Origin of the sequence: Salinimicrobium xinjiangense DSM 19287 (assembly GCF_000423585.1) — a bacterium.
Taxonomy (GTDB): domain Bacteria; phylum Bacteroidota; class Bacteroidia; order Flavobacteriales; family Flavobacteriaceae; genus Salinimicrobium; species Salinimicrobium xinjiangense.
The window spans coordinates 57672-115342 of sequence record NZ_AUIG01000016.1 but is presented as its reverse complement, the minus strand read 5'-3'; the positions used below and the strand labels follow the sequence as shown (position 1 = coordinate 115342).

At 42.6% G+C, this 57671-nt stretch carries 49 protein-coding genes and 1 tRNA gene (2 of these 50 cut by a window edge); 27 read left to right on the top strand and 23 right to left on the bottom strand.

Features of this window, described 5'->3' with window-relative positions:
- The 9 genes from G564_RS0107275 to G564_RS0107235 form a co-directional block, all read right to left on the bottom strand.
- On the bottom strand, positions 1–336 hold the 5' portion of the coding sequence (locus G564_RS0107275; protein ID WP_029037081.1) for a glycoside hydrolase family 97 protein. 1809 nt of this gene lie to the left of the window's left edge; only the first 336 of its 2145 coding nucleotides appear in the window; the start codon lies at positions 334–336; the stop codon falls past the left edge of the window.
- A 22-nt stretch (positions 337–358) separates the two neighbouring features.
- The gene (locus G564_RS0107270; protein ID WP_029037080.1) at positions 359–2860 is read right to left on the bottom strand and encodes a glycoside hydrolase family 31 protein; all 2502 of its coding nucleotides are present in this window, start codon (positions 2858–2860) and stop codon (positions 359–361) included.
- Between the two features lie 89 nt (positions 2861–2949).
- On the bottom strand, positions 2950–4218 hold the full coding sequence (locus tag G564_RS0107265; RefSeq protein ID WP_029037079.1) for a PKD domain-containing protein: 1269 nt from the start codon (positions 4216–4218) through the stop codon (positions 2950–2952).
- A gap of 18 nt (positions 4219–4236) precedes the next feature.
- Positions 4237–5982, bottom strand: coding sequence for a glycoside hydrolase family 66 protein (locus G564_RS0107260; RefSeq protein ID WP_084625600.1), 1746 nt, complete (start codon positions 5980–5982; stop codon positions 4237–4239).
- Positions 5983–5999: 17 nt separating this feature from the next.
- A complete protein-coding gene (locus G564_RS0107255) occupies positions 6000–7472 on the bottom strand; it encodes a SusF/SusE family outer membrane protein (RefSeq protein WP_169578121.1) in 1473 nt (490 codons plus the stop codon).
- A 12-nt stretch (positions 7473–7484) separates the two neighbouring features.
- Positions 7485–8960: a RagB/SusD family nutrient uptake outer membrane protein gene (locus tag G564_RS0107250; RefSeq protein ID WP_029037076.1), complete on the bottom strand. Its 1476-nt coding sequence runs from the start codon at positions 8958–8960 to the stop codon at positions 7485–7487.
- A 9-nt stretch (positions 8961–8969) separates the two neighbouring features.
- A complete protein-coding gene (locus tag G564_RS0107245) occupies positions 8970–12008 on the bottom strand; it encodes a SusC/RagA family TonB-linked outer membrane protein (protein WP_029037075.1) in 3039 nt (1012 codons plus the stop codon).
- 217 nt (positions 12009–12225) lie between these two features.
- Positions 12226–13914 carry a DUF6377 domain-containing protein gene (locus G564_RS0107240; RefSeq protein ID WP_029037074.1) on the bottom strand — a complete coding sequence of 563 codons (1689 nt, stop codon included), beginning with the start codon at positions 13912–13914 and terminating at the stop codon, positions 12226–12228.
- 176 nt (positions 13915–14090) lie between these two features.
- Positions 14091–15362: an alginate export family protein gene (locus G564_RS0107235; protein ID WP_029037073.1), complete on the bottom strand. Its 1272-nt coding sequence runs from the start codon at positions 15360–15362 to the stop codon at positions 14091–14093.
- A gap of 147 nt (positions 15363–15509) precedes the next feature.
- Here G564_RS0107235 and G564_RS0107225 point away from each other — a divergent pair, with 147 nt between their 5' ends.
- Entirely contained in the window at positions 15510–16745 is a 1236-nt protein-coding gene (locus G564_RS0107225; protein WP_029037072.1) for a YaiO family outer membrane beta-barrel protein, read from the top strand.
- Here G564_RS0107225 and G564_RS0107220 read toward each other — a convergent pair.
- From G564_RS0107220 to G564_RS0107195, 6 genes are all read right to left on the bottom strand, one after another.
- Entirely contained in the window at positions 16742–18184 is a 1443-nt protein-coding gene (locus G564_RS0107220) for a glycosyltransferase family 2 protein (protein WP_029037071.1), read from the bottom strand. The two genes, G564_RS0107225 and G564_RS0107220, sit on opposite strands and share 4 nt — an antisense overlap.
- A complete protein-coding gene (locus tag G564_RS0107215; RefSeq protein ID WP_029037070.1) occupies positions 18181–19236 on the bottom strand; it encodes a hypothetical protein in 1056 nt (351 codons plus the stop codon). Before G564_RS0107215 ends, G564_RS0107220 begins: the two co-directional genes overlap by 4 nt.
- Position 19237: 1 nt before the next feature.
- Positions 19238–19588, bottom strand: a complete 351-nt coding sequence (locus G564_RS0107210) for a DNA-binding transcriptional response regulator (RefSeq protein ID WP_029037069.1) — start codon at positions 19586–19588, stop codon at positions 19238–19240.
- A gap of 172 nt (positions 19589–19760) precedes the next feature.
- Positions 19761–20138, bottom strand: coding sequence for a hypothetical protein (locus G564_RS0107205; RefSeq protein WP_029037068.1), 378 nt, complete (start codon positions 20136–20138; stop codon positions 19761–19763).
- Between the two features lie 70 nt (positions 20139–20208).
- On the bottom strand, positions 20209–23736 hold the full coding sequence (nifJ, locus tag G564_RS0107200; RefSeq protein ID WP_029037067.1) for a pyruvate:ferredoxin (flavodoxin) oxidoreductase: 3528 nt from the start codon (positions 23734–23736) through the stop codon (positions 20209–20211).
- An 18-nt stretch (positions 23737–23754) separates the two neighbouring features.
- Positions 23755–24105 (bottom strand): 4Fe-4S binding protein, encoded by a 351-nt coding sequence (locus G564_RS0107195; protein ID WP_029037066.1) that lies wholly within the window; start codon positions 24103–24105, stop codon positions 23755–23757.
- Positions 24106–24328: 223 nt separating this feature from the next.
- On the opposite strand from G564_RS0107195, the gene G564_RS0107190 reads away from it, so the two are divergent.
- From G564_RS0107190 to G564_RS0107125, 14 genes are all read left to right on the top strand, one after another.
- Positions 24329–26185, top strand: coding sequence for a 2-oxoacid:acceptor oxidoreductase subunit alpha (locus tag G564_RS0107190; protein ID WP_037373655.1), 1857 nt, complete (start codon positions 24329–24331; stop codon positions 26183–26185).
- A 1-nt stretch (position 26186) separates the two neighbouring features.
- Positions 26187–27200 (top strand): 2-oxoacid:ferredoxin oxidoreductase subunit beta, encoded by a 1014-nt coding sequence (locus tag G564_RS0107185; protein WP_029037064.1) that lies wholly within the window; start codon positions 26187–26189, stop codon positions 27198–27200.
- Between the two features lie 76 nt (positions 27201–27276).
- Positions 27277–27627, top strand: a complete 351-nt coding sequence (locus G564_RS0107180) for an NADH-quinone oxidoreductase subunit A (protein WP_029037063.1) — start codon at positions 27277–27279, stop codon at positions 27625–27627.
- Positions 27618–28199, top strand: coding sequence for an NADH-quinone oxidoreductase subunit B (locus G564_RS0107175; RefSeq protein ID WP_051205355.1), 582 nt, complete (start codon positions 27618–27620; stop codon positions 28197–28199). The genes G564_RS0107180 and G564_RS0107175 overlap by 10 nt, the downstream gene beginning before the upstream one ends.
- A 12-nt stretch (positions 28200–28211) precedes the next feature.
- Positions 28212–28688, top strand: coding sequence for an NADH-quinone oxidoreductase subunit C (locus tag G564_RS0107170; RefSeq protein ID WP_029037061.1), 477 nt, complete (start codon positions 28212–28214; stop codon positions 28686–28688).
- Between the two features lie 5 nt (positions 28689–28693).
- On the top strand, positions 28694–29830 hold the full coding sequence (locus G564_RS0107165) for an NADH-quinone oxidoreductase subunit D (protein WP_029037060.1): 1137 nt from the start codon (positions 28694–28696) through the stop codon (positions 29828–29830).
- Positions 29831–29840: 10 nt separating this feature from the next.
- Entirely contained in the window at positions 29841–30875 is a 1035-nt protein-coding gene (gene nuoH, locus G564_RS0107160; protein WP_211224620.1) for an NADH-quinone oxidoreductase subunit NuoH, read from the top strand.
- A 5-nt stretch (positions 30876–30880) separates the two neighbouring features.
- Complete coding sequence (locus tag G564_RS0107155; protein WP_029037058.1) at positions 30881–31357, top strand: 4Fe-4S binding protein; 477 nt, start codon at positions 30881–30883, stop codon at positions 31355–31357.
- 3 nt (positions 31358–31360) lie between these two features.
- Positions 31361–31963: an NADH-quinone oxidoreductase subunit J family protein gene (locus G564_RS18800; RefSeq protein WP_084625599.1), complete on the top strand. Its 603-nt coding sequence runs from the start codon at positions 31361–31363 to the stop codon at positions 31961–31963.
- Between the two features lie 54 nt (positions 31964–32017).
- Positions 32018–32335 (top strand): NADH-quinone oxidoreductase subunit NuoK, encoded by a 318-nt coding sequence (nuoK, locus tag G564_RS0107145; RefSeq protein ID WP_029037057.1) that lies wholly within the window; start codon positions 32018–32020, stop codon positions 32333–32335.
- Between the two features lie 11 nt (positions 32336–32346).
- Positions 32347–34266, top strand: a complete 1920-nt coding sequence (gene nuoL / locus G564_RS0107140) for an NADH-quinone oxidoreductase subunit L (protein ID WP_029037056.1) — start codon at positions 32347–32349, stop codon at positions 34264–34266.
- A gap of 6 nt (positions 34267–34272) precedes the next feature.
- Complete coding sequence (locus G564_RS0107135) at positions 34273–35763, top strand: complex I subunit 4 family protein (RefSeq protein WP_029037055.1); 1491 nt, start codon at positions 34273–34275, stop codon at positions 35761–35763.
- Positions 35764–35774: 11 nt separating this feature from the next.
- The gene (locus G564_RS0107130; RefSeq protein WP_029037054.1) at positions 35775–37202 is read left to right on the top strand and encodes an NADH-quinone oxidoreductase subunit N; all 1428 of its coding nucleotides are present in this window, start codon (positions 35775–35777) and stop codon (positions 37200–37202) included.
- A 6-nt stretch (positions 37203–37208) separates the two neighbouring features.
- On the top strand, positions 37209–37526 hold the full coding sequence (locus tag G564_RS0107125) for a hypothetical protein (protein WP_029037053.1): 318 nt from the start codon (positions 37209–37211) through the stop codon (positions 37524–37526).
- A 107-nt stretch (positions 37527–37633) separates the two neighbouring features.
- On the opposite strand, the gene G564_RS0107120 is transcribed toward G564_RS0107125, so the two are convergent.
- Both G564_RS0107120 and G564_RS0107110 read right to left on the bottom strand, forming a co-directional pair.
- Complete coding sequence (locus G564_RS0107120) at positions 37634–38281, bottom strand: c-type cytochrome (RefSeq protein ID WP_156879199.1); 648 nt, start codon at positions 38279–38281, stop codon at positions 37634–37636.
- Between the two features lie 96 nt (positions 38282–38377).
- The gene (locus G564_RS0107110; protein WP_169578120.1) at positions 38378–39277 is read right to left on the bottom strand and encodes a diacylglycerol/lipid kinase family protein; all 900 of its coding nucleotides are present in this window, start codon (positions 39275–39277) and stop codon (positions 38378–38380) included.
- Between the two features lie 134 nt (positions 39278–39411).
- Between G564_RS0107110 and surE the strand changes: the two genes are divergently transcribed.
- Positions 39412–40152: a 5'/3'-nucleotidase SurE gene (gene surE / locus G564_RS0107105; protein ID WP_029037050.1), complete on the top strand. Its 741-nt coding sequence runs from the start codon at positions 39412–39414 to the stop codon at positions 40150–40152.
- A gap of 79 nt (positions 40153–40231) precedes the next feature.
- Positions 40232–40483 (top strand): hypothetical protein, encoded by a 252-nt coding sequence (locus G564_RS20285; protein WP_156879198.1) that lies wholly within the window; start codon positions 40232–40234, stop codon positions 40481–40483.
- A 420-nt stretch (positions 40484–40903) separates the two neighbouring features.
- Here G564_RS20285 and G564_RS0107100 read toward each other — a convergent pair.
- From G564_RS0107100 to G564_RS0107075, 6 genes are all read right to left on the bottom strand, one after another.
- Positions 40904–40978: transfer RNA gene (locus G564_RS0107100), tRNA-Pro, on the bottom strand.
- A 290-nt stretch (positions 40979–41268) separates the two neighbouring features.
- Positions 41269–43017 carry a hypothetical protein gene (locus G564_RS0107095; RefSeq protein WP_029037049.1) on the bottom strand — a complete coding sequence of 583 codons (1749 nt, stop codon included), beginning with the start codon at positions 43015–43017 and terminating at the stop codon, positions 41269–41271.
- A gap of 11 nt (positions 43018–43028) precedes the next feature.
- Positions 43029–44285, bottom strand: coding sequence for a DUF4249 domain-containing protein (locus tag G564_RS0107090; RefSeq protein WP_029037048.1), 1257 nt, complete (start codon positions 44283–44285; stop codon positions 43029–43031).
- A 7-nt stretch (positions 44286–44292) separates the two neighbouring features.
- Positions 44293–45453, bottom strand: a complete 1161-nt coding sequence (locus G564_RS0107085) for a DUF4249 domain-containing protein (protein WP_169578119.1) — start codon at positions 45451–45453, stop codon at positions 44293–44295.
- A gap of 20 nt (positions 45454–45473) precedes the next feature.
- A complete protein-coding gene (locus G564_RS0107080; protein WP_029037046.1) occupies positions 45474–48227 on the bottom strand; it encodes a carboxypeptidase-like regulatory domain-containing protein in 2754 nt (917 codons plus the stop codon).
- A 9-nt stretch (positions 48228–48236) separates the two neighbouring features.
- A complete protein-coding gene (locus G564_RS0107075; RefSeq protein WP_029037045.1) occupies positions 48237–48962 on the bottom strand; it encodes a hypothetical protein in 726 nt (241 codons plus the stop codon).
- A 212-nt stretch (positions 48963–49174) separates the two neighbouring features.
- Between G564_RS0107075 and G564_RS0107070 the strand changes: the two genes are divergently transcribed.
- From G564_RS0107070 to G564_RS0107025, 10 genes are all read left to right on the top strand, one after another.
- A complete protein-coding gene (locus G564_RS0107070) occupies positions 49175–50362 on the top strand; it encodes a PQQ-dependent sugar dehydrogenase (RefSeq protein ID WP_029037044.1) in 1188 nt (395 codons plus the stop codon).
- Positions 50362–50796 (top strand): c-type cytochrome, encoded by a 435-nt coding sequence (locus G564_RS0107065; RefSeq protein WP_029037043.1) that lies wholly within the window; start codon positions 50362–50364, stop codon positions 50794–50796. The genes G564_RS0107070 and G564_RS0107065 overlap by 1 nt, the downstream gene beginning before the upstream one ends.
- Before the next feature lie 50 nt (positions 50797–50846).
- On the top strand, positions 50847–51455 hold the full coding sequence (gene udk, locus G564_RS0107060; protein ID WP_029037042.1) for a uridine kinase: 609 nt from the start codon (positions 50847–50849) through the stop codon (positions 51453–51455).
- A gap of 18 nt (positions 51456–51473) precedes the next feature.
- Entirely contained in the window at positions 51474–51791 is a 318-nt protein-coding gene (locus G564_RS0107055; RefSeq protein WP_029037041.1) for an FtsB family cell division protein, read from the top strand.
- Positions 51792–51833: 42 nt separating this feature from the next.
- Complete coding sequence (locus tag G564_RS0107050) at positions 51834–53213, top strand: methylmalonyl-CoA mutase subunit beta (RefSeq protein WP_029037040.1); 1380 nt, start codon at positions 51834–51836, stop codon at positions 53211–53213.
- Between the two features lie 3 nt (positions 53214–53216).
- Positions 53217–53678 (top strand): hypothetical protein, encoded by a 462-nt coding sequence (locus G564_RS0107045; RefSeq protein WP_156879197.1) that lies wholly within the window; start codon positions 53217–53219, stop codon positions 53676–53678.
- Complete coding sequence (gene scpA, locus G564_RS0107040) at positions 53675–55759, top strand: methylmalonyl-CoA mutase (protein ID WP_029037038.1); 2085 nt, start codon at positions 53675–53677, stop codon at positions 55757–55759. The genes G564_RS0107045 and scpA overlap by 4 nt, the downstream gene beginning before the upstream one ends.
- Positions 55760–55870: 111 nt before the next feature.
- On the top strand, positions 55871–56752 hold the full coding sequence (locus G564_RS0107035; protein ID WP_029037037.1) for an SDR family oxidoreductase: 882 nt from the start codon (positions 55871–55873) through the stop codon (positions 56750–56752).
- Positions 56753–56819: 67 nt separating this feature from the next.
- The gene (locus G564_RS0107030) at positions 56820–57125 is read left to right on the top strand and encodes a putative periplasmic lipoprotein (RefSeq protein ID WP_029037036.1); all 306 of its coding nucleotides are present in this window, start codon (positions 56820–56822) and stop codon (positions 57123–57125) included.
- Positions 57126–57265: 140 nt separating this feature from the next.
- Positions 57266–57671, top strand: partial view of a ParA family protein gene (locus tag G564_RS0107025; protein WP_029037035.1) — the 5' portion only. 359 nt of this gene lie beyond the right edge of the window; 406 of the gene's 765 nt are visible here — the first part of the coding sequence; its start codon is at positions 57266–57268; its stop codon lies off the right edge, out of view.

Below are 57671 nucleotides of genomic sequence, written 5' to 3'. Positions count from 1 at the left end.
TTTTTGATTTAAGATAACAGCCAGCTCATTATAATGATTGCGAATTTCATTTTCTTCTCCCCAAACCGTTTCCCAGGTCTCGTCAAATGCAGATTCTTCGCGTTCAATAACTTCAAAATTGTCAATTAAAGAATGTTCATCATTTTTTAAGTGCAGACCTAATTTACTGGTTTTGATTACCGGTTTTCCTTTATAGGAAAGGCTGTAAGCGGGAGTTCCGTCCTCCAATAACTCAAACTGCATTTGCACTTCGCCATTGGGGGAAGCAACTTTTTGAGCCAGTGCAACTCCCGAAATGCTCAGCCACAGGAAGCTCATTATCAATAGATTCTTCATCTTCATTGTTCTCATTAGATATTTATTTAACTATACTTATTAATTGTTTCTTTTTATTATCCGGCAACCTTATCAATAGACGTGCATTTTCGGCATCATAATAATAGCCGGAAGTGTCAAAGATAGTATTCCATCCACTTTTTAATGCTTCTGAAGAGTTTTCATTAATCTTTTTGCCCTGCAGTTTTACTTCGGAAGGTTTTTCCTCCAAAAAGATCTCCAGCCAAAAATTTCTTTTTCCATTAATGCTGAAGTTATTTTCCTGCGGCTCATTTATAGTAACTATTACTTCTGAAGAAGTTGTTTTACTTTCAATCTTCGTCTTCACAAAATGATCCTTGCGGTAGTCATTGGTTGTTCCTTCATCTTCATAAAGTGTAAATTCTGAAGGTTTTGCTGCCGGAAAGATCTCCAGGATCAGCGGTGCATTTTTCATGGCCCCTATGTAAGGCATCACCGGCATCTTGGGTATGATCGCACCTTCTTTTACGAACATCGGGATCACTTCCAAAGGAGTATCATAATCGACAGTTTGCCTGCCTTTAAAGCTTTTCTTCGGATTGTTGTAATCTCTCCAGTTCCCCTTTGGCAAATACACCTGCCTGTAAGTCACGTCTTCCTCCACCACGGGAGCAATTAGCAGTGATTCTCCGAACAAAAACTGGTCATTTATCTCATGCGTCTTTTCATCTGAAGCATATTCCAGCAACAAGGGGCGCATAATAGGAAGTCCTGTATCGTAGGCCTCTCTCGCATAGGTATAGATGTAGAGATGCAGCTGATATTTTAATTCAATAGCTGCTTTGGAAATCCTTTCGGCTTCCTCTCCAAATAACCAGGGCTCTACTGCATTGTTTCCTTCGTGGTGGGCCCTGCTCAGCGGATTAAAAACTCCGAACTGAAGCCAACGCACATATAATTCCGAAAATTGTTCATAATCTGTTATTTCCCCGCAGTAGCCTGAAATATCTGTCGTCCAGAAAGGAATTAATCCCAGACCGGCAGAAAGTCCCATCGGCACCTGGTCGGCCAGGCTTTCCCAGCCGTCGGTAACATCTGTTCCATTTCCGCTATCGCCGCTCCAGCCAAAGGTGTAGCGCTGCATTCCCGCATAGGCGGCTCTGGTCATTTGAAAAACCCGCTGATTTGGATTTCTCTTTTCGAATTGCTCAGTTACTACGCGATCCCATTCCAGTCCGTAAACATTATGGATCTCATCATGCATTCCTTTATGGTGCTTCATATAAAGCCTGTCGGTACTTTCTTCATTGCTCCAGGCTGGTTCTCCCATATCTGTCCAAAAACCTTTCACGCCATCATCAAGGGGTTTTTGTTGAAGTTCTCCCCACCAGTCGGCTACTTCGGGATTGGTGAAATCGACCACTCCGGCGTTTCCGCCCCAGGGCCATGGCATGTCATAAGCTTTTCCGGTGCGGATATCGGTAGCCAAAAATCCCTTTTTTGCCGCTTCTTGCCACTGATCTTCAACAACCTGAGAAATCACGGGATCCTGAGAAATTATGACCTTAAATCCATCTTCAGCAAGATCTGCAAGCATTTTTTTAGGATTGTCATACCTGTCTTTTCTCCATTCGAAATTCTGCAGGCCTTCAACCCAACCAATATCCTGGTAAATAATGTCTATTGGAATTTCCCTCTTTCGGTACTCTGTTGCAATTTCTCGTGTAAGATCTTCGGTCACCAGCATTCCGCGGCTTTGGGACCAGCCCAGCGCCCAGTTCGGTGGCATGATAGGCTTTCCGGTCAATCTTGTATAGCTTTTGATCACTTCTTTCAGGTCTTTGCCGTACATGAAGTAATAGATGAAAGCCCCATCGGGTGCCGAAAATGAGAAATATTCATCAGATTTTTTTCCGAAGTCGAATTCGGTTTTATAGGTGTTGTCGAAGAAGATTCCGTAGTTGTAGGTGCTTAAAAAGAAGGGAATGCTCTTGTACAATGGATCTTCGGTATCAGAGTAACAGGGTTTATCACTGTTCCACATCGTAAAAGATCGGCCCCGGCGGTTCAACGAACCGGTTTTTTCTCCCAGGCCAAAGAATTGCTCTTCCTCCCGCAGTACTTTTCGGGCTTCGGTCTTCGTACCTTCAGAAACATAGGCTGCCCCGTCAAGGTCACCAAGCACAAGCCGCTGATACCTGTCAAAAATTTGAATTTTGAACGGCTTTTTGTGAACCATCACCCGCAGGTCTCCCGTGAAGATCTCAAAATTGGAAGCATTTTCTTCCACGTTGATGTTGAAATTGGGATCAAATTCTTCATTGTTGACCGCAAAAGATTCATTGTTGCGGGTTAATTCCCCGTTTGGAGCATACCAGAATTTGATGTTCTTTGAATCGAGGAATTCCAGCATAAGCTTCTCCCCGCCTTCACATCCAAAAATGATCTTTTTAGCCCCTGTTTTTTCAAAGCCGGTACAGGATTTTAAAGTTATTTCCTGGGAAAAAACACCCAGAGAAAAAAACATAATAAGGAGCGCAAAACTTTGTTGCAGCAATTTCATAGCAAAAATTTTTCAGTAAAAGTTATCCGGGAATCCAGAAATGGATCCCGGAATAACTGTTTTGAGGACAAAGGTTGAGTAAGGCTCCCCTATTGTACCTCAAAATTTATGGTGCCTTCATAAAGGTTCACAGTAATGAGATATTCTCCCTGAGTGTCTTCATTGATCCTCCATTTATAATCGGGACCTGTACAGCCTAAATGAGCTTCATAATTACCAGCAGCGGGTGACGCGTCTGCCTGTGTAGGGTGCAGCCAGTCTGCATCACACCAGTCGCCGGTATAAGTAGCAATTTTAAATTCTCCCGGATTCAAAGTGCCCTGGTAAGTAAAGATAAATGGGTCTGTACTGCTTTGAGTAAAGCCGGCAGCGGGAGAATCTATGTTCCAACCGTTTTCGGAAGCATCTCCAATGAGATATAATTCGGAATAAGGCGCATTTTGTGCTTCGAAATTTATGGTTTCAATCTCAAGATTCACAGTAATTCTATAGCGCCCCTGAGTGTCTTCAGTTACCTGCCATTGGTTGTCTGGTCCGTCACAACCCTGAGTGATAATAAAGCCAGAAGCCTGAGTTATTGAAGTTCCATTTTCAGCAGCATTGATCCATTGCCCGTCACACCAGTCACCGGTAAAGGTTGAAAACTTAATGTTTCCGGGAGTAAGAACGCCTTCATATACGAAAACGAACGGATTGGTTTCACTCTGCGTAAAAGCTGCAGGGGAACCAATGTTCCAGCCACTTTCTGAAGCATCACCCACAATATAAACATTGCTGAATGCCGGCTGGGCATCCTTCACCTCCACTTCCATGGAAGCTTCAGCCGTACCACCGGCACCGGTTGCAGTAAGAGTTACAGTATAAATCCCGGTTTCAGCATAGGTGTGAGAAGGAGAAGCTTCCGAAGAACCTTCAGATCCATCTCCAAAATCCCAGGAATATTCAGCTACATTCTGACTCTGATTCTCGAAATGAACCGTGTAAGTATCTTCCTCATCAACTTCATAAGAGAATGCTGCGGAAGGAACTCCAAGCACACTGACTTCCTCGGAATAGGTACTGGTGTTGTCCCCATTCATCGCGGTAAGTTTAACAGTGTAATTCCCTGCTGAAGCATACTGATAAGAAGGATGCTTCTGAGTCGAAACTCCCGTTTCATCTCCAAAATCCCACATAAATTCATCGGCATCAACGCTAAGGTTGGTAAAGCTGATGAGCTGCGGATTATCGGCTACCGCTTCAAAAGAGAAGTCGGCAGTTGGTTCGGGAGTCTCCGCGGTGAAATCATCATCAGAACTACAAGAGTTTAGCCCGAGGACAAAAAGAAAAAGGATAGAGAATATTTTAAAATTTTTCATGATTATATTTTATCCTGATTAGTATTCGAGCACAAGCATGCTCCAGTATTTAAGATAAGGCACTTCAAGAGTGATCTGGTTCCCGCTTTGGGTAAATTCAAGTTCCTGTGATGCACCCCCGTTAATATCGGGAGAGGCAAACCATACTTTTGAAACATTTCTTCCTGCCTCTACTGTAATGCTGAAGTTATCCTTTACCAATGGCTGTCTCTGGATCTTGCTGTCATCTCTCCACTGCAGCGTAGAAACCCCGTCATAATTCAAAAAATGAAGCACCTGCTGATTCTCAAGTTGCTTTACAACCACAGCAGCCTGCCCTACAACCGGAGGCCAGTTATTAAATTTCACATCGGCATCCTGGGATTGTACGGAAGGGATGTTAAAGCTTCCGCCGTCGCGTAACAGGTTCTGGTAAGCAGTATGGAAATCGTAATATTCCTTTACAGAATTCCGCAATTCCACGCTCATATTAAGCTTGTCATTTGGAAAATATTCGCTGGACAACATGTGCTCTCCCAGCTCTAAATGCGCGCCACCAAAGGAAAAGATTACAGCATCGGTCATTAAGACTGAAGGAGTGTGAAAACTTCCGCTCTGCGAGTTGTAATTCATATAAGCCGCCAGCACGGTGTTGAGTTCGCCGTTGGAATATTCATAATTTTCCAGGATCACCCGTGCCAGATCCTGATACTGATATCTGCTCCAGATCTCAGAATATGCGAAATCTACCGGCGCTTCAAGGATCTCCTGTTGTTCATATTGATCAACCGCATTTAAGACCAGCTTCTTTCCGGGAAAACGGTTCTCAAGGGAAATAAGAAAATCTTTGTAAGCATCTCCTAAATCTATCCTGTAGCCTTCATAGTTATACAAAGTTCCGCGGTCACCCAACTGGTCAAGGTGCCAGCCATCGAAATCAAGATTTTCATAAACCGTAGCTGTCTCTCCAAAAATGTGCTCCTGCCATTGGTTGTTCGAAGGATCTGCCAGCTGAATGTTTCCAAAGCCTGAAAGGATGTGACGGTTTACGGACCTATGATTACGGTCTTCAAACATCAACCATTGCAGAGGTACCGGCTGCACTTCGTCTTTTTTCCAAACTCCAAAAAGTAGATTGTAGAACATGGAAGCCATATTACGCTCCTGCGCCTGCTCAATATATCCCTCAACTGTTCCAAAATAGATCTCCCTGTTAAAAAGATCATTCCAGGTCGCTACCGGCTCTCCGTTCTCATCGAGCGGTAACGGACGGTGATGCTCAAAATGCCAGTCGTAATACTGAAGTCCGTTAATATGATAATCTTTCAGGTTGTCCAGAATTCCGGCTCTTTGAGAAGCAGAAATGTTCCCAAATTTTGAAAGAAAACCATAGCGCGGAAATCTGGTCCAGTCTGAAGAGACATCCACGGCCACAGTTCCTATCACAGTTTCTTCTCCGCCGGTTTCTTTTACCAGTTCCACCATATATCCTCTAAAATCTTCGGAAGGCGGTTCCCAGCTCCAGGAAGTGCCGGTAAGCGGCTCTTCATTGATCACCTGTCCAAGATATTTGTAACGGACCGTTGTATTCTGGTGAGTTCCGTTCACACTAAAGTTCACTTCTTCTCCGGGATTGTACTTCGCCTTGTCCTTTTTAAAATTAAGGACTTCGTTGTAGCTCATATCTACCCCTTCATCAATGGGACTTAGAAGTGTGTCATCGTCCTTACTACAGGCGCTCATCACCAGTAGCATCATCAATAAAAATATACTGTTTCTTTTCATTCTATTGTTTTTTAGCCTTAGAGGGCAGTAACGGTCATGGTTTCAGTATCAAGATTGATCCTGATCTCATAATCCCCCGCATCATCGGCAGAAAGTTTCCATTTATTATCGGGTCCATCACAACCAAAGGTGGTAATGAATTCAGTATTTGTTATAGACTGTCCGTTCTCTGCAGAGTTGATCCATTCTCCATCACACCAGTCTCCCTGGTATTTTGAAAACTTCAATTCTCCTGCCTTTAAAGGCCCGGTGTACACGAAATCGCCATTCACATATTCCATGGGAGCAGGATTGTTAATATTCCATCCATTAGGACCTGCATCTCCAACGATGTGAAGGTTGACCTTAGTAAACCTGATAGTATTAGTGGCTGTGTTAAGGCTGATTCTATATCTGCCTACAGTTTCATCGGTTACCAACCAGGTATTGTCCGGTTCACAGCCGGCAGCCTGAATAACTGCACCACTTTCAAGGGCCTTATCATCCACTTGTGGACGGTACCAGTCTCCACACCAGTCTCCCATTGGGCCGGCGAAGATCTTGAACTCACCCGGTGCAAAATTTCCTTCGTAATTAAAGACAAATGGATCGAGTTCACTTTGGGTAAAGCTGGCAGGGTTATCAATGTTCCAGCCGCTTTCGGTCGCGTCTCCTACTATGTATAGACTGGAGAAAGGCGCGTCTTCTACAGGAGTGATCTCTATGGTCTTGTTAAGCAGATCCACTCTTAGCCTGTAATTTCCTTCTTCGGAAATCGTCCATTGTACATCTTCCCCGCTTCCGCCTTCATTGTACACGATCATACCATCGTTATCGGGATGTTTTGTGTAGAAATCCTGACACCAGCAATCATCACGGCTTACTGCAAATTTGAAATTACCTTCGGAAAGTTTTCCTTCATAGATAAAAACCCCGCGTTGATTTCCGGAAGTTAATTCCGCAGCATTGGAGATATTCCAACCATTTGGAGAAGCATCTCCCACTATAAATAGTCTGCTGGAAACGGGTTTATAAGGAGTCACCGAAAATGTCATTTTTGACACCTGATCTTCAACTGAAGCATCGGTGACTTCTGCAGTTAATCTCGCTTCAAGTTCATAGGAATTCCCGGCCTCAAGTCCGCTGTTGAGCAATCTGTGATTCAGGGTTCCATGGTCGATAGCAGCAGAATATTGGTTCTTTACTCCATCAGCAAGAGTGATCAAGGGGTCTGAAAAATCATTCCCGGCATGATCTATTTCCAGAGTGTATTCTATGGCCGCTCCTGTGCCGCGGTTAGTACCGCTGGACCAGTTAAAACCAAGTTCGTTGCCAATAAAGCGCTCGTTTAACTCGAGTTTTTCATCAGAAATTGTTAGAGCAAGTTCATTATCTACATTTTGAAGAGAAGGATCCTCCAGCTCGTCTGTATCACAGGAGCCGCTCATCACGCCCAGGATAAGAGCAAGTATTACGACATAAAATCGCTTCAGGTTGAAAATTGAATTCATATTTTTCATTTTTTAATAACCGGGGTTCTGAACCAGGTTAGGGTTCCTGTCTAATTCTATTTGCGGGATAGGGAACAACAAATGCTTTTGTGAGGCATTGTTCCTGCCAATCGATCTCAGGAAGTTCAATCCATATTCTCCGTTGTTCACGCGGATAAGGTCAAACCATCTTTGTCCTTCAAAAGCCAGTTCCATTCTTCGTTCTTGCAGAACCGCATTTCTAAAGTCAGCCTGACTCAAACTCTGGATATCATCCAGCCCCGCACGGTTGCGAACCATGTTGAGGTAATCTTCGGCAAGTGCTGTTTGTCCCAACTCATTTAAAGCCTCAGCTTTCATAAGCAAAACATCGGCATATCTTAGAATAGGAAAATTAAGCGGACTGTTATCATAGGCAGAGACCTGGCTAATCGGCACTAAAAACTTTCTTGTATTATAACCGGTGAAAGAGAATCGGCTTTCGTATTCCTTGCCGTCGAATTCAGGACCTCCTTCATATAACACTGTTGCATCCTTGCGCTTGTCTCCTTCTTCGTAAGCTTCTACAAATTCCTGGGTTGGCTGGTTCCAACCAAAGCCTCCGGCTACAAAATTGGCACCTCGCGGCCCCATGAAGGGACTTGCCCAGGATGCCTGATTTTCATTGCTCCAAAAATCGTATCCACCTTCGGAAGCATACTGTACTTCAAATAAGGATTCTACTGAATTCTCATTGGTAATAGAGAAATTATCGGCATAATTTTCATTGAGTGCATAACCCAAATTTTCTACTTCTGTAGTATACTGTACTACTTGCTGATAATTCCCAAGGGTTAAATGCACTTTTGCCAGCATTCCATAAGCAGCACCTTTTGATGCTCTTCCCTTGTTTGCTGAACCGTAGGCTGATTTAGGAGGCAAAAGTTCCGCAGCAGCATTAAGATCGGCGATTATTAGCTCATAAACCAGAGCAACGGGATCCCGCGGCGGGAATAGATCACTGTCTGAACTCTGAGGTTCGGTGATCAATGGCACATCTCCAAAGAACCTTGCCAGAATAAAATAATAGTGTGCTCTAAGGAAATGAGCTTCACCCATGCTACGGTTTCTAATATCCTCGTTGATGTCGAGCTTTGGAGCGGCATCAAGAACAATATTAGACATTAAGATTCCGGGCCATGGTCCTCTCCAGAGATCCAGTACTCCGGCGTTATCTGTGTTAGTCACGAAGTTAGCCATATCCTGGGTCTCTATCCCGTCAGATCCTCCCCCGGCGCCAACGATGCTGTTTCCGGCCATGATATCTGTGGACCACATTCTCAAATTGTAAAGCTTTGGCCACTGCAAGGGCTGGTATGCTCCATTCACCACAGTCACCAATTCTTCGGCAGTAGTGGGATAGTTCTCGGTGTTAATAGTATCCAGCGGCTGCCTGTCAAGAAAGTCGTCACTACAGCTCATAAGGAGCAGAGCAACCAGGGCCATTAGTTTAATTTCAAAGTGTCTCATCGCTATTTTTTAAAATCCTAGATTAATTCCTACTGTGAAGTTGCGGGTCACAGGATAGATGTTATTGTCAATTCCATTAGGACCTACTTCAGGATCAAATCCTGAGTAATCGCTGATCGTAAATAAGTTCTGTCCTGCCAGGTAGATCTTTGCCGAACTAAATGCAGTGTCTCCAAAAGTGTCTACCGGTATATTGTACCCAAAATTCACATTTCGTAGCCTCAGGTAAGAACCGTCTTCTATGTAACGTGTAGAAGGACGGGTGTTGTTGTTAGGGTCACCGAACACCGCTCTTGGCATATCATTACTGGTACCCGGTCCTCTCCATCTGTCAAGTACAGCTACAGATTGGTTTGTGGTAACCGACATACTTTCGGTATAAAGTCGGTTGGCGTTGAAAATGTCATTTCCATAAACACCCTGGAAGAACACACTCAGGTCAAAATTTTTATATCTGAAGGTGTTATTCAGCGAGAACGTGAAATCGGGGTTTGGGTTTCCTATAAAGGTACGGTCCTCATCGGTAATACGTCCGTCGTTGTTAAGGTCCTTAAACCTGATATCACCCGGAGCAGTACTGGTCGCGGGATTCGTTCCGGGAGATTGCACTGCGGCATTGTCGATCTCGGCCTGCGTCTGGAAAATTCCATCCTGAACGAATCCGTAGAAAACATTGACAGGATAGCCGGGCTGGATGCGCGCAAGATTGTAGTTTAGTCCAATTCCTCCTGTAGTTAGCGGTGTATCACTGTTGATATTGATCACCTCGTTATCATTGTAGGTGAAGACATAATCTGTACTCCAGCTGAAATCTTCTCTTGCAAAGTTGTAGGTGGTAAGGATCGCTTCAACTCCCTGGTTCCTGATCTTTCCGGCGTTGATGTAAGGAACATAAATATCTGAATAACCGGAAGTAACAGGCACAGATTGCGGCACCAGCATGTCTTCGGTATCCTTGCGGTAAACATCTACTTTTAGATCAAGGGCCCTGTTGAACAAAGTTGCATCAAGACCTATGTTGTATTGCTTCTGGGATTCCCACTGTACATTGGTATTAGGAAGTGTAGTGGGAACGGCGGCAGTAACAAAATTGCCATTGAAGTTGTACAGGTTGGTATTGTAAGCAGAAGCAAAGGCGTAGTTACCTATCTCCTGATTTCCGGTAATCCCGTATCCTAACCTCAACTTAAGCTCATTAATGGCATTGGAATCTCTAAGAAAATCTTCATCTGAAATTCTCCATGCAGCCGAAGCTGAAGGGAAGGTTCCATACTTATTACCGGCACCAAATCGTGAAGAACCGTCACGCCTAACCGTTCCGGTTAGGTAATACTTATCGAGGTAGTCTAACTGAACTCTTGCAAAATATGAGAAGATCGCCCATTCTGAACCACTACCGCTCACGGTTGGTAATTCAATTCCGTTGTTGATCTGCTGAGTTGATTCGCTTGGGAAGTTTTGAACAGAGCCGTTCAGGAATTTAAATTCATTTTCCTGGGCACTGGTTCCAACTACTGCAGTTATAGAAGAGCCATTGTTAAATTCTTTGTTGTAAGTGAGGGTATTATCCCAAAGAAGCGTAATACTTCTGTTTGAAGATTCGAATAAATAAGCGTTTGGAGCTATATCTGTATCCCAGCTGTAGGCAGGACTCCAGGTTCTTCCATACCAGAAATTCGCTTCTGCTCCAAAAAGGGATTTATAAGTGAAGTTTCTGAAAATATCCAGCTCTCCAAATACATTCCCCTGCAGGTTGTAACCTTTGGTAGAGTTATCTACAATAGTAGCTTTACCAATTGGATTTTCAACATCTCCGGAATAAATTGGCTGCCCAATTGGTCCTGAAAAGTTTCCATTCTCCCTGTAAATAGGTTGGGTGGGTAGAGATAATATTGCTCCGTTAATGTTCATTTCTCCCTGTTCCTTAATATCGTGATTCACTTTTAGGGAGTTTCCAAAACGAAGTCTTTCGTTCACATCTGTGTCGCTGTTCAACTGAAAAATATATCTCCTATAGTTATTGTTGATGATAATCCCAGATTGGTCAAAAACATTCAAAGAGGTATAGACATTGGAATTTTCATTTCCATTACTATACGCCAGGGTAGCATTATTTTGAAGTCCGGTTGTGAATAGCGCATCCAGCCAGTCTGTTCCCGCTCCCAGGGAAATAGGATCTGCAAAATCGGGATTTGTTGTAAATCCACCTGCGGCCAGCATCTCATTGCTTAAAATGGCAAATTGTTGTGCGTTGAGAACTTCGATCATATTGGTAGGTTCCTGGATTCCGGAGAAGATATCCAAAGTCAGTTGCCCTACCCCGGCTTTTCCTCTTTTAGTAGTGATGATCACCACCCCGTTAGCACCCCGGGATCCATAGATAGCTGTAGCTGAAGCGTCTTTCAGGATCTGCATGGAAGCCACATCCTGCATGTTTACCTGGTTCAGTCCGCCGTTAAGAGGAACTCCATCGACAACAATTAAAGGATCATTGTTTCCTATAGTCCCTATTCCCCTTATCCGAATAGTGGGATTATTGCCTGGTTGTCCCGATGTAATAACCTGCACCCCTGCCGCACGCCCTTGTAAGGCATCTCCAATATTCGAAGCAGGCTGCGATTCAATATCGTCTAAATCGATTGCAGAAACAGATCCGGTAAGATCTCTTTGGCGGGATTGTCCGTATCCAATGACCACCACCTCATCAAGAGCGGCTGCATCCGTATTGAGCACCACCCTCATAAAGTTGGCAGATGCTGCAAGTGTTTTTGTCTCATAACCCATGTAACTTATAGATAATGTCGCTGCAAGAGATGGAACCTCAATTGTGAAGTTTCCATCAAAATCTGTGACTACCCCATTTGTTGTACCCGTTTCCAGGACAGTTGCTCCCGGAAGCGGAATTCCTGTATCATCAAGAACCTGCCCCTGAACCCTGATCTGGGCATTGGCTTCCTGAGCTGTTAACATAATACTGATACAGAAGAAAAGCAGCACAAGACTTTCCTTTATTTTTTTACCAGCATTTAATAGCGTGTTGTTCTGCATTTATAATAATTTTTGATTGACAAAATTCACAGCCGGAGTGACCGGCGGATCAATTAAACACTTCAAACTTCCTAAATAAAATAACTCCTATAACGTTTTCATAAAAACGTATAGAAAATTCGGGCGTACAATTGAAGCTAAAACCCTATTAAATAAGGGTTTAATAATAATACAACTTGAAAAATGATATAGAAAATAATAGTAAAACAGGGAGATTTTAGAGCTGTAAAGTAGTATTTTCGATGAGTTTTTGATCGAAATCTTTCTTATCCAGCCAGGACTTGTTTCTCAATTTAGTTTTATAGGCATAAATAGAATTAACAGAATACCCCAGGATTTGGGCAATGATCTCATTATGGGTAATTCCGAGGCGAATCAGCGCAAAAATTCTCAATTCCTTACTCAGAATTTTACCCTTTTTGACCTTGACCTGCTCTTCAGGTTTTAGCAGGGAATTAAACTCCTCAATAAAATTGGGGAAGAGTTTAATAAAAGCTTCGTCGAAATTGCGGAGTAGCTTTTCTTTTTCCTTTTTCAGATCATAGGTGCTCACCAGATATTTTACCTTCTCCAGCTTTCCTTCTTCGGCAGTCGCCTGAACCTTTGTTTTGAATTCTCTAAATTTTTCAAATATATCGGCATCCTGAGTAAAGAAAAATCCGATGTACTCCTCCTTAATTTTGTTAGCTTCCAGGAGTAAATGATTTACCCGGTTAAGTTCAATGTTTTTTGATTTAACTCGCTCATTCACTGCAGAGAGCTCCCGGTTAATATCCTTTAAATCCTCATGAGCTGCTTCAATAACTTTTCTGGCTTTCTTAAGTTTCCTTACCTGCAGAAAGATTACCGCAGCAAGTGCAATTACAAAAATCAGTAGAAAACTCATCACCACATTCTGAGTGATCAGCCGGGATCTTTGTCTTTCAATACGGTCAATTATTTGTTCCTCTATAAGGGGAAGAATTGCCCCTACCCTTATCTTTCGTTGCTGCGCCCCATAGAAAGCAGCATCTTCATTGGCTTTATGGATAAACAAGGAAGCAAGCCTGGTATTGCCTTTTTCAAACATGATTTCTGAAAGCCTTACTACAGCCAGATTCTCCTTTGTAGAAGTTTCAATATCGGCTATTGCAGCCCTTGCCAAATGAGGAATAGCCTTATCCTTATTCCCCATCTCCACATAAATTTCTCCAAGAGTAAAACTTGCCAGAGCCAGTTCCCTGGGATTCAGCTCGCCATCCAGTAATTTTAGAAAACCGGCTTTTGCCCGCTGCAGGTTGCCTTCTCTAAATTCCATGTAAGCCTGAAGGAAAACATTAAAATAGGTGCCTTCATCGGTTAGTGCCAGGGCTCTTTTCCTGTATTCTCTAGCCAGCTGATTGTACTCTTCCGAAAATTGCTTTAGATTACTATACTCGGCCATTTCACTATAGCAACGTCCCATAAGACCATAATACAGAGACCTTAAATTATCCGGAAGCGTGACGGGATCTATAAGAGAGAGGTAATCCAGAGCTTCCTTATACATTCCTGCAGAAACACTTATATCGGCCAGATTAATAACCGCGGAAGCAATTAGCTCTTCATCCTCAAGCTTTTCTGCCAGTTCGCGCGTTTGTAAACCATAATAAAAAGCAGAATCCTGTTTGAAAACACGGTATTCATTTAACAATTCCTGATTAAGATGGTGCCGCATTCTTAGATCCTGTGCAGGCGCCGAAGCAAGCTCCCTCCGAAATGCACCAACTTTTTGCCATTTTTGAGCATCATATACCGGAGATTTTTCTATAGTTTTTTCCAGTTTCTTCAATAGATCTTCTTCCTGACCATACATAAATTGCAAGCCCGGAAGCAGGAAAAAAATGAAAATAACATAAAAGCGGAGGAGATAATTTTTTTTGAACATCAAAGATCTATTGCATCTGTATATTCACCAGACAATCAGCTATAAACATTCAGCTTGTGGTAAGAATATCCGGCGACGCAAGATAAATAAATTTATATTTCCAGCAGACTGTTCTTCACAGAGTTAAATTATAAGTTTCAGTTCAACCCGGAAAATATAATCCTCTTTGTCCTTTTTTACTGAGCAGAAACTGCAGGCTTTGTATAACTAAACAGCTTCGGACTAAAACTCACCATGACCCAGGCCCAGTTTTGAGTTCTGTCTTTGTCCCCACCTTTCAGGATCTCAAGGGATTCACTTCCGAACATCTGTGAATAGCCGAAGTTGATCCCCAGATCTTTGCGGATCTTATATCCGGCGGCAAAATCTATCTCTGTGCCCAGATAATCATCCTGCACGTTTCCGGCAGCATCTACAACTGTCGCAGCCGAGGAGAATACATGAGGCATGATCGAAAACTCAAATTTTGGAGTGACATAGGAAATCTTTCCGTAGAGATCCAATAGTCCAACAGAGTTCTGGTGGTTCCCCACGTAGAAGTAATCCATATGGCCGTTAAAGCCATGGTTGGTTCCAAAGAGCGGAGTAAAAGAATTTATTTCACCTGAAGTATCGTTCATATCTGTTCCTGAAAGATACTCGCCTCCCACTCCTACTCTCCAAAGATCAGTAACTTTATAGTTAAGATTCAAACCGGCATACCAGGCAGAAACATCACGATCATTTCGACTTCCCGTTTGCCCGTAAGCCCCCACATCTCCGGATAAGTTTCCTGAGACAAAGTTGTGAAATGCTCCAAAAGTCTGAATGTAATCTACTTCCCTATCCTGCAACGGGGTATCAAATTCATATCCGGTGTTCATCAATAGAAAGCTGAACCCAACATTATTCACATCCATATGATACCAGGCCATTTGCATATTTTGATATGAATTAATACGGTAAGGCATTTCTATAAGGCTTTCTGCTTCGGCATTATAAGCTGCCGCAATATCCAGCCTGTGATTCACTGCAGGTTTCCAGGAGATAAGAGCTGCATCATGACTTTGAGCCTGCTGAGCCCAGCCAACTTCTCCAAGGATCCTCTGGTTGTCATAGGAAAGTACCTGTCTTCCTAAACGAAATAAAAAGTCCGGACTGGTTTGATACTGCCCATAGGCTTCAAAAATTGTAAAAGCATTGTTGTCTTCCAGACGCATGGTGGGAGAATCTCCCCAGACCCCAATACTTTGTCCCGAAAATTTTACCTTGAGAGCCTCATCTGCATACCCAAGTATCAAGCGGGTGCGTTGAGAAGTATGGGAAGCAGCATCGGCATCTTCCTGTAATAGTGTTTTATATCCATTTCTATACTCAAACCTCGGCCGCACCTGCAGGTCGGCTTCAAAAGTTTGGGCAAATAAGCCTGAGGTAAAAAGTAAAGCGAATAGGAGATAGTATTTGTTCATTGGTTAAAAGTTTTCAGCTACAAAAAAATCCATTGCTGCTGTTAAAAACTATGATCTATCTCATAATCATCAAAATTTAAAAAGTTCTTCTCCTGCCAAAAAACCAATAATTTCCTATTTTTAGCCAAACCTTGCCCTCCTCCCATCATGAAAAAAAACCTGCTTTTTTTCCTATTAATTTTTAGCACTTTAGCCGCTTTTACTCAGGAAATCGACACAGATAAAATGTACTTTCAGGCTTTGGAAGAATATAGAAGCGGAAATTACATTAGCTCGCTTGATCTTACTTCTAAAGCTCTTGCCGCCGCTCCTGAATATCATGATATAAGAATGCTGCAGGTGCGGAATCGTTATGCGCTCAAGCGCTTTGAAGAGAGCGACCGGGATCTGGAGTATTTGCTTTCCGAAGCTCCTCATTACGTGGGGGTGAAAAATCTGGCAATCCAACGTCTACATCAGCTTGAGGCTCAGGCTGCTCTTCATTACATTGACCGCCTGCTATATATTTATGGACAGGAGCCGGACCTAAATATTCTGAGAGCCCGATTCCTGCTGAATGACAACAGACCGGAGGAAGCGGGGAAGCTAGCCACTGAAATCTACCGCAACAGCTCCCTTAGCGATGGGCAGCGTTATATTCTACATCAAATCATAAACCTTACGGTTAAAAATTCAGTGCAGGTCACGGGGCAGTATATTTCTTTTAGCGATGATTATCCGCGTAATGATGCGTGGTATGCATTAAGCGCAGAATACCAGCACAATTTCTCAAAAATGGCAATTATAGGTAGGGCTACTTATTCAGATAGGTCTTACAATGATGGCAGCCTTTATGAAATTGAAGCTTACCCCATTTTTTCGAAAAAGTTCTATGGCTTCGGAAATGTTGGATTTTCAAATGGTGAAATATTTCCCGATTTTAGAGCCAGCGCTTCTGTTTTTTACAATTTCGCACCTTCTTTTGAGGCTGAGATGGGTTTTAGAAGTATGAACTATGGCGGAAACCACTACTTTACCGGAATTGGAGGACTTACCACCTACGCCGGAAGGTTCTATTTCAATGCCCGGGCTTTTATCGGACCTGAGCGACTTGAGAAGCTCATCCAGAACTACCAGTTTAACATAAGGTATTATTTAAGCACCCCCGAAAATTACATTTTTGGGAGGTTAGGAACCGGTATCTCTCCAGACGAGCCTACTCTTTACACCCGCACGCAGGAGAATCCAACTTTAGAAGCTTTTTATTTTAATTCGGGAATTAACAAAACTGTCGGGATCCATCATGTGATCATGCTAAGCGGCGGAATGTTGTTTGAAGACCTGCCAAATGATGAAGAAGGTCAGCAATTCACAGCCAGCCTGGGCTACAGGTATAAATTTTAAGGGGAAGTGGTAGTTTGTGTACTAAATCCTTTCCGCGTCATATTACCCCATCCTGATTTTATTCTAAAGAGCTTTTTATAAAGCCCCTTTAGCTGTCCATAAACAAGAACAGGATGAAAAAGAAAAGGTTCAAGATATGCGGCAAGTAATAATTCTGTAATTTCTTTGGCTGAAGAATAATACCTGAAATTGAGAATATAGAAAAAGACGGCAACAGAAGAGAAAATACAACCCAATAAATAAACTGCAAGGAAAAGCAATATGGCCAGAGGCCAGTCTATAAGTCCATAGAATCCAAAAACAAGCAGAAAAACAATTCCCAAAAATTCAACTATGGGGGCTCCAAATTCGAAGAAGCACCAATAGGGAAAAAAGATCATGCCCATTTTCCCGTATCGGGGGTTCATAAAGAGGTATTTGTGAAGTTTAAGAGTTTCCCAAAGTCCTCTTGCCCAACGATCTCTCTGTTTCACAAACACTTCATACGAATGAGGAACTTCGGTCCAGCAGAGTGTTTCCGGCACATTGACCACCTTATATTTTTTCTTCAGCTTTTCCATATGTACCCGGAGCCTTATACAAAGTTCCAGGTCCTCTCCTACGGTTTTGGTATTAAAACCTCCTACTTCTAATAGCCGCGTGCGCGGATACATTCCAAAAGCACCCGAGATAAGCATGAGACCATTTACCTCCCCCCATCCCATACGACCAATTAGAAATGCTCTTATGTATTCTACCACCTGTGTAGTAGGCAACAGATCTTTAGGAACCCGGAGCTTTTTTAAAATTCCGTCCCTGATCTCTGAATCATTGGCCACGCCAATGGCGCCGCCGCAGGCAATTATTTCCAGGTCCCCTTCTTCGAGGTAAGGCCTTACCAGTTTGAGGATTGCATCCTGTTCCACAATGCAGTCGGCATCTGTACAAAGGATAAGTTCTGTATGAGCGAAATTTATTCCGCAGTTTAATGCATCGCTTTTACCTCCATTGTTCTTATCTATAACAGTAAGGTGCTTATATTTTATATCGGTGCTTTTATAAACTGCCCTTACCATGGCGGTAGGAATAGGTTGAACAATAAAAGTGGAGTCAATAGGTTCCAGCTTATATTTTTCAATAAGGAGCCTCATTGAATTGTCGGTGCTCCCGTCATTTATAATCATTAGCTCATAAAAAGGATATTGTATGGAAAGTAGCGATTTTACATTCTCTACTATTGTTCTACCCTCATTGAAAGCTGCTGCCACAAGAGTTACAGAGGGAATGTCTGTAGCACTTACAATATCTTTTACCTGAAGAAATCTAGCGCGGCGTTTATTTCTCTTAACAGCCCGGGCAGATAATACCACCCCCAGGAAGTATATGGTGAGCAGAAGGCCTCCATAGATAAAAAAGACCCAGCTGATCCTGACATAAACCTCCTGTAGAATTCCTGTCATATTACCTCTTTTAGAGAAGGACCGGTAGAATACTGGCTGTAATAGAATTTGTGAACCAGCTCCTCATAACCACTGGTCCAGAGAATCTCAGCTGCACTCATTTCGAGAATATCATTTCCGCTTTCCAGAATTGCATTATAAAATTCCAGATCTGGTTTATCAGAAATTTGATGTATGTATTTAAGTAGCTGTACCTGTTGTTCGGTATTCGGTATTTTAAAAACTCTTTGTTTGACATCCTTTGCCTGTTCCGCAGTGAGTTTAAAGGAACTGATACAATAGATTGCCGTTTCCCGACGATCAAAACTTTCATGGTCCAGAAAATCTATAATGTAGTCTACTTCTGTAAAAAGATTAAATTTCCTGATAGTGCGCATAAGCAGCTCCTGTGCATAGGGTCTCTGTGTAGCATAGGATTTCTTTAAATATTTAATTTGGGCATCTGGATAATATGCATAGAGTTTTTCCACAATTTTAATCTGTTGCCATAAGGTCATATCTCTTTTAAGGTATGGGAGGAAGCGCAGACTCTCCCAACCCAAAAAAACTACCATAGCGATCTGGGCCTCTCTTCTCACATAAATGTTGGAATTATTTCGCTCCTTAGTGATTTCCTTTATGTACTGTGACTGCTCCATTTCATATATCTCTCTGATCCCTCTCGCCTTGACATACCATTTCCTGCTATTAAGTTTTGAAAGAGATGCCCTATAGGGAGGTATTTGAGTAAAAAGAAGTCTTAATTTGGAATGATTTGCACCAAGCATTGTTCTTTGTGCCCTTATCATTAAGTCTATGAGGTACTGAATATTTGCTTTTTTAGAAGGTTTTGCACCTGCCGCCTGGAGAGCCCGTTGAACTTTAAGAAAATGGTATTCCTCTCCCTGCGGGGGATAAAGAAATTTAGCTATTGAGTCAGCGAAAGTAAGTTCGATAAACTCCAGCTGCTTCTTTCTTTTCTTTCGGTAAACCAGACTAAACCCAATAATAAACCATACCATAATGAGGATGACTACTAGGGTTTGAATAAGCAGAAGTAGTTGTTCTTCCATATTACGACAGCATTTCTTCTACATGATCAAAATTGAAAGGAACAGAAAAAAATCCGGAGACCTGTCCCATTTCCAGAATCTCCTGTCGCACCTTTTTCTGACCCATACTTGTGATGATGAGCAGGGATTTATGGCGAATGATCTCCTTTAACTGGTAGACATAATCGAGGGGACCAATACCGTCGAAAAGAATATCTGAGATAATAATATCAAAATTCTGATCCTGATCTTCAATATCCAGTTGATCTAAAGCACGAATTGCTTTGCACCGGTATTGACGCGCCAAAATCATCCTTTCAAGGACCTGTAACAGAATAAGGTCCTGCTGAATTATGAGGGCAGTTTTTGCCATTTAGGTTAAGTAGGGGTGTACAGAATTGGGGCTCCGTACCTTACAAATCTAAAAAAATAATGTTATTAAAATGTTAAATAAAAAATTCTTTTTGACTGAACCAGAAGCATCTACATCAAAAAATAAACCCTGCCGTGGAGCAGGGTTAGTGAGTTTAAGAGAGAATTTTCTTTCATTGAAGAAGGTTTTCTCTTCGCAGGAAATCATCCATCATTCCTGCGATTTCATAGCAGCGGCTAACTTTTGCAGTATCACTACAGGAGCGGGAATCTGGTCTGTGACCTTTGCAGGTAAACTCATGAAGGTCGATCTCTTTGAATTTGTCGTTCAATGCCACACACCTTTTAAAAAGGTTATTAATGTTCTCATCTCCCGCAGGTTCAACATTGTTTCTGAGAAGATATCCTCTCATGAAATTCTCAATGGCATGCTGCGAATTTTTACAGACCAGGTAGGACACAACATCCTCCTCGGGTCTGCAAAGTTCTTCATTCGCCTCCCGAAGCTTCTTAACAGCTTCTTCAAAGAGACCGGGTGCTCTGCTTTCCATATTATCAGAATTGGTTATTGGAAGGCTTTTCCGGCAGTAAAAACCTGCCGAAAAAGCCAATTTTAAAAACTTACATATCGCGATAGAGCTCCAGCCTTTCCCATTTGGTCTCTACCTCTTCCTGTGCCTGCTTTAAAAGAGCTGCCCCGATTTCGGCATTTTCTTTAGCCACCCTGGTAAAGCGGGTTTCATTGTACATGAACTCTTTAAGAGGTGCCTGTGGAGGTTTGGAATCAAGCTTGAATCTCTTACCTTTTTCTTTTGAAGGATCAAACCTGAAGAGCGGCCAGTAACCTGTCTCTACAGCTTTTTCCTGCTGACGTGGACCATGTTTAAGGTCATATCCATGCTCTCCACAGTGTGAGTACGCGATGATAATTGAAGGCCCCGGATAGGCTGCAGCTTCCTCAAAAGCCTTAAGTGTTTGCATATCCTTCGCCCCAATGGCAACCTGTGCTACATAAACATTCTGGTAAGAAACTGCCTGTAATGCCAGACTCTTCTTAGACGTCTTTTTACCCGAAACCGCGAACTTGGCACTGGCGCCCAGTGGGGTAGCCTTAGACATTTGTCCGCCGGTATTGGAATAGACCTCTGTATCCATCACAAGGATATTGATATCTTCTCCCGATGCCAGCACGTGATCGACTCCGCCGTAACCTATGTCATAGGCCCAGCCGTCACCTCCCAGGATCCAGACCGTTTTTTTCCGTAGGTATTCGGTAAGCTGATTCAGTTTAAGAGCTTCAGGAGTGCCAATAGTGGATAGAATCGTCTTGAGTTCAGCAATGTCAGCATGTTTTTGCTTTTTCTGAACCTCATTTGTTTCTGGATTATCAACTATGGCTTTCACCAATTCAGATCCTATTAGAGGCTCCAGCTCCTTCAGAAGGTCCACCGCGATCTCCTGTTTCTTTGTAAGAGCAAGTCTCATCCCCAAACCGAATTCAGCATTATCTTCGAATAAAGAGTTAGCCCATGCCGGACCTCTTCCAAATTCATTCTTCTTATAAGGCGTGGTTGGAAGGTTTCCGCCGTAGATAGAGGAACATCCGGTAGCATTTGCGATCATGATGCTGTCACCATAGAGTTGGGTCAACATCTTGATATAAGGGGTTTCCCCACATCCAGAACAGGCGCCCGAAAATTCGAACAGCGGCTCCAGGAACTGAGATCCTTTAATATTAGTGATCTGTAACTCGGTTCGGTCGTAATATGGAAGGCTGGTAAAGTAGTCCCAGTTCTTATTCTCGGCTTCAGCAACATCAAGTTTGCTGCGCATATTGATCGCCTTGAAGTTTTCCACTTCCTTACTCTCTGCAGGACAAACCGCCACACAAAGATCACAACCGGTACAGTCTTCGGGGGATACCTGGAGAATGTAAGAATCTGTACCTGAGAAAGGTCTTCCTTTGGCAGCAACTGTGGTTAAACTTGCAGGAGCCCCTGCAAGATCTTCAGTAGGAACTACTTTGGCCCTTATCGCGGCATGCGGACAGATAGCCACACACTTGTTACACTGGGTACAAAGATCGGCGCCGTCCCAAACCGGAACGAAATCTGCAATTCCGCGTTTCTCGTACTGAGTGGTGCCCGTAGGGAAAGTACCGTCAACAGGGAAGGCACTCACAGGAAGTTCATCTCCCTGCCCGGCAAGGATTTTACCGAGCACATCTTTCACAAAAGGATCGGCTTCGCCGGTCATCATTGGTTTAAGATGCTTGTTGCTGGTAATGGTCTTCGGATATTCTACTTTTTGAAGGAACTCCAAAGATTTATCGACCGCATTAAAGTTCATCTGAACAATCCTTTCTCCCTTGTGAGAGTAGGATTTCACGATCGCATCCTTGATCTTCTGGATAGCTTCATCTTCAGGAAGAACACCTGAGATCGCGAAGAAGCAGGTTTGCAGTACCGTGTTGGTACGTTTGCCAAGTTTGGCTTCGTGAGCAACTTTTGTCGCGTCTACCACGTAGAATTTTAGTTCTTTTTCTACAATGTCTTCCTGCATTTTCTTCGGAAGCATATCCCAGACCTCTTCATTGGAGAAAGGAGCATTCAGAAGAAAAGTTCCACCTTTTTTTATCTTTTTCAGCAGGTCATATTTCTCAACGAAATTGAACTGGTGACAGGCGATAAAATCGGCTGTATTGATCAGGTAACTGGAGTAAATTGGCTGCGGACCGAAACGCAGGTGCGAAACAGTCTGTGAACCTGCTTTTTTGGAATCATAAACGAAATACCCCTGTACATAATTATCTGTAGTCTCTCCAATGATCTTAATAGAGTTCTTGTTCGCGCCCACAGTACCATCAGATCCCAAACCGTAGAACATACAGTTGAAGGTGGATTTTTTAGTTTTAAATATCGGGTTGTAGAGCAAACTACTGAAGGAAACATCATCATTGATACCTATTGTAAAATGGTTCTTTGGCTGAGGCTTTTGCAACTCATCAAAAATTGCCTTTACCATTGCAGGATTGAATTCCTTTGAAGAAAGTCCGTAACGTCCTGCGATCACCTGCGGTATATTTCCACCGGTCTCTGCAAAAGCCGTGACCACATCCAGGTAGAGAGGATCACCGGTACTTCCGGGTTCTTTGGTCCTGTCAAGAACAGCGATCTTTTTTACTGTTTTTGGCACCTTAGCAATAAAGTCCTTTATAGAGAAAGGTCTGTAAAGCCGAACGATCAACACCCCTACTTTTTCATCAGAGTTCAGCAGCGTATCGACAGTTTCTCTTACAGCTCCTTCTCCAGAGCCCATAATGACCACCACACGCTCTGCTTCAGGATGTCCTTCATAATCGAAGAGGTTATACCTGCGACCGGTGTGCATATAGAATTCATCCATGATCTCCTGCACAATTTCCGGAACTCTTTGGTAGTAAAGGTTTGCAGCCTCACGTGCCTGAAAGAAAACATCGGGATTTTGTGAAGTTCCACGAATTACCGGAGAGTCGGGATCAAGAGAGCGTTTTTTGTGCTCCATGATCTTATCTTCCGGCATTATGGCTTTGATGATGTCATCGGGAATTCCATCAATTTTTGAGATTTCGTGTGAAGTTCTAAAACCATCAAAAATATTCATAAAGGGTATTCTCGACCTTAAAGTTGCCACCTGTGAGATAAGGGCAAAATCCTGCGCTTCCTGCACTGAGCCGCCAAAGAGCATAGAAAAGCCCGTTTGCCGGGCTGCCATAACATCTGAGTGATCACCAAAAATGGAAAGAGCATGGGTTGCAAGGGTCCTCGCTGCAACGTGAATTACATTCGGCAGCAGTTCTCCTGCAATTTTATACATGTTGGGAATCATGAGGAGTAACCCCTGCGAAGCAGTAAAGGTAGTGGTTAAAGCTCCAGCCTGAAGCGAGCCATGCACCGCTCCCGCAGCACCTCCCTCGCTTTGCATTTCAACAATCTTTGGAATGTTGTTCCAAATGTTCTTTTTGCCTTTTGAACTATAAACATCCACATGTTCCCCCATAGGAGAAGCCGGAGTAATAGGATAAATGGCGCATACTTCGTTCGTTTTGTGCGCCACCCGGGCTACAGCCTCGTTGGCATCACAAATGAGCTTGGGAAAGGTTTTTACCATGATGATTGTGTTCTATGGTTAAGCTCCGTGAAGCCAGACTTTCTTTTCCAACAACACTTCTTCACTTTCTTCCATATCTTCTCTTGGATGAATACAATCTACAGGGCATACAGAAACACACTGAGGATTATCATGAAAACCTTTACATTCTGTACATTTATCGGCTACGATGAAATAAAATTCATCAGATAATGCTTCCTGCTGTTCATCGGCATCCATTTCTTCCCCTCCCGGTGTAACGACAATTCCTTCCAGTGCAGTTTCCTCGGCTAATGACCATTCCTGATCGGGTTCATAAATTGCATTATTAGGACATTCCGAAATACAGGCATCACAGTTGATACATTCGTCTGTTATAAAAAGAGCCATAAGTTAATTTTTTAGATTATTACTGATTTTTCTATAAAAGTATTGTGGCTTTACCTGCTCAAATATGATGAATGTCATATTTTATTTAACTAAGAATTATTCTTAATAAGCTCATTTTAAAATCTATATGACCTTCATCATATTTCCTGCTGGTTAATGCATTTACATTTGAGACCATATCTCCACCTTCTGGAAATACCCGAAGGTCTTAAAATCTTAATGTATGATAGCAGCAGAAAAACCCCGAACACCGGCCGAAGCACTTGAAGCCGTAGTGATTCGTTTTGTGGGAGATTCCGGTGACGGGATGCAGCTCACCGGAACACAATTTTCTGACACCTCAGCCATGTTTGGAAATGATGTGGCCACCTTCCCCAATTATCCCTCAGAGATCCGCGCCCCTCAGGGCAGCCTTTATGGCGTGTCGGGATTCCAGGTACACATTGGGAGTGTAGAAATAAGCACGCCGGGGGATAATGTAGACCTGCTGGTTGCAATGAATCCCGCAGGACTTAAGACCAACCTTTACGCTGTAAAACCGGGACAAACTATTATTGTGGACGTAGATTCCTTTACTAAAAAGAATCTGGAGAAAGCTCAATATAAGACCAATCCCCTGGAAGATGAAAGTTTGTCCAATTACAGGGTGATCCAGGTTCCTATGTCATCATTGACAAAAGAAGCCTTAAAAAATATTGATGGCCTTGATCAAAAGGCGATCACCCGCAGCAAGAACATGTTTGCCCTGGGTATGGTCTACTGGCTCTACAGCCGTTCACCTGAATATACTATTGAATTCTTTAACAAGAAATTCAAAAACAAACCTCAGGTAATAGAAGCAAATACTAAGGTTTTGAATGCCGGATTCTTTTATGCTGAAACCATAGAATTGATCCCAAATTCCTATAGTGTATCCCCTGCTAAAATGCAGAGCGGAACCTACAGGATCATTATGGGAAATACCGCTACAGCCTGGGGCTTCCTTGCTGCTGCTGAAAAATCTGGCCTGGAACTTTTCTTAGGCTCCTATCCCATTACTCCGGCGACAGACATTCTGCATGAGCTGGTGAAGCACAAGCATTTTGGAGTAAAAGCTTTTCAGGCAGAAGACGAAATTGCCGGGATCACCTCGGCTATAGGAGCTTCCTTTGCCGGAGATCTTGCCATCACCACCACTTCAGGTCCCGGACTTGCATTGAAAGGAGAAGCTCTGGGACTTGCCATGATGATCGAACTGCCACTGGTCGTTGTGAACGTACAGCGTGGTGGACCGTCCACCGGATTACCAACAAAAACCGAACAATCTGACCTTCTACAGGCCATGTATGGCCGTAACGGGGAAAGTCCTGTGATTGTGATCGCAGCGAGTACTCCGGCGAACTGCTTTATTTACGCCTATCAGGCTGCTAAGCTCGCCCTGGAACATATGACTCCGGTGGTATTATTGACCGACGGATATATAGCCAACGGTTCAGCTCCCTGGAGAATAAGAAAAGTAGAAGATCTGCCGGAAATTAAGACACGGTTAGTAAAAGAAGGTAAGGAAGACTGGCATCCATACAACCGTGATGAAATTACCCTTGCGAGAGATTGGGCAGTGCCCGGTACTCCCGGCCTGGAGCACAGGGTTGGAGGTCTTGAAAAAGATCAGAAGAGCGGAAATGTTTCGCACGTGCCCGAAAACCATGAAGTCATGACAGAGATCAGGGCCGAAAAGGTGAAAAGAGTACAAAGTTTTATCCCTGAACTCATTCCCGAATTCGCTTCAGAAGGGGACCTGCTCATTGTGGGATGGGGAGGCACTTACGGTTCTCTTCACACTGCTGCCAAGCAACTTTATGATGAGGGCTTCAGAAATATTGGTTTTGCTCACTTTAATTATATCAATCCGCTTCCGCGCAACACGGAAGAAGTGTTTAAAAGGTTCAAAAAAGTAATCGTCTGTGAACTGAACAGCGGACAGTTCGCAAGCATTTTAAGAATGAACTTCAGCAGGGAATTCCTTCAGTATGATAAGGTGCAGGGGCTTCCATTTGCCAATACCGAGCTTATAGAAAAATTCAAACAAATTGTAGAATAACATGGAAACAGTAACTGCAAATAAGTACACGTATAAGGATTTTGCAAATGACCAGGAAGTAAGATGGTGTCCCGGCTGTGACGACTATGTTATTCTCAGGTCCGTTCAAAAAGCCCTGCCCGAAATGGGAGTCAAAAAAGAGGATGTGGTATTCATATCCGGAATTGGCTGCTCTTCCCGCTTCCCTTATTATATGGGAACCTACGGCATGCACGGAATTCACGGAAGGGCTCCGGCAATTGCATCGGGTGTAAAATTAGCTAATCCGAACCTCAGCGTTTGGGTGATCACCGGTGATGGCGATAGCATGGCTATTGGAGGAAACCATTTCATTCATGTGCTGCGAAGAAATATTGACCTTAACATCATTCTGTTTAATAACGAGATCTACGGACTAACAAAAGGACAGTTCTCCCCCACTTCCCTCGTGGGGCAAAAGACCAAATCTTCTCCTTTTGGAAATACGCAACCGCCATTCTCACCGGGAGAACTGGCCATAGGTGCACAGGCAAGATTTTTTGCCCGCATTGGTGGAAATGCGCCCAAGGAGATGACCGATATTTTCATAGAAGCCGAAAAATTTAAAGGAACTTCCCTGGTGGAAATCCTGCAAAACTGCGTGATCTTCAACGACGGTTGCTATGTAAAATATACAGATAAAGCCGTGAGAGAAGACAAGCAGTTATTCGTGGAGCACGGGAAGCCTATGATCTTCGGAAAAGAACGGAACAAAGGTCTTGTGCTTAATAAGCTAAAGCTTGAGGTAGTGACCATAGGAGAAAATGGAATAACTGAAGAAGACATCCTGGTGCATGATGCCAAAGAACAGGATCCAACCATGCATCAAATGCTGGTAAGGCTGGAATATCCATTGGTAACCGGAATTATCAGAAGTTATAATGATGTGACTCTGGAAGAAAGAGAAGATGCACTTACTGCGCAGATCAAGGCAAAATCTGAATTCAAGAAAACCGATGACCTTTTCTTCTCTGGAGAAATTTATGAAGTAAAGTAGCGCAAAACTGATCTTGATCAGTTTCAAACTGCTATCGAAATGTTAATTTCATTAACAATTTAAACCTGTAGAAAAAATGGGTTCAGAAGCAATCATAGTCTTTCTTATCGCAGGGATCGTTTTGGTCGCTGGCGCCAACTTTCTCTCTAACCTTATTTCACCAAAGTCAGATAACCCTTCAAAACGGGAGCCTTACGAAAGTGGAATGACCACTATTGGTCCTACCTGGGTGCAATTTAAAGTAGGTTATTATCTCTTTGCCATCCTCTTCCTCATTTTCGACGTGGAAGTGGCCTTTTTGGTGCCGTGGGCGGTAGTGTCTGGAGAAACTGGAAGTATAGCCCTGGTGGAGATCCTCATTTTTCTCTTCATTTTAGGATTAGGACTGGCATATGCATGGAAAAAAGGAGCATTAAAATGGGAATAGTAAATAATAAAGAACAGGCTGCCCAAAAAGGTGGAATTCCGGCAGATTTCCCGGGAGATGTAATTCCCGCGGGAAACGGAGGGAATATTCTGATCACCACCCTGGACAAAGTAATTAACTGGGGGCGTGCAAATTCCCTCTGGTCCCTTTATTTTGGAACCAGTTGCTGTGCCATAGAAATGATGCAGACGGGTGCAGCACGTCATGATTATTCCCGCTTTGGTTTTGAAGTCGCACGCCCGTCCCCCAGGCAGGCCGATCTTATTATTATTGCGGGAACTATCACTACAAAAATGGCCCCTGTATTACGGCGCTTGTACGACCAGATGGCCGAGCCAAAATATGTGATAGCTATGGGTGCCTGCGCAATTAGCGGCGGACCATTCTTTTACAACTCTTATTCTGTAGTAAAGGGAGCAGATCACGTGATCCCGGTGGATGTTTATGTTCCCGGCTGTCCTCCGCGTCCTGAAGCTCTACTTGAAGGAATGATCATGCTCCAGCAAAAGATCCTTAAGGAGAAAAGACTGGAAAAACCTAATCCCATCGACGGTTTTGATGAAGGAAAATAAAAAGTTATGGCCATGACCAACGAAGCACTGCAACAAACCATTTTAAGCTGGTTTCCCGACCCTGAGTTTCTTCAGCCTCAATTCACAGAAGAAGGTTCCCAATACCTCATAGTCAATGTTGAGGCAGAGCAGCTGCACGAACTTATGCAATTACTCAAAAGTAATCCCGAAACAAAATTTGATTACCTGTTCAACCTCACCGGGGTGGATTATGGAAAAGAACTCGGCGTGGTCTATCACCTGGAGTCTACGGTACACCGTCACATCCTGGTGGTGAAGGTACAGGCAGACGACCGCGAAAATCCCATTTTTGACACAGTACAGGACCTCTGGGCAACTGCCAATTATCACGAGCGGGAGGTTTACGATTTCTTTGGAATAAAATTCAGAAATCATCCCAATTTAAAACGGCTGTTTCTTACTGAAGACTGGGAAGGTTTCCCACTGCGGAAGGATTACGTCGATGAGACAAATATGGTTGTAAAATAGGAATAATGGGAACAGCTACTTTAGAACCGACTTCAATAAAAAAAGGCTTTAAGTCTGAAGAATACTTCATCAACATGGGTCCGCAGCATCCTGCGACTCACGGAGTACTACGACTGTTGCTCACAATTGACGGAGAGATCATTAAAAAAGTGGATCCCGATCTGGGCTACATTCACCGCTCAATCGAAAAAATGTGCGAAAGCAACAGCTATCAGCAGATCGTCCATCTCACAGACCGGCTTGACTATCTCTCTTCACATATCAACAACGAAGCGGTTTGCCTCTGCGTTGAAAATGCGCTGGAACTTGAAGTACCAGAAAGAGTTAAAGTAATTCGCACCATCCTCGGAGAACTGACCCGCATTGCCTCCCACACCTTATGGTGGGGCGTGATGGGAATGGATGTTGGCGCATTTTCCTCCTACTTCTACGGTTTTAGGGACCGTGAAATGATCAACGACATTTTTGAGGAAACATGCGGAGCCCGCCTTACCATGAATTACAATATCCCGGGCGGACTCATGCAGGACATTCACCCAAATTTCGTAAAAAGGGTAAAGGAATTCATCCCGCATTTCAGGTCTAAACTTCCTGAATACGACCGACTCCTAACCGGCAATATCATTTTTCAGAAAAGAACAAAAGGAGTAGGTGTACTATCAAAAGAAGACGCAATAAATTTTGGAGCCTCAGGACCTGTAGCAAGAGCCTCGGGTTATTCCTGTGATGTGCGGAAATATCACCCTTATAGCGCTTTGGATAAGATAAATTTCACTGAAGCCCTGGATACCACAGGAGATTCTTTCGCAAGATATAAGGTAAGAATTGCCGAGATGTGGGAATCCCTCGCAATAATTGAACAGCTTATAGATAATATTCCTGAAGGAGATCACAAGGTCGCAACCAATGCAGTGATCAAACTTCCCAAAGGGGAATTCTACCAGAAAGTGGAGACCGCCAGGGGGGAATTCGGAGTCTACATCATTAGTACCGGAACCAAAAATCCGTACCGGGTGAAATTCCGTTCTCCGGGGCTGTCTAACCTTTCCCTGCTAAACCATATCGCAGTGGGCGGAAAAATAGGAGATCTGGTGGCTACAATGGCTACCATAGATATTGTTGTACCTGATATAGATCGTTAACCTGAAAAAAATGAACAGCATTTCTAACATGATAGATTGGTTTGTAAGTACAGGAGTTTTAAACATGGCCATGATCGCCCTGATCTACCTCACTGTCTTTGCAGTACTGGGATTATTCCTGGTGCTGCTTGAAAGAAAGGTAGCTGCCTGGTTTCAGCTGCGGATAGGTCCAAACCGTGTAGGGTATCTTGGCTTGTTCCAAACCATTGCCGATGCTTTAAAACTGGTTTCTAAAGAACTTACGGGCACAGTAAAAGCTGATAAATTCCTTTACAACCTCGCACCATACTTTGTAATTGTCACCTCCTTAATGGCTTTGGCAGTTTTCCCCTTCACCCGGGATCTACAGGCATTCGATATCAATATTGGAGTATTTTTTCTTGTAGCTATTTCTTCTATAGGTGTTATAGGGATCCTGCTGGGTGGTTGGAGCAGCAATAATAAATTTGCCCTTATTGGAGCCATGCGCAGCGGAGTACAAACCATAAGTTATGAACTCTCTGTAGGCATATCACTGCTTACTATGGTGATCCTTACCGGCAGCCTGCAGCTTTCAGAAATTATTGAAGTACAAAAAAGCGGCTGGTTGATCGTGCAGGGACATATCCCAGCCATTATTGCATTTATGATCTACATGATCGCAGGTACGGCTGAAACCAATCGCGCACCTTTTGATATGGTGGAAGCCGAATCTGAACTTGGGGCCGGCTATCACACAGAATATTCGGGAATGAAGTTCGCTTACTTTTTCCTGGCAGAATTCATAAATATGTTCATCATAGCAGCCCTGGCAACAACAGTATTTTTCGGAGGTTGGCTTTCACCTTTCGGAATTACTGATTCCCTGCCATGGATGGGCCTCTTCTGGTTCCTTGCGAAAACCTTTGTGCTGGTATTCCTCATGATGTGGTTTCGCTGGACTTTTCCGAGGCTAAGAGTGGATCAGCTGTTAACGCTGGAGTGGAAATACCTGCTCCCTATTAACCTGGTGAACCTCGTGCTAATGGCTGTCATAGTATGGCTTAACCTTACCATTCAAATCTAATTGCTATGGGTTATTTTTCAGATATATATCACGGAATAGGCACTCTCCTCACAGGGATGAGAGTCACCGGGAAGTACTTCATAAATGCCCGAAAGGGAGCTATTACTCAGCAGTACCCCGACAACCGGGATACGCTGCAGATGTTTGAACGTTTTCGCGGAGAGGTGGTGATGCCGCATGATGAGAATAATGAACACAGCTGCACCGGATGTCAAAAATGTGAACTCGCCTGTCCTAATGGAAGTATTGAGATAATTTGGGACCGTGTGATCGATCCGGAAACCGGCAAAAAGAAAAAAGCCATAGACCAGCATATTTACCATCTCGGAATGTGTACCCAATGCGGATTATGTGTAGATGCCTGCCCTTCGGATGCTATAAAATGGGCACAGAACTTTGAGAACTCTGTTTATGACAGGACTCAGCTCACCAGAATTTTAAATAAACCCGGATCTAAGGTAAGAGCCGGAGTAGAAGAATAGGTTATGGAAAAATTGATCTTTTACATACTCGCAGTAATTATGATCGCTTCGGCCGTTGCAGCAGTGAGCAGCCGAAAGATGCTCCGTTCTGTGGTCTACCTGCTGTTCGTACTGATAGGTGCCGCCGGATTATATTTTCAGATGGATTATAATTTCCTGGCCGCCATTCAGCTTACTGTATATGCCGGGGGTGTTGTGGTACTTATTATATTTTCTGTTCTGCTTATTCAGCATATTGAAATGGAACTGGAGGTTGCAAAAAAATACCGGCAATCAATTTCTGCATTGCTGTGCCTAATGGGATTAAGTCTCGTTCTGGCTACTATTTACGCTCATCCATTCGAAGCTACAGGAGTAACTACAACAACGACTACTGCAGAAGTTGGCCGCGCTCTGCTAAGCACCGAAAAAGGTGGTTTCATTCTCCCGTTTGAGGTGATCAGTGTACTGCTACTATCGGCCATGATTGGAGCTATTGTGATAGCGAAAGGTGGAAATGAAATAGAAAAATCACCCCTGGAAAAAATAGAAGCCGAAAAGCTTCTGGAGGAGATTACAAAAGAAGTTGAAACAGAAAAAGTTCCTGAAGAAAACATAGGTGTCTAAAATGACATTTTTGAACCTGAAAAAATAACCGGCTGATGCCAAAAATATGAAACTATGATCCCGGGCGTAAGTATAAACGAAATCCTCACCCTCACTTCCATATTATTTTTTATTGGCGTGTATGGGTTCATTACCAGAAAGAATCTTATTTCCATCTTGATATCGGTGGAATTGATCCTGAATACTTCGGTCATAAACTTTGTAGTGATCAATAAATACCTCTACCCCGAACTGTTACAGGGAATGCTGTATTCGATCTTTATTATAGCCGTAGCCGCAGCCGAAACTGCGCTGGCGGTGGCTATTATCATCAACATATACAGGCGAACCGGCTCTGTAGCAGTGAGAGAAACTGAAACCATGAAGCACTAACTGGACAAGATATGAACCTCATCAATGTGTTTTTAATTCCTGCGATTCCCCTGGCTGTTTTCCTGGTCCTGGGGATATTCAGCCATAAGATCAAACCTGCAATATCCGGAGTGACAGGAGTCGCAGGTCTTGCTGTTTCGACCCTCCTCTCCTATTATACCGCCTGGCAATATTTCTTTGTTGCAGGAAAAGTTGATGGGGCCTATCAAACATTTATTGAAAAAACCGTCTGGATAAATTTTACAGAGACACTTCACATTGATATGGGAGTGCTGGTGGATCCAATTTCGGTCATGATGCTGGTGGTGGTCTCTACTGTTTCCCTGATGGTACATCTTTACAGCAGGGGCTATATGAAAGGAGATGAAGGTTATACCCGCTTCTTTGCCTATCTCTCTTTGTTCACCTTTTCCATGTATGGGCTTGTGCTGGCTACTAACCTCTTCCAGATCTATATCTTCTGGGAATTGGTAGGCGTATCTTCCTTCCTGCTTATTGGTTATTACTATACAAAAACATCGGCCATTGCAGCTGCAAAAAAGGCCTTTATAGTCACTCGTTTTGCTGACTTCGGATTTTTGATCGGCATCTTTATCATTGGCTTCTATACAAACACCTTTGACTTTGAATTGCTGAATGATCCACAGGGACCGGCCATTCTAACATGGGCATCCACCTCCTTCATGGGACTATCGGCAATCACCTGGGCACTCATCCTAATCTTTATTGGGGGTGCCGGTAAATCGGCTATGTTCCCGCTACACATCTGGTTACCCGATGCCATGGAAGGACCCACTCCGGTATCCGCACTGATCCATGCTGCTACTATGGTGGTTGCAGGGGTTTACCTGGTAGCAAGGCTTTTCCCAATGTTTTACATGGTGGAAGATGGATTTGCGCTGCAGATCGTAACGTACGTCGGAGCATTTTCGGCTTTATTTGCGGCCATTATAGCCATTACTCAAACAGACATTAAAAGAGTACTGGCCTTCTCCACAATGTCGCAGCTGGGCTATATGATGATGGCATTAGGAGTTTCGGGCCTGGAGGGCCATGAAGGAGTGGGATATATGGCATCCATGTTCCACCTCTTTACACACGCTATGTTCAAAGCTTTACTCTTCCTGGGTGCCGGATCTGTGATACATGCAGTCCACAGCAATTATCTTCAGGATATGGGCGGCCTCCGAAAATACATGCCGGTAACGAATATTACCTTTCTTATTGCAGCTTTGGCCATTGCCGGAGTTCCGCCGCTGGCTGGATTCTGGAGTAAGGACGAGATCCTGGTTGCCGCCTACCAGAACAGTCAGTTCATTTATGGGATTGGGATCTTTGTAGCCGGATTGACCGCTTTCTACATGTTCAGGCTTTACTTCGGAATATTTTGGGGTAAAGACACAGAGTACAAAAAAATTCCGCATGAATCTCCCGCTTCAATGACTATCCCTTTGGTGATCCTGGCCTTACTTACAATATCTGCCGGTTTTATCCCCTTTAGCGAATTGGTGACCGCCGATAAAATAGGATTTGAAGCTCATATCAATGTTCCTCTGGCAGCTATAGCAGTAACAGTGGGTCTCCTTGGAATCCTGCTGGCATGGATCTTCTATAAAAAGGAAAACGATCTCGCCTACAGGTTCTCTGTTGCCTTTGGCTCATTCTACAGATGGACCTCTAACAAATTCTATTTTGATGAGATCTACCTTTTCGTAGCCCGAAATATTTTCTTTAAAAATGTAGCTGCTCCAATCGCAAAGTTCGATAAAAAGATCGTAGATGGCAGCATGGAAGGAATTGGTAATCAAACAGTAGTGATCTCCAATAAAATAAAAAACTGGCAATCAGGAAAGGTTCAGGATTATGCTTTTGGCTTTATAGGAGGGGTTGTGATCCTGACCCTGGTATTTATTTACATATTTTCTAATTAGTGCATTATGGACATTTTATCTCTCTTTGTAATTGTTCCGGTACTGGTGATCCTGGCTCTTGTTTTCACTAAAGATCTCAAACAGGCCAGGCTGGTTTCTATGGTCGGCGGATTGATCCAACTGGGAATGGCAATAAATCTTTTATTCGCCTATTTTAGAGAAAGAGCAGTCAATGATTCCATCATGCTGTTCACAAGGGATGTGGTGTGGTTTGAACAATTTAATATACACTACAATATTGGCGTAGACGGAATTTCGGTCTCCCTCATTCTCCTTACCTCCATAATTGTCCTGGCCGGAGTTTTTATCTCCTGGAAAATGGAGGAACTGCCAAAGGAATTTTTCATTTCATTGGTTATACTTTCCACGGGAGTCTACGGATTCTTCATCTCCATTGACCTTTTCACCATGTTCGTCTTTTACGAAATAGCTGTGATCCCAATGTACCTGCTTATCGGAATCTGGGGTTCGGGGAACAAGGAATATTCGGCCATGAAACTCACTTTAATGTTAATGGGAGCTTCGGCAGTACTTATGGTGGGGATATTAGGTATTTACTTTAATTCCAACGCCGATGGTGGGGCTCTTACTTTTAATATCCTCGAGATCGCTCAGGTGAACATACCTTTAGAAGCACAGAAACTGTTCTTCCCGCTAACCTTTATCGGATTTGCCATTTTAGGAGCCCTTTTTCCCTTCCATACCTGGTCTCCCGACGGGCATGCCTCTGCGCCTACTGCAGTTTCCATGTTACACGCCGGAGTTCTAATGAAACTTGGAGGCTACGGAATTTTCAGAGTGGCTATGTTCCTGCTTCCTGCAGGGGCACTTGAATGGAGCTGGTTCTTTATCATTCTTTCAGCAACAGGAGTCATCTATGGTGCCTTTGCAGCCCTACGGCAAACCGACCTTAAATATATTAATGCCTATGCCTCTGTCAGCCACCTTGGAATGGTAACTTTCGCGCTGCTCATGCTAAACAAAACTGCCTGGAATGGTGCCATTTTACAATCCCTTTCCCACGGATTTATGACAGCTCTTTTCTTTGCATTGATCGGGATGATCTACGGAAGAACACACACCCGGGACATCACAAAACTAGGGGGTCTGCTCAAGGTGATCCCATTTATATCGGTGGTATACGTAATTGCCGGAATGGCCTTACTGGGTCTACCCGGCTTCAGCGGATTCGTCGCCGAGATGAATATTTTCATGGGTGCGTTTCAGCAGGACAGCATGTTCTACAGGATTGCTACCATAGTTTCAATTTCGGCTATCGTGGTGACTGCCGTGTATGTATTACGTGTGGTGGGTATTATGCTCATGGGGCCGGTAAAAAATGAAGCTTATACACAACTGGAAGGCACTACCTGGTATGAGAAAACCGGAATTCTGTTGTTGTTAATTCCTATTGTAGGGATAGGTGTAGCCCCCTTGTGGATCAGCAACCTGATCATGGAAAGCCTTCAGCCATTTATTCAGGGAGTCTTACTTTAAAAAATTAGAAGATGGATTTAAATAGTTTTTTACTAATGCGGCATGAGATCTCCCTCCTGGGAATCATCCTACTCCTCATTATTGCTGAAATTGCAATCCCAGATCGCAAAAAGAGCAGCATTCTGCACCTGGCACTACTCTTATTTGGAATTCACACCGCTGTTGGTTTCCTGCCGCTGGAAGAAAGTTTCCTGTTTGGAGGAATGTTCCAGAGTAATGAAATGATCCACTTCTTTAAAGGAGTACTTAATATCGGAGTTTTCACACTTTTATTACAGTCGGCAGATTGGCTGGAAAAAAACATGATGAACCAGGAAAGAGGAACAGAATTTTTCATCCTGCTATTCGCTTCGCTCCTTGGCATGTACTTTATGATCTCTGCCGGGGATTTTCTCATGTTCTTTATAGGAATGGAAATTTCCACGCTGCCAGTTGCAGCGCTTGCCGCCTTTGAGATCATTAAAAGAGAATCAGGGGAGGCAGGGATTAAGTTTATTCTTTCAGCAGCACTGGCATCGGGGGTATCGCTATTTGGAATCAGTATGTTATATGCTACTAACGGTTCCATTTATTTTGAAGACATTCTAACTACCCTCACAGTCTCCAATTTGACGCTATTAGGTTTTGTAATGTTCTTTGCAGGGCTCGCCTTTAAAATATCTTTGGTGCCGTTCCACTTCTGGACTGCCGATGTTTACCAGGGTGCGCCAATTGCGATTGCCTCCTATCTCTCGGTAATTTCCAAAGGCGCCGCTGCTTTCATCTTAATGATCCTCCTGTTTACGGTTTTAAAACCTTTAATGCATATTTGGGAGAATATGCTTTACATCCTGGCCATTGCCACCATGTTTATAGGAAACCTTTTCGCTCTTAGACAGGAAAATATGAAGCGGTTCCTTGCCTACTCTTCTATTGCTCAGGCAGGATTTATTTTATTAGGTTTTATGACAGGAAGCCAGTTGGGAACAGCAACTGTGGTTTACTTTGTCACTATTTATATTTTCTCGAATCTTGCAGCCTTTGGCGTAGTGCAGGCTATTTCAAATCAAACAGGGAAGGAAAATATGAAAGATTATGAAGGACTATATCGCACCAATCCAAGATTAAGTCTGGTCATGATGCTCGCTCTTTTTTCACTAGCGGGCATTCCTCCGGTAGCAGGCTTCTTTGGCAAGTTCTTCCTTTTCACTGCAGCTGCCAGTGAAGGTTATTACCTGCTGGTATTCCTGGCGGTAGTGAATGTTACTATTTCGCTTTATTATTATTTGCTTGTAATCAGGGCAATGTTCGTTAGAAAAGGTGAAGATCCTATCCCATTTTTTGAGAACAAATTATATATGAAACTGGGACTGCTCATTACAGTATTCGGAATTCTCGCGCTTGGAATTTATAGTCCGCTGTATGAGTATATATATCAGATAAGTTCAGTTTTAAATTAATAGATCATGGCATTAGAGGGAAAACATAGCTTCGGAAGTATTGGTGAAACAAGAGTAAGTTTTATCGAAAAGAAGATTGAGGAAGAACGGAAAGAATTTCTTACCCGGCTACTGGAACACAATGGCTTTACAGTGGTGATTGAGGAAGAAAAAAAGAAAAAGCCTGAAGATATACAGCTATATACAGTTGGAGTTACAGATATCACTTTCAATCCTGTAATAGGAGTTTTTGAAAGAAAACTAAAAACATTTGATGGTCACAAGGTAACGCCCGGTTATTGGAATCAGCTTACTGAAGAAGCCAAACCGCAATACTGGAAATAGGTTCAGTAGATTTTTGTTTAAGTTTAGGTTGGCCGGAAGCGGCCGAAGGCCCTGCATTTGCAGGGCCTTTTTAATTAAGGCTCTAAAATGTCATTTTTGGATGTCTTTTATTTCATAGCCACCACGGCTCCCGGTGGTAACGGTGCAGGAACTATATTATCCACAGGCTCTGTACTTTGTAGATAATGATACATCGCCTCCAGATCTTCATCACTAAGGTGAGCAAAATTGAACCAGGGCATTGGAGGTAAAAGATCTCTGGCGTTCTCCAATCCTTTATACTTTCCTTTTTGCATGGCTATTTTAAACTGCTCCAGGCTCCAGTTACCAATCCCGGTTTCATGAGAAGTAATATTTGCTGCAAAAGAAGTTCCCCACGGACCTATACCTGCGGTGAGGTCTCCACTAAAGACCATGAAGCCCGGTGGAAGATTAGCCATGTCAACTGCAGGAAGTTCCTGCCCCTGCTGAAAACCAGAAAGTTTTAGCCCTTTGATCTCTTCAGGACCTCGCTCTCCAAATTGTTTTGGAGAATGACAATCGGCACATCCGATAGTGGTGACAAGATACTCTCCTCTTTTTACCTTTTGTTCATGGGTGATTTCAGCAATCCCGGATTCTTCAGGAACTTTTGCGTAGTTCTTTTCCTGACAGCCGGTAAGTAATATGAAAAGAATTAGAATTGCTCCCACTAATAAAGGAGTGGCTCTAAATCCAAATGATGGACGCTTAGAAAATAAAGATGCTACTATCATAATGAAATTTTTTAAAACAACTAATTTCAAAAAAAAATAAACATCTTGATGACCTAAACGTTAACAAGCATAGATATTAGTTAAAAAACACTTTATCTATTGCGATTTTAAAAAGTAAAATACCCTTTTGCGGTTTCTAATTTTTAATTCCTTCCCGTTATAATTTTCAAGAATTTCATCATCAATATGCACATCCCTTCCAATATATTTGAGACGTACTTCCCTAACTTTTCTTAGGTCAGCAAATTCCTTCAGTTGTTTTTCCTCTTTAGTCTCCTTAAGCTGGTTTTCAATAAAGGTTTTGAGGTCTTCCCTGGCCTCTTCCCGCACCATTACCAGTTCGAAGCTACCATCTCCCGGGTTAGCATTGGGAGCTAATTCAATATTTGGACCTATATATCTTATGTTCATGAGTTCTACAAGTAAAAACTTTCCTGTAATTTCCTCCTCATCTGCAATAATTATGACCTCCTCTGCTTCATAGGAATCTATCAACTTCAGTAGCTCTTTGAGGGAAGTTTTTATCTCATCCTGTTTTTCTTCTTCATCTTTTTCTTTCATCACCCGCACCAGCCGGGGGAAAATTCCACAGCCCATACCTTCTATAAAAAAAGAAGCTTCTTCAACTCCACTTATTAATCCAATGTCGAATTTTGTTTTTTCATGTGGCCCCTGAATAAGCTCCTCAGCTTTTTTTAAACCAAGCGTTGTTGCTATATTATTTGCTGTACCGTAGGGTAAAATTTGTATAGGTATTTTCAGAAATTCTTCTTTATTTTTTTCAAGCAAGACCTTTGTGAGTTTTTGCACTGTCCCATCTCCTCCGGCCACGAAAATGATGTCCGCATCTTTACGTGTAAACCGCTTCCAGAATAGAGAATCTGTAGAATAGGATTTAACTTCAAAGCCCCGTCCCTCAATTAATTTTTTAAGGTCACTCTTTGTGTGATTTCCATTACCTGCAGTAGGATTGTAGATAAGAATAGCTTTTTTCATCACCTTCATTTCCTTCAAATATAAGGAGCAGAAAAGAGTATAACAGGTTCCTTAACACAGACTTATAAAAAATACGTTTCAACTTATTTGAGAGTTTTGTATTTTAAGCTAACAACCGATTAAAACAAATTACTATGAAAATACTTGTGACTAATGACGACGGAATTTACAGTCCGGGGCTTTCGTGTCTCGCACGATGTGCTGCAGAATATGGGGAGGTTATCGTTATGGCCCCCGATGTGGAACAGTCTGCCATGGGACAGGCCATCACCTCGGCCAAACCTATTACCTATAAAAAATCTCCAATCCATTTTGAAGGAATGGAAGCCTACCGGGTAAGTGGCACTCCTGCCGATTGTGTTGCCCTGGGTGCTCACCTGTTCGATGACATAGATCTGGTACTTTCGGGGATTAATATTGGATCAAATCTCGGAAATTCGGCCTGGCACTCCGGCACCTTGTCGGCAGCAAGACAAGCGGTTCTATTCGGGATAAGAGGTATAGCCCTCAGTGTTTCCGTCGGAGAAACAGAACCTGATTTTGAGGCCCTTGAACCTTTTGTAAAACCGGCTTTAAAGGAAGTAATGCATGAATATGAAATGGAATTACTTAATATAAACTTTCCCCGTAAACCCGAAGGTGAAATCACCTGGACCTCTCAATCTATTCGACATTACGATGGTAAAGTAATTCAGCAGGCAGATCCTATGGGTAGGGAACATTACTGGTTTACAGTTTTTCCTATTGAAGAAGTGGAAGAAGGAACAGACCGATGGGCAGTGAAACAAGGAATGACCAGCATTACACCAATGATTCTCGATCTCACCAATAAGAAAATTCTGGAAAATAAAAATGGAAAATCAGGAAGACGGTAGGATTAATAACTCCATACTCATGAAAATGTCATTTTTGAGATGTTAGTTTATTCTTCCCTTACTGGAAAATTCCTTAGGGGTGGCACTAAAACAAAGCCTGCAGGCTAGCGCCTGCGCGGTCTTTTTTGTTTTATCCTTCAAGCTCAAACAAGCTCAAATTCGTACTTCTAACTTCGTAAATCTACCTTCGTACTTCTTGCCACAGGATTACCTCCCTGCGGTCGGTGATCCTGTGGGGGGTGGAATTAAAACAAAGCCTGCAGGCTGGCGCCTGCGCGGTCTTTTTTGTTTTTTCCTTCAAGCTCAAGCAAGCTCAAATTCGTACTTCTAACTTCGTAAATCTACCTTCGTACTTCTTGCCACAGGATTACCTCCCTGCGGTCGGTGATCCTGTTGTGGGTGGAACTAAAACAAAGCCTGCGGGCTGGCGCCTGCGTGGTCTTTTTTGTTTTTTCCTTCAAGCTCAAGTAAGCTCAAATTCGTACTTCTAACTTCGTAAATCTACCTTCGTACTTCTTGCCACCTCGAACAAGCTCAAATTCGTACTTCTAACTTCGTAAATCTACCTTCGTACTTCTTGCCACAGGATTACCTCCCTGCGGTCGGTGATCCTGTTGGGGGTGGAACTAAAACAAAGCCTGCAGGCTGGCGCCTGCGCGGTCTTTTTTGTTTTTTATCCTGCGACCTCGAACAAGTTCGGGTCTTGGCTAAAACAAAAAAGCCCTGCACTTTCGTGCAAGGCTTTGTTTTGTCGGGGTGGCAGGATTCGAACCTGCGGCCTCCTGCTCCCAAAGCAGGCGCGATAACCGGGCTACGCTACACCCCGAAATCAGCTTACGCTGATAACATTCAATAAAAAAAATTCAAATTCCACTATCTACCCAAAGCAGGCGAGATAACCGGGCGGAGTTTATCCTGAGCAAATTCATGAGAAATTTGACGAAGGGCACACCCCGAAATCAGCTGACGCTGATAACTTTGAATAAACAAATTTCAAATTCCAACTCAGTGAATCTTGAATCCTGAATTTTGAATCTAAATGGTCTGCAAATATAGGAAACAACTTTGCTTTGGCTTTATATAAATACCTTTTTTTACTAATTACTTTATAAGCTTCTACTCCACCCTAAAATACTCTCTGAGCGACACTGGTTTACCTTCGGCAGTAAAGCCTTCAAGGACTACCTCAAAGTCCCCCTCAACGTCTGATGTGAAAAATTCAATTGCTTCACCCGAAGATTTTAGATCGAGGTTCGGATTCCAATAAAGCTGGTATCTGAAATCGGGAACACGGTTATTCCTGTTCTTTTCAGTGTATACCTGTTGAAAATATTTTTTCGGAACTTCAGAAGTGAATAATTCTACTTTCCGGACATTGGGAGCAGAATGTTCATCAAAGTAATCATTGTCAAGAGTTTCGAATATTACAGCTCCCTGAAAAGATGCCGGACCCAGAAAGATTTTATCTCTTATAATCTTTACAGACTTTAAACGTCTCGCATCCATTCCTGCAGGAATACTGTGATCCTGGACCATAATCCCGTCGATCATAACCAACGGCAACAAACCCATTTCCACATAATTATTTAATCCCCTCACCTGGAAAACTGCCTGTCCCTCAGCGTTTTTTCTAACTCCTGCAGATTTTATAATCTCCACAAAGGTCTCTGGCACAGATTTAAAACGGGTATAATCTGAAAGCTGATAAGTTTCCATCATCTTCTCTGGAAGGCCCGACTCCTTTTCAGGTGGTACAAGTGTATCTGGTTTCACCGAAAAAAAGGCATTTTCGATTTGATTGTAGATGCTCCTCTGCAGGATAATATCTTCCATTTCGGGTGTTAAGGTAAATTCAGAAAATTGGAGCCCGGAAGGATCGATTCCCTCCTGTCTATCCAACTCTATTTTAAATTCATCACCTCCACTTCCAATGATCTCCAGCACAGCATTTCTGTTCCTGATATCAGTTTCGACATTAAAAAAGAATTGTCCTTCCTTATTGGTTTCCACTAAATTTGTAAAACCTTCTTCTGAAGGTATGGATAATGCCACTATTCTTTTTCCAGGTGTAATATTTGCTCCTGAAGTTAACCGGCCCGCAACTATCTGTCCCCTTAATTCAGGTAGTTTTAGTTTATTCTCCTTTGCAATAAAAAGCTCCTCATTTTTAGAACCATTTGAATTAGCTGTTTTCTTAGGGTTGAAAGAAAGAGTCTCCAGTTTTCTTACAGAGAGAGAATATGTGCCATTCATAACTTCCCCTGAAGTATTTCCTGTGTTTATCTTTACCTGATCCCTTTTCTTAAAAGTGTTTTTATTAAGACTCAAAGGCAGCAATCCTTCAGCTGGGGCGTTTTCTGTTCTTTCCCTTCCCTTCAAATGAACTTCAGAATTAGTATTTATTCCAGTTTTTAATAGCTGCTTTTGATTCGACTGATAGGGATTAATTAGAACAATATCACTTTCAAAATAATTATCCTCTAAATTTCTCATCCAGTTGGTATACGCCACCAGCTTATAATTTCCTGATGGTACCGAAGTAGGAATAAAATAATCTGCATATCCTCGCCCCCCTTCCAACATTACTTTTTGTCGAAATACTACCTCTGAATTTTCACCAATTAGCTCCACGTAAGCTATCTTACTCAGATCGGATAATTTCCCTGTTTTTGAATTCAAATTGTAAACGCTGTACAAAAAATATTCCCCGGGAAAAATTACAGCCGAATTATGATGTACATAAACTCTTTCCTGATGGGCTCGGGTTTCAAAACCTTCAGGGGCCAACATGTGGGATAATTCCTGTGATTTGACCTGATCGAAGGAAAAAATTAATATTGTAAAAAAAGTTAAAATTTCTCTCATAATGTCTTGTTCTATTCTATCCAAAAATCAGGCACCGCATTTGTTCCATATAATGTGCAATCAACGCAGTGAGATCTGACAAATCTGTATTTTAAAACGTCCATGCCTATAAATTTAACACTTCCCGATTCAAGCTGCTGTCTCAAGGCCTGTATTTCTGCGTCGGTTGAAGAATCGGGAACTTTGACCTCACAAAGGGAAACATGAGAATCGGGAATGAATTCTTTTGTACTATAAAAATCCTCAAAATCAAAAAAGATCCTTTGAGAGCTGACATCTGCTATAGAAAAGAAGCCGATCACCTTCTCATCCGGATCACTTTCAGAAAAAAGGTTTCCATTAATAAGACCCAATTGGTTTTGAGAAAACAGACTTTCAGAATCTGAAAAATCTTTCAAAGTTTCATAATAAGAAAAAGCATCTCCAGAGATAGAAAATTGCCTTACCCTTATACTGTAACGATGGGCAGTCCTGTAATCTTCACCCTCGATAAACCTCACCAGAAGATCATCAATACCCCTACTATTCTCGGCATTTGTATTAGCCAGGAGAACTTCCCGGGACAATTCGGTGACGTAACAAACTTCTTCCTCTCTGGTTTTAGGCACCTGCACGAACTCTCCATCGCGGTAGACCAGGTCCCGGGGGAAATCAAAAGGCGAAACAATTTTATAAGTTTCTTCGAAATTATAAAGGTAATACCCGGGATTCTTCTCATTCCCGTCAACGTCTAAAAGTATAGCAACCCCCTCCTTATTTCTATATGTAGTTCTTACGGCAGAGACGTCTGATAATTCCGGTGCTTCTGAAAGAACTTCGGGTTCAGAAGCATAAGTTTTCCCATTGGAGGTTGTCACCTTCAGCGTATAAGCTCTTCCGGGAATAGCGCGGAAAGCTTCCGTGGAGACATATCTACCGGGCTCTAATTCGGTAAATTGAAAATTTTCACCTTCTGTCATCACTACCACCTGTGCATTGCTTTCTTTTGAGGGTCCATCTTCTTCCAGTCTGTACGTACGGCTGAGCAGGATTTCCTGTTGCTGCAATTCACTTGTAATTATCCCCTCTATAACCAACGCATCCTCGTAATTATTAGTTTCAATTTCAATGGGCTCTACACAACCGTAAAGACCGGTAAGAAATAAAAAACTAAAAAAGAACCTCATAAATAACATTTTTGAATCAAATGGTACTATGGCGTTTCCCAGGTCCTGAGAAGAGGCCCGGCTACAGGCAAAGAGATTAATGAAGGACAGAAATGTTTTCATAATACATCTATTTTTCCCAAAAATCGGGTACCACATTGGTTCCAAACACAGTACAGTCAATGCACCCGGCTTTCACGAATTTATAGCCAACTCCAAATTCGTAGGCAAAATATTTTACATTCCCCACATTGAGTTGCTGCGCCAATGCTTCTTTATTACCGGTAGTTGATAAATCGGGAACAGATATTTCACAGCCCGTCACATGAGAAGCGGGGCGTACTTCACTTCTTTCATAAAAATCTTCAAAATCAAAGAAAATTCTTTGAGAACTTACATCTGCTATCGAAAAGAAACCGATCACCTTCTCATTTGGGTCACTTTCAGAAAAAAGATTTCCATTGATCAATCCCAGTTGATTCTGAGAAAAAAGACTTTCAGAATCTGAGAAATCCCTGAGGGTTTCATAAAATGAAAATGCGTCTGCAGAGATGGAATATTGTTTAACCAGAATACTGTATCTATATGCTGTTTTGTAATCCTTATTTTCTATAAATCTAACAAGGAACCGGTTCAGGTCGCTACCGCTTTGTTCATAAGTATTGGCCAAAAGTACTTCCTGCGAGGGTTCTGTAACGTAACAAACACTTTCCTCCTTGGTTTTAGGAACTTCTATAAATTCTCCATCCATATAGATGAGATCTCTCGTAGTGGTTAAGGGAGAAACAATTTTATATGTTTCAGAAAAATCATAAAGATAAAAGCCATAGTTTCCTTCTGCTCCCTTTACATCCAATAGAATGGCTATACCTTCCTCATTCCGAAAGCTGGTTTTTTTTGCATACACATTGGAAATTCCCGGCGCCTCTGTGAGTTGTTCGGGTTCAGAGGAATATTTTCTGCCATTAGAAGTATTTACTTCTAGAGTATAAGATCTTCCGGGAACAGCTCGAAAAGCATTATCGGAAACATACCTCCCCGGCTCGGCCTCACTAAATGAAAATGACTGGCCTTCAGAAAGAACCCATACCTGAGCGTTGCTTTCTTTAGCCGGCCCTCTTTCTTCCAGCCTAAAAGTACGGCTTAGAAGAATCTCCTGTCGTTGCAATTCATTCGTTATAATTCCTTCAATAACCAAGGCATCTTCAAATGTTTGAGATTCGATTTCAATAGGTTCAACACAACCATGGAAACCTGAAACTAATACGATTCCGAAAAATAATTTTATCAAATTTCTACTGCTCATCATCCTTAAAACTTGAAGTTGTAAGTTATGGTAGGAACAGGAATTGAGAATATCGAACTTTTATAGGCTTTAATTTTTCCTCCTTCGGTCACAAAGAATACCGAATAAGGATTATTCCTTCCTAAAACATTATAAACTGAAATATTCCAGAAACTATGTGCCAGCTTTTGGATTTTGTGGTTGCCTTCTATGTTGAAACTCAAATCCAGCCTGTAATAATCGGGAATCCTGAATTCATTGCGATCACTGTACATTACATATTCGGCTCCGTTATAATTGTATTTACCTACAGGATAAGTAATAGGTCTTCCTGTTTGATAAACGAAATTTGCCGAAAGACTAAATCTTCTTGTGAATTTATAATTTGCCACCATTGAAAAATCATGTGGTTTATCAAAATTGGAAGGAAAGAATTCTCCGTTGTTCACTATTTCATCTTTGAACTCCCCTGCCAGTTTTACAAAAGAGCGGGAATAACTATATCCAACCCAGCCGTTGAGATTTCCTTTTGTTTTTTTCAGAAGAAATTCCACTCCGTGAGATTTACCCTCACCCTGCAGGATTTCAGTCTCAATGGTTTCGTTAAGGAAGAGCTGGGCACCCACCTTATAATCCAGGATATCATTAGACGTCTTGTAGTAGCCTTCCAAACTAAGTTCATAGGTGTTTTGAAAAAGATTCTTGTAGAAGCCCAGAGAGTAATTGTTTGCCTGCTGTGGTTTAACTATTCCGTCAGAAAGTTTGTAGGTATCTGTTGGGGATGCTGTGGTATTTGTGGAAAGCGTGTGGATGTATTGATAGGTGCTGTTATAACTTGCCTTTACTGATAGATCTTCCTGTAAAAGATATCTTGCCGCCAGCCGAAGCTCGGGACCCCCATAGCTCGCTATCACCTCATTATTTCCGTACTCCACAACATCTTCAACAGAGGACTCCTGGCGAGGTGCTCCTTCCTGGTAAATTCTTTCTGTCCCTTCCCCAAGTGCGGTAAAGAGAGAAAACCGGAGCCCGCCACTTAATAGTAATTTTTCGTTCACAATAAATTCATCTCCAAGGAAAACGGCAGATTCCACTCCTTTCTCCCGGGGTATTTCTACAGCCTGTACGGCAGAATTTTCTCCTTGCGGACTTATCTCTCCGGGCTCCACAAGGTATAACTTGGCCGAAACTCCATAATCAAAACGATGTTTTGAGTTAAGCCTGTACCTCATGTGCACCTTGGCCTCGGTTTCATTGATGCCATAGCCCGATCTAAAATCATTGGTGAACTCTCCCGCGTAATCAATATTAAAATTATAATTGGAGTTGGTCAAGATCACCTTCCCCTGATGGGAATCATTGAACCTGTGGCCCACTTCCATTGACAAAAGCCTGTTACTGTAGCTGTAGAGCGAATCTGGTGTAATGTTAAACCTGTCATTGCTGAAATATCCCATAAGATCCACATCTGTGTCCATTCCAATTTTATGGTTGTATTTTGCTACAACATCATAAAATGAAGCTTCGTTGTCTCGAAGAGATTCCTCTTCCAAAGATTTCAATATCCAATCTGAATACGTACTTCTTACCCCTACGAGGAAACCTGCTTTCTCTTTTACAATGGGAACTTCCAGAGTTAAATTTCCTGTTACAGGACCAATAGAACCTTCACCTGCGAACTCCTGCACATTGGCATCCTTTGTTTTAATATCAAAAACTGAAGAAAGTCTTCCCCCGTAATTTGCAGGGATATGTCCCTTATAAATATCCACAGTACCAGTAGTAAATGGATTAAGAGCAGAAAAGATACCGAAGAAATGCGAAGGGTTATATATCACTGCATTATCTAACAGGATCAGGTTTTGGTCTGATCGCCCCCCTCTCACATTAAACCCTGCTGCACCTTCACCGGCAGTGGATATCCCGGGAAGTGTTGTACTTACTTTTAAAATATTTCTTTCCCCAAGAACCAAAGGAATGTTTTTTATTTCCTCTACATTGATCTCTTCAGATCCTCCCACTGCATCACTCACGTTTTTATTGGGGTTTGATTCCAGCAGAACTTCTCCCAGCTGTTCAAAATCCTCTCTTAAGCTCAGGTTTAATTGCCCGTCATTGTAGATTACCACACGTTTTGTAACATCTTCACTTCCAAAAGAGCGGGTTTCAATTATATGTACTCCGGGTGGAAGATTCAAAGAATATTGACCACGCGAATCTGTCACGGTGCCTATCTCACGATCCCTTACCGAAATGGCAAGATTAGGAATTGGAGCTCCATCTTCGGCACTGGTCACAACACCACTTAATTTAAGACGGGATTTTCCCTGTGATCTGTCTGCCCGGCCTATTGTAATTGTTTCTATTGGCTTTTGCTCCGCTGAAACATCTTCATAAAATACCGGATTATATGTTTTTTCTTCAGGTGTGTCTACAACTTCAGACTCCTGTTTTCCGAAGAAGTTTTCAGGCAGCTCGTCATAAATAATATTGTTCCTGGTAAGAATAATCCTGTCTCCGTCTACATGGAAATTCAGCAGCGTATTATCAAAGATATCTTGTAACACCTCTTGAATTTCAACATCACTGTAGGTTCCGGAAATTTTCTTATCGGGCAACCAGGTATCCACATAGTAAAATCTAAATGATGTCTTGCTTTCAATTTGCAGGATCACTTCTTCAAAGGATGCATCAACGAAATTAAAGTCTGTTTTTTGGGAAATCTGCGCCTTTAAGCTAAATACCGAAAAGATAAACAGGCAAAAGAAAAATTTCTTCATTCGGGAAGGCTAGTTTTTAATTTGAGAAAGGGTTTGAAATAGAACGACGGCAGACCGGTCCCTGCGTTCACCGGATTGTTTCCGGAAATTTCTGAAATTATCGAGAACTATTGTCCTTTGATCGGGAAAAGCCTGGAGTAAATTCCTTCTGTTAAGCTCCCGGTATTCTCCCTTGTAAAGAAAAAAGTATGTTGGTTTTTGAGCACGGAATTCATAGTGAACGTAAGAATCTTTCCTTATCATCTTCTCCTTAAGCCGGTACTTTTTGAGGACCTGAAAATTTTTATCTTCAAAAAGCATTTCATGTATCCCACTGGTTTTAGCTCCCGCCGAAGAAATATTAACAAAACTGCGCCCGTTATAATCAAAACCCTGTAGCTGATTATCAAAAAGACGGAATCCGTTTTGAATTTTCCGGTCTTGAGGATTAACGATTACCAGATCTTCAAAAACATTATATTTTAGAGGAATATTAAAAAAAGTCTGTCCGGCGTAATCTACAGTGGACGGCACAAATTCCCGGGACTGGAAGAACTTATGATTTTCATTAATCATACGATGTTTTTCAATATACTCTGCTCCCGAGTAAATAGCTGTATTCACTTCGCCAATAGCCATATCAAACGCTATGAACATCTCTTTATTCCCTGCAGAATTTTCCTGTCCAAACAAATGAGAATAAAAACTCATAACTCCCACCACAAGAAAAAGGGAAGAATATTTCTTACTATACATTTTATAGTTATTTATTTGGCTTAAAATGAATTGATCAGATAGGCCCAAAAAATTCAAAACTACATTTTTAAATTCAACACCTTAACATTTTTTAACAATTTTTCTATATTTATCTTTAATAACTGCCAAGTTCAGCTCGAATTGGCGCCCCGTTGTGAACCAGAAACAATTAATTTCTTTCTATATTTGACCTTGTAAAAAATACCTTTATTATGAAATCCAGATCAGCTATTATCCCTGTGTTTATTGCCGCTTTCCTTTTTAGCTGTGGCGAAAACGGAAAAGCAAAGGCCGAAATCGATCAAAATGCAGCAGAAAATGATTCCATACAGGAAACTGTCTCTGTAACCATTCCGGAGGAACAACTTACTACGGCAGAATATGAGTATGAGGTGGTAGTTCCCGATCTTCAGATTGCCTGGGGAATGGACTTTCTGCCAGATGGCAGCATGCTCATCACTGAAAAAAGCGGGGATCTGATTCATTTTGAGAATGGACAGAAAAGACAGGTAGAAGGTGCACCTTCTGTCTATAACCGTGGCCAGGGCGGATTCCTGGATGTAGCTGTAGGCCCCAACTATGAAAGCGATGGCTGGATCTATTTCACCTATTCCTCTGAAGCCGGAGAAGGCGAAGGCGGGAATACAGAACTTATGCGCGCTAAACTTGAAAATAATCAGCTGACAAATAAGGAAGTTCTTTACAAAGCCACTCCAAATACTACCCGTGGCCAACATTTTGGTTCCCGAATTGATTTTGACACCGAAGGGCATCTTTATTTTAGTATAGGAGACCGCGGTGACAGAGATGTGAATCCGCAGGATCTAACCCGCGATGGCGGAAAAGTTTACAGATTGAACCTTGATGGCAGCATCCCGCAGGACAATCCTTTTATAGGAGAAGCCGGCGCGAAAGAAGGCACCTATTCATACGGACACAGAAATCCGCAGGGGATGATCTTCAATCCCGAAACCAATGAGATCTGGGTACACGAACATGGACCCCAGGGAGGTGACGAAATAAATGTAGTTAAAAAGGGAGCAAATTACGGCTGGCCTGTAGTAAGCTACGGGATCAATTATGACGGTACGTCGTTTACTGATGAGACAACAGGACCAGACTTTGAAGACCCTATTTATTACTGGGTTCCTTCTATTGCTCCAAGTGGTTTTGTCTATGTCACCTCAGATAAATATCCAGAGCTTAAAGGTAATTTACTGGTAGGTTCATTAAAATTCCAGTACGTGGAGCACATGCGCCTGGATGGCAAAAAAGTCACTGCCCGCGAAAAGATCCTTGAGCAAATTGGCAGGGTGAGAGATGTTGTGCAGTCACCCGAAGGAGACATCTATGTGTCGGTTGAAGGAAAAGGAATAGTAAAAATTCTTCCGAAGCAGTAATGAGAAAAAGTTTATTAGGCCTTTTTCTGGTCTTAAGTTTCGGTTGTAAAAATTCTTCCGAAGAAAATACTTCAGCAATAACAAAAAAGGAGATCACTCCTGAATTTAAGGAAAGCATTTCAAGAGGGGCCGGACTTTACAACAATTTCTGCGCCTCCTGCCATCTTGCAGGAGGGGAAGGAATTCAGGGTGTTTTTCCTCCCGTAAAAGATTCCGATTGGTTGAAGAACAAACAAAAGGAATCCATACACGCTGTAAAATTCGGGTTAAAAGGCCCCATTAAAGTCAATGGAGTAGAGTACGACAATTTGATGCCGGCTCTTGGATTAAGCAATCAGGAAATTGCCGATATTATGAACTACATTAATAACGCCTGGGGAAATAATTTTGGAGAAACGCTTACAGAAGAAGATGTAGCTGCCATAGAAAAATAAAACATACTTTTTAAAACGGTAAATAATTAACTTTGCCGAAAATTTAGAATATGTTGATCATTGGAATCGCCGGGGGGACCGGAAGCGGAAAAACCACTGTAGTTAATCAGATTATCGAAGAACTGAAAAATGAAGAGGTAGATGTCATTTCCCAGGATTCCTACTACCAGGACACCAGCCATCTCACCTATGAAGAGCGAACCAAAATCAATTTTGACCATCCAAAATCAATAGATTTTGATCTGCTTGTTTCTCACCTTAAGGAATTAAAGGCCGGAAAAAGCATTCAGCAGCCCGTTTATTCTTTTAAAGAACACAACCGCACTGGGGAAACCATAATCATAGACCCAAGAAAAGTAATTATTGTCGAGGGAATTCTAATCCTCACCCATCCCGATATTCGTGAGATGTTTGACATCAAGATCTATGTGCATGCCGATAGTGATGAGAGGCTTATTCGACGGCTTAAGCGGGATATCGCCGAACGCGGCCGGGACCTGGACGAAGTTTTAAACCGGTACCAGACTACGCTTAAACCCATGCACCAGCAGTTTATAGAACCTACCAAGGAATTTGCTGATATAATTATTCCTACAAACCGGTACAATACTGTTGCTGTTGATATTGTTCAAACCATTATTCGTCAACGTTTGCTCTAATTTTGTATATTTCGGACTATGAAGTTGAAAGAGATCCGCAAAAGCAAATGGTTTCGTATAGCCAGCAACAAATACCTGCTGGTTCTGGTTGCATTCCTGTTCTGGATGCTCTTTTTAGACAGCAACTCCTGGCTCATTCATCGCGAACTCGATCTCGAGATCGACGATCTGGAAAAGAACAGAGCCTATTACCTCAACGAGATCGAAAACGACAAGGCCATAATGGAGAATCTCAATGACTCTCTGGAATTGGAAAAATTTGCCCGTCGCGAATATTTCATGAAAAGAGATAACGAAGAGATTTTCATTATTGAATATAAGGAGGCAGAAGATTAGGTGTCAAAAATGTGATTTTAGAGATCCTTTAATTTAATGGCAATGGAAGAAAATTTATTCAGTGAATTTGAAGAAGTATCGGCCAAACAATGGAAACAGAAAATACAGTATGATCTTAAAGGTGCCGATTATAATGAAACCCTCGTCTGGAAATCCCTCGATGGCATTAATGTCAAACCTTTTTATCATCCCGATGACTCACCACAACCGGTGCAGATCAAATCGACCTTAAAATGGAATATAACAGAGCAGATCTATGTGAATTCTGCCGAAAAAGCTAATGAAAAGGCCCTTGACGCCCTGCGGAAAGGTGCAGAAAGCATCTGGTTCCTGTTTCCTTCTGAAGAAGTGGATCTGCAACAGCTTTTTAAAGATCTGAATCCTTCTGAAACTCCCGTTTACCTGAAGCCCGAATTTGCTTCGGAAGCCTTTTTCCTCAAGCTGGATGAATTTTTAGCTCCGGGGTCACAGGTATATCTTCAGTTTGACATTGTAGGGCATCTCGCCCGAAGCGGAAACTGGTACCGCGATCAAAAAGAAGATCACAGGATCCTGGACGTACTGCTCCAAAAATGTAAAAATTTACAGTCTTTTATTTCTGTAGATACCGGGCTTTATCAGAATGCAGGAGCTACCATTCCCCAGCAACTGGCTTATGCCATGGCACACGTAAATGAATACCTCAACCATATTTCTGAAAAAGAGGAGGTGTCAAAAAAGCTGAAATTCCAGTTCCTTGTAGCTACAGGCCCTAATTACTTTTTTGAAATTGCCAAGATAAGAGCGCTTCGACTTTTGTTTTCAACAATCAGCAGTGAATATGGACTTTCAGAAGCCTGCGATATTTTGGCCTTTCCCACCCGTCGCAATAAAACCCTGTACGACTACAACGTGAACCTGCTGCGGACTACTACGGAATGTATGAGTGCAGTCCTGGGTGGCGCGAATAGCATTTGCAATATGGCTTATGATGCGATCTACCACAAAAACAATAACTTCGGAAACCGCATTGCACGCAATCAGCTACTCGTTCTAAAACATGAGAGCTATTTCGAAAAAGTAGCCAATCCTGCTGAAGGCAGCTATTACATAGAAACGCTTACACATGAATTGGCAGACAAGGCCCTGGATATTTTCAAGACTATTGAAAAAGGCGGCGGATTTGTCACTCAACTCATGGAAGGGACTATTCAGAAGAAGATCACGGAAAGTGCAGCAAAAGAACAGGAGGAGTTTGACGAAGGAAAGCTGGTACTTATTGGAACAAATAAGCATCCCAATCCACAGGATAAAATGAAATCGGAACTCGAGCTGTATCCTTTTGTGAAGCACAAACCCCGGCAAACTTTATTGCAGCCGGTGATCGAAAAGCGTTTGGCAGAAAAAACTGAACAGGAAAGGCTTAAAAAGGAAGAAGAATAATCTATGCGTGAAATCCTCTTTTTATTCTCATTTCTAATTTACCTCCCATTGCTCGCACAGGAGCAGGTTCTGGAAATGACAAAATCAGATTCAGAGAAAGTCCGCACTTTTAAACAGAATAAAAGAGTAAAGATCAAAACCCTTGAGGGTGAGAAATATATTGGCAGGTTTCAAATAATAGACGAAAAAACCATAGAAATAGAGGGCGATATTATTAAACTGAATACGATTTCAAACATTAAAAGTCGCTCGATCATGGCCGGAATAGCAGGAACAGGACTTATTCTTTACGGATCTTTAATTGCTCTCGTGGGTGGTTTAGAGCATGCGTGGGCAGATAATCCACAGGTGGGTAATGGCCTTTTTGTAGCTGGGGCTGTCATCATTTCCTCTGGGATCTTCTTTAATGAGTTCGCCCGGAATCAAAGGAGCGACAAATGGAATTATAAAATAATTGAAAAATGAGCAGAAAGGATCTTCAGCATTTAAAGCTGAAAAATATCGCAGAGGATTCAGAAGCATCTGAAAAAACTTACCATTACCAGGATCTGCCTCATTTAAAATTTGCTGCCGGTATTCCGCCATACCTGAGAGGGCCATACACCACCATGTACGTAACCCGTCCCTGGACCATTCGCCAATATGCGGGATTCTCAACTGCCGAAGAGAGCAACGCCTTCTATAGACGTAACCTTGCGGCAGGGCAAAAAGGACTTTCAGTAGCTTTTGATCTGCCCACTCATCGCGGCTATGACAGTGACCATGAAAGAGTCGTGGGAGATGTTGGAAAAGCAGGGGTAGCCATTGATTCGGTAGAAGATATGAAAATTCTCTTCGACCAGATCCCACTGGATCAAATGTCGGTTTCCATGACCATGAACGGTGCAGTTTTGCCCATAATGGCTTTTTACATAGTCGCCGCCGAAGAGCAGGGTGTCAAACCGGAATTACTCTCAGGAACTATTCAAAATGATATTTTAAAAGAGTTCATGGTGAGGAATACCTACATCTATCCTCCCGCCCCCTCTATGAAGATCATCTCAGACATCTTTGAATACACGTCTAAGAATATGCCGCGATTTAACAGCATAAGTATCTCCGGGTACCACATGCAGGAAGCCGGTGCAACCAGTGAGATAGAACTGGCCTATACACTTGCCGACGGACTTGAATACATTCGTAAAGGTCTGGATGCAGGAATGGACATCGATAGCTTTGCACCAAGGCTATCTTTTTTCTGGGCCATTGGTCTTGACCATTTTACAGAGATCGCAAAATTGAGAGCTGCAAGAGCGCTCTGGGCAAAGCTGGTGAAACAGTTCAACCCTAAGAACGAAAAATCTCTTGCGCTTCGCACCCACTGCCAAACAAGTGGCTGGAGTCTTACCGAGCAGGATCCGTTCAACAATGTAGCACGAACGGTAATTGAAGCCGCTGCTGCGGCTTTTGGAGGCACCCAAAGTCTCCACACTAACGCCCTGGATGAAGCTATTGCCCTGCCAACAGATTTTTCGGCACGTATTGCCCGTAACACTCAGCTGCATTTGCAGCAGGAAACAAAGATCACCAAAACAGTTGATCCATGGGCGGGGAGCTATTACGTTGAAGCTTTAACCGATAAAATTGCTCATAAGGCCTGGGAGCTTATCATGGAAGTGGAAGAACTTGGTGGAATGACCAGGGCTATTGAAGCCGGAATTCCAAAGCTAAGAATAGAAGAAGCTGCAGCCATAAAACAGGCACGGATTGACAGCGGGCAGGACGTTATAGTTGGAGTAAATAAATTCCGCCGGGAAAAAGAAGATCCCATTGTTACATTGGAAGTGGACAACCAGACTGTGCGCAGGCAACAGGTGGAGCGACTGGAGAAATTAAAACAGAAAAGGAACAAAGAAAAAGTTACTACTGCTCTTCAAAATCTAACCAAAGCTGCACGGTCGGGCACGGAAAATTTATTAGCTTTAGCCGTAGAAGCTGCCAGGGAACGCGCCACTTTAGGAGAAATAAGTGATGCCCTGGAAGAAGTATTTGGCAGATATAAAGCGAAAATTCAATCCTTTAGCGGAGTGTATTCAAAAGAAATAAAAGACGACTCTTCCTTTAAAAAGGCAAGAGAAATGGCCAATAAGTTTGCAGAGCAGGAAGGCCGCCGCCCGCGCATCATGGTCGCGAAGATGGGCCAGGATGGACACGACAGAGGAGCGAAAGTAGTGGCCACAGGGTACGCCGATGTTGGCTTTGACGTGGATATTGGTCCGCTGTTCCAGACCCCGGCTGAAGCTGCAAGACAGGCTGTCGAAAATGACGTTCATATTCTCGGAGTTTCCTCACTTGCCGCAGGTCACAAGACCCTGGTGCCGCAGGTGATCGAAGAACTTAAGAAGTATGGACGTGAAGATATTATGGTCATTGTGGGAGGAGTAATTCCCTCTCAGGATTACCAGTTCCTCTTCGACGCAGGTGCAGTGGCAGTTTTTGGACCCGGAACAAAAATTAGTGATGCAGCGATACAACTACTGGAGATACTTATTGACGACGCTCTATAAACTCAGTTGATAAGGAGTAGAGGGTAAAGGCGCACTACAGTGCGTCTCATAATAGTAAAGACGCACTTTTAGTGCATCTCAACAAAAGTAAAGACAACGAAAAAAACAACCATGGATTACACTCAAAAAATGCTTCGCGACGACGCTTTAAATGGAAAAACAATTGTTGTAACCGGTGGCGGCAGCGGACTCGGAAAAGCAATGACGAAATATTTCCTGGAGCTCGGTGCCCGGGTGGCAATTACTTCGAGAAACCTTGAAAAATTGCAAAATACTGCCAGGGAGCTGGAAAGCGAAACCGGCGGGAGATGCCTGCCCGTGCAATGTGATGTACGACATTACGATCAGGTGGAAAGCATGCTGGAGCAAACAGTAGATGAATTTGGATCTGTAGATATTCTCCTGAACAATGCTGCCGGAAATTTCATTTCTCCCACAGAACGCTTGAGTGCAAATGCCTTTGACACAATCATAGACATTGTCTTGAAAGGCAGCAAAAACTGCACGCTCGCCTTTGGTAAACACTGGATCGACAAAGGAGAAAAGAACAAAACTGTTTTGAATATCGTCACCACCTATGCATGGACAGGTTCTGCTTATGTAGTACCAAGTGCTACTGCCAAGGCCGGGGTTCTTGCGATGACCCGCTCTTTGGCCGTGGAATGGGCGAAATATGGGATCAGGATGAACGCTATTGCTCCGGGCCCCTTCCCTACCAAAGGTGCGTGGGACAGATTACTACCCGGAGACTTAAAAGAAAAATTTGATCTTGCAAAGAAGGTTCCTCTAAAAAGGGTTGGTGAGCATCAGGAACTGGCGAATCTGGCTGCATATTTAGTTTCAGATTTTTCGGCTTATGTCAATGGGGAAGTCATCACCATTGATGGTGGAGAGTGGCTTAAGGGAGCGGGACAATTCAATCTTTTAGAAGCCATTCCCGAAGAAATGTGGGATATGCTGGAGCAAATGATAAAATCTAAGAAAGGAAGTTAAGCTTCTGCGGCATCGGCATGATCTTTGTGATAAATTTTAACAATTTTATTGCAAACCGACCAAAACTATGAAGCAGCTCTTGACTTTTATTATTTTAATTGCACTTTTCGCTTCTTGCGGAAGTTCCCAGACCAATACACCTCAGGCTTCGTCTACTGCACCTTATACCATCTATGAGAATCTTGATGTTCTGGCCTATTATCAAACTATGCCCAGAGGGACTTATATCAGGTCACTTAGTGGAGGCAGACATGTCTATAAGGTTTCCACTCCCCTGGAAGATGGTAAAAAGTACCGCGTAACAATAAAAGTTCCTAATACAAAAACCTCGGGCATTAAAGAAGCAGAGATAATTGCTCATACTCAGTTATGATAAGCACTCAATAATCTACAGGGAACCAATTCTAAAATTCTATCTCAGAAGGATTATTTTTTCTGTATAACCTGTTAACAAAAGAATTTTATATACCTGTAATAAATTGTATTTTTACCCTTTAAATCCAAAATAATTGAATGGGTAAGATCATTGCCGTTGCAAATCAAAAAGGAGGTGTGGGTAAAACTACAACTTCGGTAAATCTGGCGGCATCCCTGGGGGTGCTGGAGAAAAAAGTTTTGCTCATCGATGCCGATCCGCAGGCGAATGCCACCTCGGGGCTGGGAATAGACGTTGAGTCTGTAGAGCTGGGAACTTACCAGTTGCTGGAGCACTCCATTAAGGCCGAAGAGGCCATTATAAAAACAGAATCTCCAAACCTGGATATCATTCCTGCACATATTGACCTGGTAGCAATCGAAATAGAATTGGTAGACCAGGAGGAACGGGAATATATGCTTAAGAAAGCCATTGGGCACCTTAGAGAGCAGTACGATTATGTGATCATAGATTGTGCGCCTTCTCTGGGACTTTTGACATTAA

Bases quoted from the DNA above. Each gene is read 5' to 3' on its own strand.
- G564_RS0107165 (WP_029037060.1), top strand. From the start codon at position 28,694: ATGGGAACAGCTACTTTAGAACCGACTTCAATAAAAAAAGGCTTTAAG.
- G564_RS0107045 (WP_156879197.1), top strand. From the start codon at position 53,217: ATGCGTGAAATCCTCTTTTTATTCTCATTTCTAATTTACCTCCCATTG.
- G564_RS0107175 (WP_051205355.1), top strand. From the start codon at position 27,618: ATGGGAATAGTAAATAATAAAGAACAGGCTGCCCAAAAAGGTGGAATT.
- G564_RS0107075 (WP_029037045.1), bottom strand. From the start codon at position 48,962: ATGTATAGTAAGAAATATTCTTCCCTTTTTCTTGTGGTGGGAGTTATG.
- nifJ (WP_029037067.1), bottom strand. From the start codon at position 23,736: ATGGTAAAAACCTTTCCCAAGCTCATTTGTGATGCCAACGAGGCTGTA.
- scpA (WP_029037038.1), top strand. From the start codon at position 53,675: ATGAGCAGAAAGGATCTTCAGCATTTAAAGCTGAAAAATATCGCAGAG.
- G564_RS0107270 (WP_029037080.1), bottom strand. From the start codon at position 2,860: ATGAAATTGCTGCAACAAAGTTTTGCGCTCCTTATTATGTTTTTTTCT.
- G564_RS0107065 (WP_029037043.1), top strand. From the start codon at position 50,362: ATGAGAAAAAGTTTATTAGGCCTTTTTCTGGTCTTAAGTTTCGGTTGT.
- nuoL (WP_029037056.1), top strand. From the start codon at position 32,347: ATGAACCTCATCAATGTGTTTTTAATTCCTGCGATTCCCCTGGCTGTT.
- G564_RS0107130 (WP_029037054.1), top strand. From the start codon at position 35,775: ATGGATTTAAATAGTTTTTTACTAATGCGGCATGAGATCTCCCTCCTG.
- nuoH (WP_211224620.1), top strand. From the start codon at position 29,841: ATGAACAGCATTTCTAACATGATAGATTGGTTTGTAAGTACAGGAGTT.
- G564_RS0107245 (WP_029037075.1), bottom strand. From the start codon at position 12,008: ATGCAGAACAACACGCTATTAAATGCTGGTAAAAAAATAAAGGAAAGT.
- G564_RS0107205 (WP_029037068.1), bottom strand. From the start codon at position 20,138: ATGGAAAGCAGAGCACCCGGTCTCTTTGAAGAAGCTGTTAAGAAGCTT.
- G564_RS0107030 (WP_029037036.1), top strand. From the start codon at position 56,820: ATGAAGCAGCTCTTGACTTTTATTATTTTAATTGCACTTTTCGCTTCT.
- G564_RS0107220 (WP_029037071.1), bottom strand. From the start codon at position 18,184: ATGACAGGAATTCTACAGGAGGTTTATGTCAGGATCAGCTGGGTCTTT.
- G564_RS0107110 (WP_169578120.1), bottom strand. From the start codon at position 39,277: ATGAAAAAAGCTATTCTTATCTACAATCCTACTGCAGGTAATGGAAAT.
- G564_RS0107090 (WP_029037048.1), bottom strand. From the start codon at position 44,285: ATGAAAACATTTCTGTCCTTCATTAATCTCTTTGCCTGTAGCCGGGCC.
- G564_RS0107055 (WP_029037041.1), top strand. From the start codon at position 51,474: ATGAAGTTGAAAGAGATCCGCAAAAGCAAATGGTTTCGTATAGCCAGC.
- G564_RS0107235 (WP_029037073.1), bottom strand. From the start codon at position 15,362: ATGAACAAATACTATCTCCTATTCGCTTTACTTTTTACCTCAGGCTTA.
- nuoK (WP_029037057.1), top strand. From the start codon at position 32,018: ATGATCCCGGGCGTAAGTATAAACGAAATCCTCACCCTCACTTCCATA.
- G564_RS0107250 (WP_029037076.1), bottom strand. From the start codon at position 8,960: ATGAGACACTTTGAAATTAAACTAATGGCCCTGGTTGCTCTGCTCCTT.
- G564_RS0107225 (WP_029037072.1), top strand. From the start codon at position 15,510: ATGAAAAAAAACCTGCTTTTTTTCCTATTAATTTTTAGCACTTTAGCC.
- G564_RS0107125 (WP_029037053.1), top strand. From the start codon at position 37,209: ATGGCATTAGAGGGAAAACATAGCTTCGGAAGTATTGGTGAAACAAGA.
- G564_RS0107210 (WP_029037069.1), bottom strand. From the start codon at position 19,588: ATGGCAAAAACTGCCCTCATAATTCAGCAGGACCTTATTCTGTTACAG.
- udk (WP_029037042.1), top strand. From the start codon at position 50,847: ATGTTGATCATTGGAATCGCCGGGGGGACCGGAAGCGGAAAAACCACT.
- G564_RS0107080 (WP_029037046.1), bottom strand. From the start codon at position 48,227: ATGAAGAAATTTTTCTTTTGCCTGTTTATCTTTTCGGTATTTAGCTTA.
- G564_RS0107195 (WP_029037066.1), bottom strand. From the start codon at position 24,105: ATGGCTCTTTTTATAACAGACGAATGTATCAACTGTGATGCCTGTATT.
- G564_RS0107050 (WP_029037040.1), top strand. From the start codon at position 51,834: ATGGAAGAAAATTTATTCAGTGAATTTGAAGAAGTATCGGCCAAACAA.
- G564_RS0107190 (WP_037373655.1), top strand. From the start codon at position 24,329: ATGATAGCAGCAGAAAAACCCCGAACACCGGCCGAAGCACTTGAAGCC.
- G564_RS0107185 (WP_029037064.1), top strand. From the start codon at position 26,187: ATGGAAACAGTAACTGCAAATAAGTACACGTATAAGGATTTTGCAAAT.
- G564_RS18800 (WP_084625599.1), top strand. From the start codon at position 31,361: ATGGAAAAATTGATCTTTTACATACTCGCAGTAATTATGATCGCTTCG.
- G564_RS0107120 (WP_156879199.1), bottom strand. From the start codon at position 38,281: ATGATAGTAGCATCTTTATTTTCTAAGCGTCCATCATTTGGATTTAGA.
- G564_RS0107240 (WP_029037074.1), bottom strand. From the start codon at position 13,914: ATGTTCAAAAAAAATTATCTCCTCCGCTTTTATGTTATTTTCATTTTT.
- G564_RS0107260 (WP_084625600.1), bottom strand. From the start codon at position 5,982: ATGAAAAGAAACAGTATATTTTTATTGATGATGCTACTGGTGATGAGC.
- G564_RS0107180 (WP_029037063.1), top strand. From the start codon at position 27,277: ATGGGTTCAGAAGCAATCATAGTCTTTCTTATCGCAGGGATCGTTTTG.
- G564_RS0107135 (WP_029037055.1), top strand. From the start codon at position 34,273: ATGGACATTTTATCTCTCTTTGTAATTGTTCCGGTACTGGTGATCCTG.
- G564_RS0107265 (WP_029037079.1), bottom strand. From the start codon at position 4,218: ATGAAAAATTTTAAAATATTCTCTATCCTTTTTCTTTTTGTCCTCGGG.
- G564_RS0107155 (WP_029037058.1), top strand. From the start codon at position 30,881: ATGGGTTATTTTTCAGATATATATCACGGAATAGGCACTCTCCTCACA.
- G564_RS0107255 (WP_169578121.1), bottom strand. From the start codon at position 7,472: ATGAATTCAATTTTCAACCTGAAGCGATTTTATGTCGTAATACTTGCT.
- G564_RS0107215 (WP_029037070.1), bottom strand. From the start codon at position 19,236: ATGGAAGAACAACTACTTCTGCTTATTCAAACCCTAGTAGTCATCCTC.
- G564_RS0107070 (WP_029037044.1), top strand. From the start codon at position 49,175: ATGAAATCCAGATCAGCTATTATCCCTGTGTTTATTGCCGCTTTCCTT.
- G564_RS0107095 (WP_029037049.1), bottom strand. From the start codon at position 43,017: ATGAGAGAAATTTTAACTTTTTTTACAATATTAATTTTTTCCTTCGAT.
- G564_RS0107035 (WP_029037037.1), top strand. From the start codon at position 55,871: ATGGATTACACTCAAAAAATGCTTCGCGACGACGCTTTAAATGGAAAA.
- surE (WP_029037050.1), top strand. From the start codon at position 39,412: ATGAAAATACTTGTGACTAATGACGACGGAATTTACAGTCCGGGGCTT.
- G564_RS0107170 (WP_029037061.1), top strand. From the start codon at position 28,212: ATGACCAACGAAGCACTGCAACAAACCATTTTAAGCTGGTTTCCCGAC.